Annotated in this window: 51 protein-coding genes (1 of these 51 only partly in view); 47 read left to right on the top strand and 4 right to left on the bottom strand. The window is 36.8% G+C overall.

Translation table 11 applies throughout. The features are described 5' to 3' along the window. The 11 genes from ABJH90_RS16135 to ABJH90_RS16085 form a co-directional block, all read left to right on the top strand. Positions 1–1,477: the 3' portion of a glycosyltransferase family 39 protein gene (locus tag ABJH90_RS16135; RefSeq protein WP_348139914.1), read on the top strand. Its footprint begins 47 nt before the window's first position; the window shows 1,477 of its 1,524 coding nt (coding positions 48–1,524); its start codon lies off the left edge, out of view; its stop codon occupies positions 1,475–1,477. 158 nt (positions 1,478–1,635) lie between these two features. Next, positions 1,636–2,505, top strand: a complete 870-nt coding sequence (locus ABJH90_RS16130) for an alpha/beta hydrolase (RefSeq protein ID WP_348139912.1) — start codon at positions 1,636–1,638, stop codon at positions 2,503–2,505. A 139-nt stretch (positions 2,506–2,644) separates the two neighbouring features. Next, on the top strand, positions 2,645–3,529 hold the full coding sequence (locus ABJH90_RS16125) for a hypothetical protein (RefSeq protein ID WP_348139911.1): 885 nt from the start codon (positions 2,645–2,647) through the stop codon (positions 3,527–3,529). A gap of 54 nt (positions 3,530–3,583) precedes the next feature. Further along, positions 3,584–4,150 carry a DUF1697 domain-containing protein gene (locus tag ABJH90_RS16120; RefSeq protein WP_348139909.1) on the top strand — a complete coding sequence of 189 codons (567 nt, stop codon included), beginning with the start codon at positions 3,584–3,586 and terminating at the stop codon, positions 4,148–4,150. Between the two features lie 75 nt (positions 4,151–4,225). Beyond that, the gene (locus ABJH90_RS16115; RefSeq protein ID WP_348139907.1) at positions 4,226–4,741 is read left to right on the top strand and encodes a GNAT family N-acetyltransferase; all 516 of its coding nucleotides are present in this window, start codon (positions 4,226–4,228) and stop codon (positions 4,739–4,741) included. A gap of 117 nt (positions 4,742–4,858) precedes the next feature. Then, a complete protein-coding gene (locus ABJH90_RS16110) occupies positions 4,859–5,464 on the top strand; it encodes a DUF1572 domain-containing protein (protein ID WP_348139905.1) in 606 nt (201 codons plus the stop codon). A gap of 49 nt (positions 5,465–5,513) precedes the next feature. Further along, positions 5,514–6,065 (top strand): hypothetical protein, encoded by a 552-nt coding sequence (locus ABJH90_RS16105; protein ID WP_348139903.1) that lies wholly within the window; start codon positions 5,514–5,516, stop codon positions 6,063–6,065. A 73-nt stretch (positions 6,066–6,138) separates the two neighbouring features. Beyond that, positions 6,139–6,504, top strand: coding sequence for a YrdB family protein (locus ABJH90_RS16100; protein ID WP_348139901.1), 366 nt, complete (start codon positions 6,139–6,141; stop codon positions 6,502–6,504). Between the two features lie 37 nt (positions 6,505–6,541). Then, positions 6,542–6,967 carry a GNAT family N-acetyltransferase gene (locus ABJH90_RS16095; protein ID WP_348139899.1) on the top strand — a complete coding sequence of 142 codons (426 nt, stop codon included), beginning with the start codon at positions 6,542–6,544 and terminating at the stop codon, positions 6,965–6,967. Positions 6,968–7,063: 96 nt separating this feature from the next. Continuing rightward, positions 7,064–7,684: a DUF998 domain-containing protein gene (locus ABJH90_RS16090; RefSeq protein WP_348139897.1), complete on the top strand. Its 621-nt coding sequence runs from the start codon at positions 7,064–7,066 to the stop codon at positions 7,682–7,684. Positions 7,685–7,861: 177 nt separating this feature from the next. Beyond that, complete coding sequence (locus ABJH90_RS16085) at positions 7,862–8,917, top strand: bestrophin family ion channel (protein WP_348139895.1); 1,056 nt, start codon at positions 7,862–7,864, stop codon at positions 8,915–8,917. Between the two features lie 87 nt (positions 8,918–9,004). Here the strand turns inward: ABJH90_RS16085 and katG are convergent, their stop codons facing one another. After that, positions 9,005–11,257 (bottom strand): catalase/peroxidase HPI, encoded by a 2,253-nt coding sequence (gene katG / locus ABJH90_RS16080; protein ID WP_348139893.1) that lies wholly within the window; start codon positions 11,255–11,257, stop codon positions 9,005–9,007. 444 nt (positions 11,258–11,701) lie between these two features. Between katG and ABJH90_RS16075 the strand changes: the two genes are divergently transcribed. The 4 genes from ABJH90_RS16075 (at position 11,702) to ABJH90_RS16060 (ending at position 16,030) form a co-directional block, all read left to right on the top strand. Continuing rightward, on the top strand, positions 11,702–12,244 hold the full coding sequence (locus tag ABJH90_RS16075; protein ID WP_348139891.1) for a DUF4287 domain-containing protein: 543 nt from the start codon (positions 11,702–11,704) through the stop codon (positions 12,242–12,244). Positions 12,245–12,265: 21 nt separating this feature from the next. After that, positions 12,266–13,150 carry a YihY/virulence factor BrkB family protein gene (locus ABJH90_RS16070; protein ID WP_348139890.1) on the top strand — a complete coding sequence of 295 codons (885 nt, stop codon included), beginning with the start codon at positions 12,266–12,268 and terminating at the stop codon, positions 13,148–13,150. 114 nt (positions 13,151–13,264) lie between these two features. Beyond that, a complete protein-coding gene (locus ABJH90_RS16065) occupies positions 13,265–15,676 on the top strand; it encodes a penicillin acylase family protein (protein ID WP_348139888.1) in 2,412 nt (803 codons plus the stop codon). Beyond that, positions 15,677–16,030 carry a hypothetical protein gene (locus ABJH90_RS16060; RefSeq protein WP_348139886.1) on the top strand — a complete coding sequence of 118 codons (354 nt, stop codon included), beginning with the start codon at positions 15,677–15,679 and terminating at the stop codon, positions 16,028–16,030. A gap of 154 nt (positions 16,031–16,184) precedes the next feature. Here ABJH90_RS16060 and ABJH90_RS16055 read toward each other — a convergent pair whose 3' ends face one another. Beyond that, positions 16,185–17,330, bottom strand: coding sequence for a hypothetical protein (locus ABJH90_RS16055; RefSeq protein WP_348139884.1), 1,146 nt, complete (start codon positions 17,328–17,330; stop codon positions 16,185–16,187). 201 nt (positions 17,331–17,531) lie between these two features. Between ABJH90_RS16055 and ABJH90_RS16050 the strand changes: the two genes are divergently transcribed. The 14 genes from ABJH90_RS16050 (at position 17,532) to ABJH90_RS15985 (ending at position 34,490) form a co-directional block, all read left to right on the top strand. Further along, complete coding sequence (locus ABJH90_RS16050) at positions 17,532–20,129, top strand: DUF2339 domain-containing protein (RefSeq protein ID WP_348139882.1); 2,598 nt, start codon at positions 17,532–17,534, stop codon at positions 20,127–20,129. Between the two features lies 1 nt (position 20,130). Further along, positions 20,131–21,357 carry a DUF3999 family protein gene (locus ABJH90_RS16045; protein WP_348139880.1) on the top strand — a complete coding sequence of 409 codons (1,227 nt, stop codon included), beginning with the start codon at positions 20,131–20,133 and terminating at the stop codon, positions 21,355–21,357. 193 nt (positions 21,358–21,550) lie between these two features. Continuing rightward, positions 21,551–22,222, top strand: coding sequence for a lysoplasmalogenase family protein (locus ABJH90_RS16040; RefSeq protein ID WP_348139878.1), 672 nt, complete (start codon positions 21,551–21,553; stop codon positions 22,220–22,222). A 145-nt stretch (positions 22,223–22,367) separates the two neighbouring features. Next, entirely contained in the window at positions 22,368–24,014 is a 1,647-nt protein-coding gene (locus ABJH90_RS16035; RefSeq protein WP_348139876.1) for an ADP-ribosylglycohydrolase family protein, read from the top strand. Positions 24,015–24,174: 160 nt separating this feature from the next. Beyond that, complete coding sequence (locus ABJH90_RS16030) at positions 24,175–24,978, top strand: DUF2490 domain-containing protein (RefSeq protein ID WP_348139874.1); 804 nt, start codon at positions 24,175–24,177, stop codon at positions 24,976–24,978. A 181-nt stretch (positions 24,979–25,159) separates the two neighbouring features. Further along, positions 25,160–25,732: a nuclear transport factor 2 family protein gene (locus tag ABJH90_RS16025; protein ID WP_348139872.1), complete on the top strand. Its 573-nt coding sequence runs from the start codon at positions 25,160–25,162 to the stop codon at positions 25,730–25,732. 143 nt (positions 25,733–25,875) lie between these two features. Then, positions 25,876–26,424, top strand: a complete 549-nt coding sequence (locus ABJH90_RS16020) for a GNAT family N-acetyltransferase (RefSeq protein ID WP_348139870.1) — start codon at positions 25,876–25,878, stop codon at positions 26,422–26,424. 57 nt (positions 26,425–26,481) lie between these two features. Then, positions 26,482–28,521: a S9 family peptidase gene (locus ABJH90_RS16015; RefSeq protein ID WP_348139868.1), complete on the top strand. Its 2,040-nt coding sequence runs from the start codon at positions 26,482–26,484 to the stop codon at positions 28,519–28,521. Positions 28,522–28,730: 209 nt separating this feature from the next. Beyond that, a complete protein-coding gene (locus tag ABJH90_RS16010; RefSeq protein ID WP_348139866.1) occupies positions 28,731–29,126 on the top strand; it encodes a DUF302 domain-containing protein in 396 nt (131 codons plus the stop codon). A 17-nt stretch (positions 29,127–29,143) separates the two neighbouring features. Then, complete coding sequence (locus ABJH90_RS16005) at positions 29,144–30,928, top strand: DUF885 domain-containing protein (RefSeq protein WP_348139864.1); 1,785 nt, start codon at positions 29,144–29,146, stop codon at positions 30,926–30,928. A gap of 18 nt (positions 30,929–30,946) precedes the next feature. Then, positions 30,947–31,804, top strand: coding sequence for a DUF5694 domain-containing protein (locus ABJH90_RS16000; protein ID WP_348139862.1), 858 nt, complete (start codon positions 30,947–30,949; stop codon positions 31,802–31,804). A gap of 75 nt (positions 31,805–31,879) precedes the next feature. Continuing rightward, positions 31,880–32,686, top strand: a complete 807-nt coding sequence (locus tag ABJH90_RS15995) for a sulfurtransferase (RefSeq protein WP_348139860.1) — start codon at positions 31,880–31,882, stop codon at positions 32,684–32,686. Next, positions 32,683–33,648 (top strand): MBL fold metallo-hydrolase, encoded by a 966-nt coding sequence (locus ABJH90_RS15990; protein WP_348139858.1) that lies wholly within the window; start codon positions 32,683–32,685, stop codon positions 33,646–33,648. The genes ABJH90_RS15995 and ABJH90_RS15990 overlap by 4 nt, the downstream gene beginning before the upstream one ends. A gap of 161 nt (positions 33,649–33,809) precedes the next feature. Next, on the top strand, positions 33,810–34,490 hold the full coding sequence (locus tag ABJH90_RS15985; protein ID WP_348139856.1) for a hypothetical protein: 681 nt from the start codon (positions 33,810–33,812) through the stop codon (positions 34,488–34,490). A 17-nt stretch (positions 34,491–34,507) separates the two neighbouring features. Here the strand turns inward: ABJH90_RS15985 and ABJH90_RS15980 are convergent, their stop codons facing one another. Next, the gene (locus ABJH90_RS15980) at positions 34,508–35,899 is read right to left on the bottom strand and encodes an FAD-dependent oxidoreductase (RefSeq protein ID WP_348139854.1); all 1,392 of its coding nucleotides are present in this window, start codon (positions 35,897–35,899) and stop codon (positions 34,508–34,510) included. 307 nt (positions 35,900–36,206) lie between these two features. Here ABJH90_RS15980 and ABJH90_RS15975 point away from each other — a divergent pair, with 307 nt between their 5' ends. The 18 genes from ABJH90_RS15975 to ABJH90_RS15890 all read left to right on the top strand — a co-directional run bounded on the left by ABJH90_RS15975 (position 36,207) and on the right by ABJH90_RS15890 (position 55,936). Next, positions 36,207–38,165, top strand: coding sequence for a prenyltransferase/squalene oxidase repeat-containing protein (locus ABJH90_RS15975; protein WP_348139852.1), 1,959 nt, complete (start codon positions 36,207–36,209; stop codon positions 38,163–38,165). Between the two features lie 259 nt (positions 38,166–38,424). After that, complete coding sequence (locus ABJH90_RS15970; protein WP_348139850.1) at positions 38,425–39,072, top strand: DinB family protein; 648 nt, start codon at positions 38,425–38,427, stop codon at positions 39,070–39,072. 199 nt (positions 39,073–39,271) lie between these two features. After that, positions 39,272–42,307 (top strand): hypothetical protein, encoded by a 3,036-nt coding sequence (locus tag ABJH90_RS15965; protein WP_348139849.1) that lies wholly within the window; start codon positions 39,272–39,274, stop codon positions 42,305–42,307. A gap of 40 nt (positions 42,308–42,347) precedes the next feature. After that, positions 42,348–43,112 carry a class I SAM-dependent methyltransferase gene (locus ABJH90_RS15960; RefSeq protein ID WP_348139847.1) on the top strand — a complete coding sequence of 255 codons (765 nt, stop codon included), beginning with the start codon at positions 42,348–42,350 and terminating at the stop codon, positions 43,110–43,112. Between the two features lie 264 nt (positions 43,113–43,376). Then, positions 43,377–44,315, top strand: coding sequence for a hypothetical protein (locus tag ABJH90_RS15955; RefSeq protein WP_348139845.1), 939 nt, complete (start codon positions 43,377–43,379; stop codon positions 44,313–44,315). Between the two features lie 163 nt (positions 44,316–44,478). Beyond that, positions 44,479–44,934 carry a nuclear transport factor 2 family protein gene (locus tag ABJH90_RS15950; protein WP_348139843.1) on the top strand — a complete coding sequence of 152 codons (456 nt, stop codon included), beginning with the start codon at positions 44,479–44,481 and terminating at the stop codon, positions 44,932–44,934. Between the two features lie 9 nt (positions 44,935–44,943). Then, positions 44,944–45,930 carry an NAD(P)-dependent alcohol dehydrogenase gene (locus ABJH90_RS15945; protein ID WP_348139841.1) on the top strand — a complete coding sequence of 329 codons (987 nt, stop codon included), beginning with the start codon at positions 44,944–44,946 and terminating at the stop codon, positions 45,928–45,930. 103 nt (positions 45,931–46,033) lie between these two features. Next, entirely contained in the window at positions 46,034–46,639 is a 606-nt protein-coding gene (locus ABJH90_RS15940; RefSeq protein ID WP_348139839.1) for a DUF502 domain-containing protein, read from the top strand. 206 nt (positions 46,640–46,845) lie between these two features. Further along, positions 46,846–47,628 carry a hypothetical protein gene (locus ABJH90_RS15935; protein ID WP_348139837.1) on the top strand — a complete coding sequence of 261 codons (783 nt, stop codon included), beginning with the start codon at positions 46,846–46,848 and terminating at the stop codon, positions 47,626–47,628. Positions 47,629–47,755: 127 nt separating this feature from the next. After that, positions 47,756–47,932, top strand: coding sequence for a hypothetical protein (locus tag ABJH90_RS15930; RefSeq protein ID WP_348139835.1), 177 nt, complete (start codon positions 47,756–47,758; stop codon positions 47,930–47,932). A gap of 77 nt (positions 47,933–48,009) precedes the next feature. Next, positions 48,010–48,726, top strand: coding sequence for a DUF6090 family protein (locus ABJH90_RS15925; RefSeq protein ID WP_348139833.1), 717 nt, complete (start codon positions 48,010–48,012; stop codon positions 48,724–48,726). A gap of 131 nt (positions 48,727–48,857) precedes the next feature. Beyond that, positions 48,858–50,468 carry a peptidase dimerization domain-containing protein gene (locus ABJH90_RS15920; protein WP_348139831.1) on the top strand — a complete coding sequence of 537 codons (1,611 nt, stop codon included), beginning with the start codon at positions 48,858–48,860 and terminating at the stop codon, positions 50,466–50,468. A gap of 2 nt (positions 50,469–50,470) precedes the next feature. Beyond that, positions 50,471–52,045, top strand: coding sequence for a M81 family metallopeptidase (locus ABJH90_RS15915; protein ID WP_348139829.1), 1,575 nt, complete (start codon positions 50,471–50,473; stop codon positions 52,043–52,045). A gap of 11 nt (positions 52,046–52,056) precedes the next feature. Further along, positions 52,057–52,440: a nuclear transport factor 2 family protein gene (locus tag ABJH90_RS15910; RefSeq protein ID WP_348139827.1), complete on the top strand. Its 384-nt coding sequence runs from the start codon at positions 52,057–52,059 to the stop codon at positions 52,438–52,440. A 72-nt stretch (positions 52,441–52,512) separates the two neighbouring features. Further along, positions 52,513–53,070, top strand: coding sequence for a hypothetical protein (locus ABJH90_RS15905; protein ID WP_348139825.1), 558 nt, complete (start codon positions 52,513–52,515; stop codon positions 53,068–53,070). A 64-nt stretch (positions 53,071–53,134) separates the two neighbouring features. Next, positions 53,135–54,019 (top strand): J domain-containing protein, encoded by an 885-nt coding sequence (locus ABJH90_RS15900; RefSeq protein WP_348139823.1) that lies wholly within the window; start codon positions 53,135–53,137, stop codon positions 54,017–54,019. Between the two features lie 2 nt (positions 54,020–54,021). Then, positions 54,022–54,321 (top strand): chaperone modulator CbpM, encoded by a 300-nt coding sequence (locus tag ABJH90_RS15895; protein WP_348139821.1) that lies wholly within the window; start codon positions 54,022–54,024, stop codon positions 54,319–54,321. A gap of 19 nt (positions 54,322–54,340) precedes the next feature. Further along, a complete protein-coding gene (locus ABJH90_RS15890) occupies positions 54,341–55,936 on the top strand; it encodes a serine hydrolase domain-containing protein (RefSeq protein ID WP_348139819.1) in 1,596 nt (531 codons plus the stop codon). A gap of 54 nt (positions 55,937–55,990) precedes the next feature. On the opposite strand, the gene ABJH90_RS15885 is transcribed toward ABJH90_RS15890, so the two are convergent. Further along, the gene (locus ABJH90_RS15885) at positions 55,991–57,355 is read right to left on the bottom strand and encodes a cyclic 2,3-diphosphoglycerate synthase (protein ID WP_348139817.1); all 1,365 of its coding nucleotides are present in this window, start codon (positions 57,353–57,355) and stop codon (positions 55,991–55,993) included. Between the last annotated feature and the right edge of the window lie 316 nt (positions 57,356–57,671).

The raw sequence follows: 57,671 nt of genomic DNA, 5'->3' as shown, positions 1-57,671 counted from the left end.
TCTACTACAATACATTTTAATAAGCCCTGAATACGACTTACAAAGAGACGAATACCTTTATCTTGATCAGGCACATCATTTGGCCTGGGGTTATTTATCCGTTCCACCTGTTACTTCCTGGATTTCCAGTATTATCTATTTTTTAGGCAATTCCGTATTTTGGGTTAAATTTTTTCCTTCATTGTTTGGTGCTCTAACAATACTTGTAGTTTGGAAAACAATTGAAGAACTAAAAGGGAATTTGTTTGCATTGATATTAGGTGCAACTTGTATTTTATTTTCTGCTCTTTTAAGGTTAAACACATTGTATCAGCCAAATTCCCTGGACGTTTTAAGTTGGACAGCTTTTTACTTCGTTATTATTAAATATTTTAACACCCAAAAAACGAAATGGCTTTTTTTAGCGGCAATAGTATTTGCCCTTGGTTTTCTAAACAAATACAATATCGTTTTTCTGCTTTTAGGCCTGTTACCTGCTATTTTACTAACTGAACAACGTAAAGTATTTATTCAAAAGAAACTATACATTGCTCTTTTTTTAGGCTTATTACTCATTTTACCTAACCTTTTGTGGCAATACAATAACAATTTTCCTGTTGTTCATCATTTAAATGAATTGGCAGACACCCAATTGGTAAATGTTGACAGACTAGATTTTTTAAAATCACAATTACTTTTTTTTATGGGTTCTTTATTTGTGATTGCTTTCGCCCTATATGCCTTACTTTTTTACAAATCCTTCAGAAAGTATAGGCCTTTCTTTTGGACATTCTTTTTTACGCTCATTCTTTTTCTATATTTCAAAGCCAAGGACTACTATGCAATAGGACTTTATCCTATTTATATTTCTTTTGGTTCAGTTTTTCTTGCAAATCTTTTAAATGAAGGATGGAAAAAATATTTAAAACCTTTAGCTATTGCCATTCCAGTAATAGTTTTTATACCAATCTTCAGTATTGCATTTCCAAATAAAAGTCCGGAGTATATCGTAGCGCATTCAAAGCGCTACAAATCTTATGGCCTGCTTCGCTGGGAAGATGGTAAAGATCATTTACTGCCGCAGGATTTTGCAGATATGCTGGGTTGGCAAGAATTAGCTCAAAAAGTAGATTCTATTTATTTAAAGTTACCCAATCCAGACCAAACACTTGTGATCTGTGATAATTATGGACAAGCAGGAGCGATAAACTATTATACAAAAGTGGGAATTAAGGCGGTTTCTTTCAACGCAGACTATGTTAACTGGTTTAATCTTGACCGGAAATATATTAATCTGATAAGGGTTAAGAACTATCGAGAAAAAGATAATGAGATGAAAGAAACCAGTCCGTATTTTAATTTTGCTGTTTTGTCTGATTCTATAACTAATCCATATGCAAGGGAATACAAAACAATGATTTTTTCTTTTACAGATGCTAAAATTGATGTTAATAAAAGAATAGAAAATGAAATTTATGAAACAAAAAACTACCGCTAACAATGTATAAAAATAATAGAATGTTTAGGACTATATTAAAAGGTTGTAGCCCGTTACGGCTTTTTTATAATTTTATAGGGATAAAGCCCAAAATCGGCTACTATTCTTATACGAACTATTGTGCGTCATAAATTTCAGAAAACAAAAACCACCGGACTATGAAGAAAACAGTATCTGTCAATAATTATGAATTCAATTATGAAGAAAAGGGTTCCGGAGAAAAAATAATTTTAATACATGGCTCATCAAGTGATTATCGCACTTGGGAAAATCAAATAATTGTTCTTTCAAAAAATTATCATGCAATAGCATATAGTCGCAGATATCATTATCCTAATAAGAAAATTGAAGCGGGAAATGATTATTCAATGAAAGAGCATGTTGAAGATTTAAGGGCATTTATTAATTACTTTGGAAACACCCCTGTAATTATAATTGGACATTCATATGGAGCATTAATGGGAATTGAACTGGCTTGTACCAATCCAGAGATAATTAAAAAAATTATCTTGGCTGAGCCTCCTGCAATTCGACTTTTTGTTAGTAATACTCCGAAACCAGGAGAAATTATATCGCTTCTAATTAAAAGACCTAAAACAGCCATTTCAATTATTAAACTTGGAGCAACAGGAATAGATCCTGCGACTAAAGCTGCTCAAAAGAAGGATATGGTTTCAGCAATGCAGTTAACTGCAAAGGCAATATTGGGTAAAAAATTCTTCAACAATCTTTCAGAGAAAAGAAAAGAACAAGCATTAATTAATTTAACTGCTGCGGAATTGACTGGTTCGGGATTTTTGCCATTAAATCCAGAAAAATTAAAACAAATAGATCTTCCAGTACTTCTTGTAACAGGAGAAAAAAGTCCAAAGGTATTTGGTAATTTGGCAGATAGATTAGAAGAGCTTTTTATAAATGTGAAAAGAGTGGAAATTTCAAATGCTTCACATATCATGCATGAAGATAATTTTAGTGAGTATAATTCGAATATACTTATGTTCTTAAAAGAAAGTAAAACATTAGAATAATACGAACGCACAACAACGTGTATAAAATCATAGTGGCTAATTGCCACTGCGCTTCATACACAAACCATTAGCAGATATTGATTGCATGTAAATATTATAAACTGTTCTTTTAGGTTTAATTTATTCCTCTTTTCTTGCTATGGCGCATATACTTAAAAATAAAAACCTGGAAATACAAATTGATTTTCCTCTTGAAAATTATAATTTCTCACGATTTGATTGGACCGGAAAAATTGTGGAAGTAAAATTTCAAAATATTCAATTGTCAGGTGTAGAAAGAACTGATTGTCAAAATGAGAATCATTTTGGACAAGGATTTTATAATGAATTCGGAATTGATACAGCATTAGGTTTTGAGGAGACCGACATAGGTGGTTGGTTTCACAAAATAGGTGTGGGCTTATTAAAAAAAGAGGATAATCAATACTTGTTTAGCAAAACTTACGAGATTGAGCCAGCCAAATTTAAAGTTATTACTGAAGCAGATAGAATTTTAATTAACTGTAAATCAGAAGCTATTAATGGTTATTCGTATTTATTGAGAAAAGAAATTATTTTACATAAAAGTAGTTTTACAATTAAATATTATTTACAAAATACCGGTGAAAAAGATATTATTACAAATGAATACGTCCACAATTTTACGGCAATAAATAATGATTTAATAGGAGACAATTATATATTAAAATTTCCTTTTCAATTAAAACCTGAGTTATTTGAGGAAACGGTTAATCCTGAACAAAAAGTGGATATCGGGGAAAATGAAATTAAATTTAATGGTACACCTAAAGAGCAATTCTTTTTTAGTAACCTCACAGGTAGTGAAAATGCTGATGCAGAATGGGAATTAATAAATCTTGATAGTAAAATTGGGATTAGAGAAACCGGAAGTTTTCAAACAAATAAAGTGAATCTTTGGGGATGGAAGCATGTAATAAGTCCGGAATTATTCTTTCATATATTTATTAAACCTGGTCAATCAATTGAATGGTCCAGGAATTATAATGTGTATAAAGTAAATTGAAAAAGTGACCACGCATTAAATACATTCGACACTTTTAAGTAAAAACTATATTGAATGAAAAATTCAGAAAAATATGTTGCTTTCCTACGAGGAATTAATGTTGGTGGTCATCATAAAGTTCCCATGGCAGACCTGAAAAAAGAACTACAAAAATTGGAACTTGAAAACATAGTGACTCTTTTAAATTCGGGCAACATTATCTTTGATTCAAGCAGTGAAAGTATATCTATGCTTGAAAAGAAGGTTTCAGAGCATTTGAAAAAATCGTTTGGATTCTCCATTCCAACAATAATTAGAAAATCTGAACTGATTTATGAATTATTGAACAAGAATCCATTCAAAGATGTAAAACTCACAAAAGATATTAGATTATATGTCTCATTTTTGCGGAAAAATGATAAGACCAATTTGAAACTGCCATGGAAAAGTTCTGATAACTCATACATAATAATCGGAAAAAAGGACCAAACCATATTAAGTGTTCTGGACCTTTCTATATCAAAAACTCCAAAAGCTATGGGAGCTCTGGAGAAATATTTCGGAAAGGATATTACCACCCGAAATTGGAAAACTATTGAACGAATAGGCTTAAAACTTAAAGCCGCCAATGACAATATATGAAATCATAACACCCTATCGGGGGGTTACTCTTCATATACCAACAATTAGCAACATAAGATGGAACATAAGGGCAAAATGGAAATAAGAATAGCAATTAAGAATGATGCTGAATTTATTGCGTTGCTCGGCAGAGTTACTTTTACAGAAACTTTCGGGCATTTTTTTAAGGATAAACAGGATTTACTTAATTATTTCAATGCTACCTTCTCAGTTGACAAAATAGAAAATAGTATAGCGAAACCGAACAATGTATATTGGATAGCCTTCGTAGATAGATTAGCTGTGGGTTATGCAAAACTCAAACTGAATTCAAATTCCAAATTCATTGCGCTGGAAGATGTTTGCCAACTTCAAAAAATTTATGTCTTAAAGGACTTCTTATCTATGAAAATTGGGTTTAATCTACAAAACCTAATTCTTGAAAAAGCTAAAGAAAAAGGGAATTCCTGCATATGGCTTTCAGTTCTTAAAAGTAATGAACGTGCCATAAATTTCTATCGAAAAAATGGATTTCAGCATATCGGAAATCATGATTTTACAATTGGTAAGGAAAACTTTAAATTTATTGCCATGTCAAAAGAATTGCAATAAGATAAAGTGGATAGCAATGGCCAAAATTCTGCATGGTTTGTTGGCTAATAAGAGGAACTTTTTCTTACTTTTAAAAAATATAAAACTGGTTATTATTTCAGATATAAGCTTGGTTCAATGGGAAATCGAACCACCCAACTCGCACCGTTCAGCATAAAAAACATGTCAAGGTGCCGGCCTCTGTCGGGAAGCATAGTCAGGACCATTATTGCCACTATAGGAAACCTTCAATCATCTAATATACACGTGGAAAATTCAAATCAAATTGCAAATCGTTTCAGGGAAGTCCTTTTAAAAGGTAAATGGATTGCCAATACAAATTTTAAAGATCAATTAACAGATGTGACCTGGAAGCAGGCAACAAACAAAATTGGGTCGTTAAATACTATTGCTGCTCTTGCTTACCATATTGATTATTACTTAGCTGGAGTTTTAAATGTTTTCGAAGGAGGATCCCTCGAAATTCGCGATAAATTTAGTTTTGACCTTCAAAAAATTAAATCAAAACAAGATTGGGATAGCCTGTTGAGTAAACTGTGGGCTAATGCAGAAAAGTTTGCAAGTCATGTGGAACTAATGTCAGATGAAAAATTAGAAGAATTTTTCGTAGATGCGAAATACGGGAGTTATCGCAGAAATATTGAAGGAATAATTGAACACAGTTACTATCATTTAGGACAAATTTCTTTGATTAAAAAAATGCTAAAGGATTCGGAAAAATGATAAATATTGTAATTTAGGTTTCTCGAATCTGATTTAAAGTGAATAAAAAATGAAGTTAAAAACCAGAATTTATTTTACTGGGATTGTAAGCCTGTTGATATGGAGTCATTTAGTTTGGGATTATTTTCATGGAGGTGTCCCAACACATTATATTCTTCATCGAGCAGACTTGCCGGGAATATCAAATTGGTGGGGTGGTATTGTCCTTCCATTACTGACTTGGTATCTTCTTTATCGGATCCATGTTAGAATAGTTAATAAAGAGAAATCGGGAGTTCCTCAAAATACGACTAACATTATTTATAAATTTATTGCAGCTCTTTTATTTGGAATATTGCTTTCCTTCTTTTTTACTATTGGTTCGGATTTCCCGGGGTATATGATGATTGGTTTAGTTCTGGTATCATTTTTTGTTCCGTTATACTGGCCAGAGTATCTACTTGGGTTTGTCATTGGAATGGCGTACACCTTCGGTGTAATTTTACCAGTAGGAATTGGAATTTTATTGACACTAATATTTATAATTACATACAAATTTGTGAGAAGAGGTATATTGTATCTTGCTTCAAAAATTGGGTTAAAAAAAAGTAAAATGAATTGACTTTAATGTTAGGGAAAAGATTGATGTATTACTAAAATAAATATGCACTAGATATTTATCAGAATCTAACCTTATGGGATCACATCCAATCAATTTAGCACTTCGATTTCTCCTTGAAATGTCTTCGCTTGTGTCTTTCGGTATGTGGGGCTGGAAACAAAGTGACGGATGGCTCAGATACGTTCTCGCAATCGGGATACCAATTATTCTTGCCGCTATATGGGGAACATTTGCAGTACACAATGACCCAAGCCGTTCAGGTTCAGCACCTATTGTAACTCCTGGTGTTATCCGCTTTGCAATCGAATTAGGTTTTTTTGCCCTGGCAACATGGTCGCTATACAATATGGGATTTAATAAAGTAAGCCTTGTTTTTGGTATTATTGTGGTTCTCCATTACATAATATCCTACGATCGCATCATATGGCTGCTGTCATAATAGCATAGATCCAAATTGAAAACTATAAAAGATTATAATGATTAGAAAACACAAGCCACAAGATCTTGAACAAATAATGGATATCTGGTACAGAGCCTCAACACTAGCACATCCGTTTTTAAATTCAAAATTTGTAGAAAAGGTAGAAAAGGATATGAGACACCTATATATACCAGACTCCGAAACCTGGGTGTTTGAAAAAGATAATTCTATAATTGGATTTATAAGTATGATAGAAAGTGAAATTGGTGGACTTTTTGTCCTACCAAAAAATCATACAAAAGGAATCGGCACACAACTAGTTGACTTTGTAAAAAAAGAACACAAAAAGTTAGAGGTAGAAGTTTTTGAGAAAAATAAAATTGGAAGAGCGTTTTATGTTAAATATGGTTTTGAGTTAATTAAAAAATACACACACGAAGAGAGTGGAAACATTGTCCTAAGATTAAAGAGCAAAGATTAGGACTAGCGTGCGTGCAACAATAGCTAAATTGAAGTACTCAATTGTCCTGATGTAACATTTGAAGCAGCTAATCGTCTTCATGAAAACGAAAATATCTTGAAAACGAAAAAACTACTTTCTTTAGGTTGGATTACATTAGTCGCTTTTATTTTAGGAACATTTATTTTAGGAAGTCTATTAGAAGATTATAGTGCCATTTCACAGACGGTAAGTGAGATAGGAGAAGAAGGCTCCCCGCTTTATTTACAATGGCAAGTATTTAGTATTGGTATTGGCTGCTTATTAATCCTGTTTGGAATTGGAATTATCTCTTTTGCAAAGAAAAAAGAATTATCTCTTGTGCCTGGTATATTTATTTTGTTTGCGGGGTTATCCCAATTTGGTATAGGTTTTTTTCCTTCTCCACATCCACTACACAATGTTTTCGGTCTTTCAATGACATTAGGTTATTTTTCCCCATTAGTATTTGCTTTAGGTTGGAAGAACCAACTTGGTTTGAAATTTAAAAGATTGTCTCTAATTGCTTTTATTTTAATTGTTCTGGGTATTTTTTTAAACTTAACTCCAGCTTTTGCCCCCTCTCTTTATCCCTTGGAATATTACGGTATAGTTCAGCGATTTTTGCTTTTTACATTCTACATTTATTGTACATTAATAAGCGTTCGTTTAATCTATTCATCCCTAATTGTAGGGGAGCCAGAGCTTAACAAAAAATAAACATCATTCCCGTCTGCCGGTCGGGCAGGTAAACAGGTATTTTTTAAGGTCTTTATCTGCTAATGAAAATAATTTTCGGTAACAAGGATTATGGACATTAAGCAGGCTTTACCCTGCAGTAATACAGAAATGATTAATCTTGTAGTTTATTGAAACATTTATTTAGAACTTTGAATTATGCACATTAAAAAAAGCTACACCGCCTTTGAAATGGCCTGGTGGACCCGTTTCGAAACATTTTTATTTTTGGCTATCATAATTTCCTGGGTAGCCGCTTATTATTTTTTGGATTTGGAGTGGTTAAAAATTCCATGGACTCCTTTAGCGTTAATTGGCACCGCAGTAGCTTTTGTAATAGGTTTTCAAAATAATGCAGCCTATGGCAGAATCTGGGAAGCCAGAAAAATTTGGGGAGGAATCGTAAATACTTCAAGAACTTTTGGGGTGTTTGTTCAAGATATGGTTAACAATGAATACGCTCAAATTCCAATGGAAAATTCAGAACTCCAAAAAGAAATTAAAACATTGACCTATCGGCATATAGCGTGGATGACCGCTTTACGTCATGCCATGCGAGCATCTAAACCCTGGGAAACGGCTTTTCTGCATAAAACTAACAAAGAATGGGATATGGGACCCCCAGAGCGAGATTCCACTTTAGAAGAGGATTTAAAATCCTATATATCTGAAAGTGATTATGCATATGTTATGGGCAAAAGTAATAAGCAAACCGCTTTATTATACCTGCAATCGCACCATCTAAAACAACTCAAAGAAAAAGGGGTAATTTGGGAATTTTCCTTTTTGGAACTGGAAGGAGTTATTCAAGAATTTTTTACCCTGCAAGGCAAGAGTGAACGTATTAAAAACTTTCCATATCCACGACAGTTCGCTACTCTTAATCACTTTTTTATGTGGTTATTTATACTGCTGTTGCCTCTGGCACTGGTACCCCAATTTGCGGAAATTGGTCGTGAGTTCATTGATAAAAGTCCACTTATCGGAAAGCTATTCGTTTGGTTTTCAATTCCCTTTTATATTATAGTAGCCTGGATTTTCCATACCATGGAAAGAATAGGCCGGACCGGAGAAAATCCTTTTGAAGGCACCGCGAATGATGTTCCTATTTCTACAATTGCAAGAGGAATTGAAATTGACCTCAGACAAAATTTAGGAGAATCTGAAGAAGAAATCCCGGAACAATTCGCTATAAAACATCACACACAATTCTAAGGAATTATTCAATACAATATAAAAAAGGTGGTCCGTTACCGGACCACCTTTTAATAATTATTGGTATTCTACCATATTGAATTATGACTAAGCCAAATCATCGAAACGATCAAGGTTCATTACCTTGTCCCATGCCGCTACAAAATCCTTTACGAACTTCTTTTGAGAGTCCTCACATCCATATACTTCTGCAAGTGCACGGAGTTCAGAGTTTGAACCAAAGATGAGGTCCGCACGGGTACCCGTCCACTTTACATCACCTGTAGAACGATCGCGACCTTCAAAGAGGTCATCGGATTCCGAAGTCGCCTTCCAGCTTGTACCTAAATCGAGCAGGTTTACGAAGAAGTCGTTCGTTAGAGTCTCAGGACTATTAGTGAAGACACCATGACTGGATTGATCAAAGTTAGTGTTCAGCACACGCATTCCCCCAATAAGAACCGTCATCTCGGGTACTGTTAGTGTCAATAGTTGTGCCCGGTCAATCAACATTTCTTCAGCTGATACATTATGCTTAGGCTTGAAATAATTTCGGAACCCATCCCCGGCTGGTTCGAGGGCAGCGAACGACTCAACATCAGTCAGGTCTGCTGATGCATCGGTGCGTCCCGGAGTAAAAGGTACAGTTACCTTTTGACCCGCATCCTTCGCGGCCTTTTCGATGCCCGTGCAGCCACCCAAAACAATCAGGTCAGCTATTGATACCATCTTACTACCAGACTGTGCTTTGTTAAACTCTTCCTGGATTCCTTCAAGAACCTCCAGAACAGTTGACAATTGAGCCGGATTATTGACTTCCCAATACTTCTGCGGCGCAAGTCTAATACGCCCGCCATTAGCGCCACCACGTTTGTCAGAGCCACGGAAGGTCGAAGCGGAAGCCCAGGCAGTAGCTACAAGTTGAGAAACAGACAATCCTGAATCAAGTATTTTACCCTTAAGCTGATCAATGTCCTTAGCGCTAATCTGTTCTTTTGTGGAGTTTGGAATAGGGTCCTGCCAGATCAATTCTTCCGCAGGAACTTCAGGTCCCAGGTAGCGCGCAATCGGACCCATATCTCGGTGTGTAAGTTTAAACCATGCTCTGGCGAATGCATCTGCAAAATCATCCGGATTGTCAAGGAAACGCTTAGATATTTTTTCGTAGGCCGGATCAAACCTCAGCGCGAGGTCTGTCGTAAGCATGATAGGAGCATGCCGCTTTGATTGATCGTGCGCGTCCGGTACAGTGTCTGCACCCATTCCATGCTTGGGAATCCATTGCTGTGCTCCGGCCGGACTTTTAGTCAACTCCCATTCATAACCGAACAGATTCCAGAAAAAGTTATTACTCCATTTTGTAGGTGTGGTAGTCCAAGCACCTTCGAGGCCACTTGTAATTGTACTACCTGCATTACCCGTACCGTATGTGTTTTTCCAACCTAACCCTTGTTCCTCAATGCTGGCACCTGCTGGTTCAGCACCAACATACTGTTCCGGATCTGCTGCTCCATGGGTTTTACCAAATGTGTGCCCACCTGCAATAAGTGCTACAGTTTCTTCATCATTCATGGCCATACGTCCAAAAGTCTCGCGTATATCCCTGGCTGCAGCAAGAGGGTCAGGATTTCCGTTAGGGCCTTCCGGATTCACGTAAATAAGTCCCATCTGAACCGCACCAAGAGGATTCTCCAGTTCACGATCACCGGTATATCTTTTATCTCCAAGCCATTCACCTTCAGAACCCCAATAAATGTCTCCCTCCGGTTCCCAAACATCTTCACGTCCACCCCCAAAACCAAATGTCTTAAAATCCATTGACTCTAGTGCGCAGTTACCCGCGAGAATCATGAGGTCGGCCCAAGAAATTTTCTTGCCATATTTCTGCTTTATCGGCCAAAGTAACAAACGTGCCTTATCAAGGTTTGCATTGTCAGGCCAACTATTGAGTGGTGCAAAGCGCTGGGTTCCTGATCCTGCCCCTCCCCGTCCGTCTGCTATACGATAAGTACCTGCGCTATGCCATGCCATCCGGATAAAGAATGGCCCATAGTGGCCGTAATCAGCAGGCCACCAATCCTGACTATCGGTCATTAAAGCATATAGGTCTTTTTTAATAGCTTTCAGATCAAGCGATTTAAATTCTTCCGCATAATTAAAATCTTCTCCCATAGGGTCAGATAAGCCGGAATGCTGCCGTAGAATTCTCAAATTCAACTGGTTGGGCCACCAGTCACGGTTTGTTGTTCCGCCACCAGCCGCTTGATGCAATTCCCCATTCAAAAAGGGGCATTTGCTCTCACCATTAGCACTGTGGCTTGTGGCATTAGACGATGAAGTTTGACTCTTGTTATTATCCATAATATGATCGATTTTTAATTCCTTTTATATCCTAGTAAAAGTACCAAAATGTTTGCTCATTTAAGTTGGATTCTAATAGAAAATAACTATGGCCAATGCATAACCCTTATATGTAAAATATTTTCCTAAAGTTGGTTGGTTTAAAATGTATATCTGTGTGTCTGCAGATAACTCTAAAAGTACTATCTATGGAAATTCAATACCCATGAAAGATTTAACTCTTAATTCAATTTTTCTATTTATCCAGGTGCGGCAGCGTGTTCCCTGACCTATATTGGATTAACTTTCTAATAATATATATACTACCTCTCAATCCTATTTGAAACTGAGGTACAAATTCACTATTTTAGAAGGTGTTAAAAATGTTGAGAGCCCGTGTCATATCCGGAACATCGGCCATACTTTGAAAAAACATTGCAACGGATAAAGTAAAATACATCTATTATGGACAAAGCACTGCAAACAATGATAGACAATATGCCCGAAAAAACCGGGAAATCATTAAATGAGTGGAAATCTCTGCTTAAACTAAAGTCTTTTACTAAACATTCTGAGGCTGTTAACTTTCTAAAGAAAGAACACAAAGTAACCCATGGTTTTGCCAACACCATTGTAACACTGTCAAAAGAAGAAAATACGACGCCAACCGATCTGGTAAAAAATCAATATAAAGGAAAAGAAGCTTTAATACCCATTTATGAAAAACTCTTAACCATGGTTGAAAGCTTTGGAAAAGATGTTACCATAACTCCAAAAAAAGCAAGTGTTAGTGTTATTAGAAAAAAACAATTTGCGCTAATAAAACCTTCCACCAAAACGAGAATTGATTTGGGATTAAAAATAAAAGACAAGCCAACAACAGACCGTCTTGAAAATTCCGGTCCATTTGGAACTATGTGCACACATCGGGTGAAATTATCGGAAGTGTCTCAAATTGATAGCGAACTGGAAGAATGGCTTCAAGAGGCCTATCTGAAAGCGGAATAATAACTGCAATTAAATTTCGATATGTCAGGGTTACAATTTTATTGGAATGTTTTAAAAAAATCTGTATCAAAATTTAATGAGGATGATATTTTTACGCATTCAGCAGCATTATCCTATTACGCTATTTTTTCGCTGCCTCCAATGTTGCTTATAGTCCTTTCCATTTCCAAAATATTTTATAAAGCGGACGGCGTGAAAGGCGTATTATTTGATCAAATCGAAGTATTGGTTGGAAATGAAGGAGCACAACTATTGATTGAATCCATTGAAAATATTCATATTTTTGAGTCAACAATTTGGGGGACAATAATCAGTATTGCAGTTTTGATTTTTACATCAACAACTGGTATGGTTACAATGCAAAATGCGCTTAATAAAATTTTTAAGGTAAAACCTAAACCTGAGAATTCAGGGTTTCTGGAAATTATAAGAGATAGGTTTCTTTCTTTCGCACTATTGATAAGCTTTTCTATTATCCTTTTAATTTCGTTAGTTATAGATACCTTAATTACAGCATTTGAATCTTATATGGAGGATTGGGTCGTTGGATCATCAACCACATTGGCTTTATTATCTTCTACAGCCTTGTCTTTTATTATAATCACCTTGGAACTAGCCATGATTTTTAAGTTCCTCCCGGATGTAAAACTTAAATGGAAAGATGTCTGGTTTGGAGCCATTTTAACTAGTATTCTTTTAGGCTTGAGCAAATATCTGATTAGTTTTTACATTGGTAAAAGCAATATTGCCGGATTGTATGATGCGGCGGGAAGCGTAATGGTGATCATGGTATGGGTTTTCTATATTTTTCTGATTATTTTGTTTGGAGCGGTTTTTACCTATTCGCGTATTAAAATGTTGGGGGAAAGTATTCAAGTTTCAGATAAGGCAATTCAAATAGAATAAATAAAAAACCAAAAAATAGAAGAGGCAAAGATTAGCGAATGGAAATATGTTTTTGTTATAATCTTTAGCATTAGTTTTTATTTAGTATTTTACTAACCCTAATGAATTCCGTAAATGAAGTACCTAAAGTTTACACTTTCCCTTTTTCTTACAGCAGCTGTTTTTTATGGCCTGAACAACAAGTTCGGTTCCATTCCACCCATCGGCAAATTTCTAAATCCATATACAGGTATCTGGCAAAACGAAACTGATGAAAGCATTACGGGAACTGTTTCTATTGATGGGCTCACGGACAAGGTTACCGTTCATTATGATGAACAGTTAATTCCGCACATCTTCGCTCAGAATGAAAATGATTTATACAATGCACAAGGGTATATTACCGCCAAACACCGGCTATGGCAAATGGAATTTCAAACCTACGCTGCTGCTGGTCGGTTATCTGAAATTATTGGCGAAGCTGCTTTAAACCACGACCGACAACAGCGCAGACGAGGGATGGGATTTGGCGCCGACCAAGCCATTGAAAAGATCAAAGAAGATACTGAAACTATGGTTTTTCTCGAAGCATATGCTAAGGGTGTAAATAACTACATCAATCAATTACAACCTAAAGACTTTCCGGTAGAGTACAAACTGCTCGATTATAAACCAGAACCCTGGTCGGTTAAAAAAACAGCTTTACTTTTAATGTACATGACCAAAGATTTGGCAGGAGGAGATTCTGATTTAGAATACACCAATGCAATGCGAATGTTTGGAAAAGAACGTTTCGATTTATTGTATCCGGATTTCTTTAATATCACAGACCCAATTATTCCAAAAGGAACTGATTGGGATTATATTGATGTGCCTATTACAGAAACACCAGAAAGTGAGCTTCCGCTCGACTCTATTCCAAAAACTTTAGACAAGCCGGATCCTGATAATGGCAGCAATAACTGGGCTATTTCTGCTCAAAAATCGTATTCGGGAAATCCTATTTTAGCCAATGATCCACATTTAGGCCTTAACCTCCCATCTATATGGTTTGTGATGCAATTAAGTACCCCAACCCATAATGCTTTTGGCGCCACCTTACCCGGAGCCCTGGGTATAATTTCAGGCTTTAACACTAACATCTCATGGGGCGAAACCAACGCAACCAGGGATGTATTGGATTGGTATAAAATTGAATTTAAAGATGAAACAGGCCTACACTACAAATATGGTGATGATTGGAAAGCTGTAAGTTTTAGAGTTGAAGAAATTAAAATAAAGGGCAAACCTAGCTATATAGATTCTGTTCGCTATACACATCATGGTCCTGTAGCTTACGACAAAAACTTTATGGGCGACAATAATCTTGCGGGCTATGCCATGAAATGGTCAGGTCATATAGGCGGTAATAATCAAAGGACATTTTTAGAGCTCAACAAAGGAAAAAATTATGATGATTATGTTAATGCCCTCAAACATTATACGGCCCCCGCACAAAACTTTGTATTTGCTTCTACCGAAGGTGATATTGCCATTTGGGTTCAAGGAAAACTGCCAAACAAATGGAAAGGTCAGGGTAAATTTTTAATGGATGGCAGCAATCCACAACACGACTGGCAAAGTTTTATTCCACAACATTTTAATGCACACTCCAAAAATCCGGAACGAGGCTTTGTGAGTTCAGCAAATCAGCATCCTGTAGATGAATCCTATCCGTTCTATGTATTTAACGATGGTTATGAAACCTACAGAAACCGTGTAATCAACAACTTTTTTAATTCTAAGGACATCTTCAACATTCAGGATTTTAAAGATTTACACAATAACAATTATAACCTTAAGGCGGCGGAACTCCTACCCTATATTTTTGAAACTATGGATACATCTACGCTAACGGAAGAAGAGTTAAGCATATTCAACGAAATAAAATCATGGGACTTTAACAATAATACAGAAGAACTGGGGCCTAGTATTTGGAGTAATTGGTGGGGCGAACTCAATGATCTGGTTTGGGATGAATACGATGTTGATAATGTTGCATTGGATAAACCTTTCACCTACCAAACCATTCATTTACTAAAAACCAAAGGCGACGATGAATTTATGGACATTGTAGAAACACCTGAAACCGAAACCGCCAAAGATCTATTCTTAATAAGTTTCAAAAAAGCAGCAAAATCCTTAACGGGTTGGAAAGCTGAAAATGGAGATTATAACTGGAATGCCTATAAGAGCACCTATGTTGGTCATTTGCTGCAGGCCTTACCTGCGTTTTCAAGGTTTAACCTACCAATTGGGGGAGGTGGAAACATTGTAAACGCAGCCAAAAAAAATCATGGTCCTTCCTGGCGAATGATTGTGGAGATGAGCTCTCCACCAACTGCTTTAGGAATTTATCCCGGTGGTCAGTCTGGTAATCCGGGAAGCAAATATTACGATAATTTTATAGACGATTGGGCAGCAGGCAATTACCACAATTTAAACTTTTTGCAATCCGACATTAAAACCGATGCTGTAATTGGTACTCAAACTTTAATCTCAAACTAAATGAAAACAAAAATCCTAAATTTTGTGGCCACAGTTGTTTTAGCCTTTGTCTTTTCATTTTTTCTGCCCTGGTGGTCAGTAATGATGGCTGCATTTTTAACTGCAATAGTGTTTTCCTTAAAACGTGCAGCTGTTTTCTTTACCCCATTTTTAGCTGTCTTTGTATTTTGGGCAGCCTATTCATTTTTACTGGCTAACGATAACGACTTTATACTGGCAAAAAAAATAGCAGTATTATTACCTTTGGGTGGTAGTCCATCCCTTCTGATATTAGTTACAGGTATTGTTGGAGGTTTGGCTGCTGGTGTAGCCGGCATTTTTGGAAAACAATGCCTGGTGTTAGTAAAAAAGTAATGCTCTAAAAATAGCAGTCACTAATTAACAATCCACCCCTAACTTGAATACGTATTCCCAGGCATCGGAGGAAAGATATTTTTGAATTAAAAAAGATTATTCCTAAAAAGGTATAAGCACTCTTAAAATATCAACATGCACAATTGTTTAACTCTTATAACTTTTTGTAAAGGAAGATTCCGATAAATGTAACTATTGCCAGAATTGAAATTAATAGTAGTGCCCGCCAAAAAAGCAAGTCTGCAATATCTTTGACATTTGTCAATGTAAGGTTAATTCCCTGATTGTTCAGTGCATTTAAATCTTTAAAACCCGCTTCACGCTGAATAGTCATTTCATTGCTTAAGTGTTGCAGTACAATTGCCCTTTCATTCCGGATTTCCTCCAAAACAGCCATCCTTTCCTGCTTAATCGCTTCCAAAACAATTCTTCGCTCTCCTGTTATGTCGCGCAATACCTTTGAAGTTTGATTATCAATTAATTCAGGACTGGATTCAATCAATACCACTGCTCTTTCCAATAAATATGTGAGTGTATCAATACGGTCATTTAATTGTGAATTGGCTAATATATCATTTAATAAATATTCAGATTGCCAGCGTATTTGATTTGGTAGAATCTCAGTATAGGTATTAATCCGGGTACTTAATTCATCAAGACTTTGAGCCATTCCTTCGGCAAGGGTTTTGAATTTTACCTTTTCCTCCTTTTGAATACTGGCCATAAGTGCTAAAGTAGATTTCCTGTTGAAATAGGAACTGGTAATAGGGTTCTGCTCGGCAAAATCTTTAATCTTTTGAATTCCATTGGAAATATCTTTGGGGTGAGTAATATAAAGCCCAATATCAATTAATTTCTTCCAGAGTTTATCTGAGGCTCTGATTGCAATCCCTTGATGTTCCCCAAAAACTTCCTTGCCTGCTCCCTTTTCAAAATACAGTTTCATCTGATAACTAAAAACCAAAATATCTATAAAGGCCGTAAAAGAATCCCTACTAAAGATGGCACCCTGAGCCACCGGAATAGCATTCATTTTCCAAAATAAAGCCTGATTATCAATTCTGTAATCATCGGAAAAATACATGATGCTATCAGCTGCTTCTCTAACTGTCCCGGCAAACCTGCGGAAGTAATCATCCATGATCAACCTTAACTCCAGGGTAGATATTTCAATAGTGTCTCCACTAGGAGTAACTGTAGACTTTTTTTTCCTTTGCTGTGCAATTGCTATCTGGCTGACTAATGCCAGGATGAGAATAAACCCTTTAATTAAAGATAATCTTAGGGAAACATTGGTCATGATTATTGCTTATATAGAATGCTTTTCAGGTATCTTTATTTAATGAAACCTTAATGTTAAAAGTACTATATTTTTATAACTTTCTCCTCTCCTTAAAAGGATATTATTACCCGTAAATAACCATAGCAAAACTGGCTACACAATCTAATCCGGGAGACTGCGTTTATTTAAGGATATATTCATTACAATTAGTATAGCCAAATGACCGAAAACCAGGATAATTTAAATAATCTTTTTAATAAGCTCGAAACACTTCTAAAAAGGCAGGAAAATTTTTTAGCAGAAGTAAATGCCCTGAAGGCAGAAATAAACCAGCTAAAACAAGCAGAAATAAAACAACCTTTAGAAAAAGAAGAATTAATTGAGGATAAATCCTCGTACCAGTCCGGTAATACATCCCAGCCTGTTAAATCATCCGAGCCTGTTACTGCATCCCAGCCCGGTACGGTATCCAAAAAATTGTACAGGGATGTCAATCATAGAATTTTAGGAGGTGTTTGTTCCGGGATAGCAGAATATCTTGGGCTCAACAGAATTTTGATACGTTTTCTTTGGTTACTATTTTCCTTCTTTTTTGGTATTGGATTTTTGGCTTATATAATACTGTGGATGGTAATTCCTAAAATTAAAAAAACCTCAACAGTTCAAAAACCTTCACCAATAAGCACCCAGGAGCCCGCTGTAGAGAAAAAGCACGTTTTAGAGGAAAAGCCTGTTTCATTTGATGCTCCTACTACAAATAAACAATCAAAAATAAATTTTGATTGGGAAAAATTTATAGGCGAAAACTTAATTAATAAAATTGGTATTGCCATCCTTATTATTGGAGTAGGAATAGGCGCCAAATATTCTATAGAAAATGACTTAATAAGTCCATTAACCAGAGTGATATTAGGTTATTTGGTTGGAATGGGACTTTTGGGGATAGGAATAAAATTGAAGGCAAAATATGCAAATTTTAGTGCAGTATTGGTGAGTGGTGCAATGGCTATATTGTATATTATAACCTATGTCGCCTATAGTCTTTATGATCTGTTTCCGCAGTTAGTTACATTTTTATTAATGGTACTATTTACGGTATTTTTAATTATTGCTGCCCTAAATTATAACAAACAAATTATTGCGCATATAGGATTGGTAGGTGCATATGCAGTTCCTTTTCTACTGGGTGATGATTCGGGAAATATTGCAGTGCTTTTCAGCTACATGTTAATAATAAATAGTGGAATCCTTGTCCTGGCATTCAGAAAATACTGGAAAGCACTTTATTTCTCATCCTTCGCGCTCACCTGGATCATTTTTGGTTCATGGTACGTGTCAGGCTACGAAGTTGCAGAACACTTTGCGCTGGCTTTAAGTTTTCTCTTTTTGTTCTTCTCCGTTTTCTATGTCACTTTTCTTGCATTTAAATTAATCCAAAAAGAAAAATTTCAAATCCCCGATATTCTATTATTACTTGCCAATTCATTTATTTTTTACGGTATTGGATACAGTATTTTGAGCGGGCATGAAATGGGTTCAGAGTTTTTAGGCTTATTTACGATTTGCAATGGTATTTTACATTTTGGTGTCAGTGCTATTATTTACAAACAAAAGTTGCACGATAAAAACCTGCTCTATCTTATTTCAGGATTGGTTTTGGTTTTTATCACCATTGCTATTCCCGTTCAGTTAGATGGAAATTGGGTAACCCTGCTATGGGTTGGTGAAGCCGCCCTATTATTTTGGATTGGAAGAACAAAACAAATTCCGGTCTATGAAAACATCTCATACCCATTAATGCTTTTGGCTTTTATTAGCATTTTTCAGGACTGGTCTGTTGAGTATAATTTAAATGCTTTTGGCCCTGATGGCACAAAAATGACCCCGCTTCTCAATGTTAACTTTCTGAGTTCGCTACTATTCATTGCTGCATTCAGTTTTATCACCGTATTGAATTCTAACAAAAAATACGTTTCTTCCTTAAGTACCAGGAAAGAATTACAGCAGTTAGTTTCTTTTCTAATTCCTGCGGTACTACTGAGCACAATTTACTTTGCCTTTAGACTGGAAATAGGAAATTATTTTGATCAACTTTTTGCGAACTCCAAATTAACGATGAATGAGTATGAAGAATTCTATAACTATGATCTCAGGAACTTCAAAACAATTTGGATCATCAATTATTCTCTGCTGTTTTTGTCGGCGCTATCTTTTGTGAATATCAAAAAATTAAAAAACAGACCATTAGGCTTAATTAATCTTGCATTAAACACATTATTTATTGCAATTTTTTTGACAAAAGGATTATATGCACTCAGCGAATTACGTGAAAGCTATATGGAACAATCCTTATCAGCTTATTATCAGGTTGGAGCTTTTAATATTGGAATAAGATATATTTCATTTGCCTTTGTTGCAATAACTATGATGTCTTGCTATACATATATCAGACAGGAATTTATGAAAGTAGATTTCAAAATAGTATTTGATTTGTTATTTCATATAGCTATTCTATGGATAGCAACCAGCGAATTAATAAATTTAATGGATCTTTCCGGATCTTCAGAATCTTATAAACTTGGGATTAGTATATTTTGGGGTATTTATTCCTTGTTGTTGATTGCTTTGGGAATCTGGAAACAGAAAAAGTACCTGCGCATAGGGGCAATAGTATTATTTTCTATCACTTTGATGAAACTTTTCTTTTATGACATATCTCATCTAAACACCATTTCAAAAACCATTGTTTTTCTTTCATTAGGAATACTCCTTTTGATTATTTCGTTCTTATACAACAAATTCAAAATTTCAGATTAAATTGAAAACCAAAATAAGTGCCTGTTTACTACTATTAATCTGTTCATATTCCTTTGCGCAAATTGATCAGTTTACCTATAAAAGGAAATTACAAGGGCCTTCGGACCAATGGCACAAAATAGTTTTACCTGAAGAAGTCTTTGGAAAAGTATCTCCAAATTTTTATGATATTAGAATTTTTGGGCTAACTGATGCCAATGATACTATTGAGGCGGCCTATATGCTCCATCTTAAATCAGAAAAAGTAGCAAGCACAGAAGTAAATTTCAAATTATTAAATACAACTCATAATGACAAAGGGTATTATTTTACAATGGAAGTACCTACTGAAGAGCTTGTAAATCAAATAATGCTGGATTTTAAACAGGATAATTTCGACTGGAGGCTATCGCTCGAAGGAAGTCAAAATCAACAGGAATGGTTTGGCATAGCCGATGACCATAGAATTTTGTCCATCAAAAATCCTGAAACTAATTATCAGTTTACCAGGGTAACTTTTCCCGGCACAAAATATCGTTTTTTTAGATTACTCATAAAGAGCGAAGAAAAACCAGACTTGTCTTTCGCAAAAATCAGATTTCATGAAGTTACAAATGGCACCTTCAATACGTATTCTGTTGACAAAGTAGAAAGTATTGAAGATAAAAAACAGAAACTTACGACAGTTGAAATTAGTTTGAAAGCACCTGCTCCTGTGAGTTCCATTAAAATTGATGTCAAAAACAGATTCGACTATTACAGGCCAATAACGATCTCGTATTTGGCCGATAGTGTAAAAACGGAACAAGGATGGAAATTTAGGTATCAGCCATTAACCTCAGGGACGCTTAATTCCATGGAAAAAAATGAATTTGTATTTAATAGTACAATCCTTCAAAAACTGAAAATAAGCATCCACAATCAAGATAATGAGCCTTTAACAATTGATAAACTTACAGTCAAAGGCTATGTTCACGAATTGGTTGCGCGGTTTACAGAACCCGCAACTTATTATTTAACCTATGGAAATAAACAAGCGGTAAAACCCAACTACGATATTGAACGCTTCACGTCAAAAGTCCCGGATAAACTAACTGCACTTAATTTGGGAAAAGAGCAGCTAATTGGTAAAAAGGAAGTTCTGTTAAATGAGCCTTTATTCAAAAATAAAAATTGGCTGTGGGCTTTAATATTAGTACTCATTGGGGTGCTTGGATGGTTTTCGGTAAAAATGATCAAAACAAAATAATAGTCAAGTTACTTATTCCGGGTAGTACTTTTAAAGGATATTCATTACATCGTCATTTTATTAAAGAAACCCTTCTTGAAATACAGGATAACATTAATGGCGATGGTAAATTGCAAACAGGACAAATGGCCTGTCTTCCTTTTAGCAAAATTTCGTATTTTTATTTGAATCCCTTTTTGGGATGGAAATAAAAATGAAAGGTAAAAGGTTTAAAAATAACTGGATTTACTTCCTACTACTCTTTGCAGTAATATCGGCAATTGTGGCATTGAACACCTCCGACTTTTTTTATAAGTCCGGATCAGCGGGGGTGGGAATACTCATTATATTAATTCTCAATTTCAGAAAGACAAAACAACCTAATGACACCTGGATGATTATGGGGGCATTTTTGTTTTCCATCGCCGGAGACTGGTTCATGTCTAATAAGCTTGGAGATAGTATGATGTTTAGTAAGGGCATTGCATTATTTTTTCTTGCACATCTGGGATATTTGGGGTTTGCGTTGGTAAATGGAAAAATAAAATGGAGGTTCACCCTCATTGTTCTAATAGCTTATTTATTGTTTTACTACCTTTTATTGGTTCCTTCCATAGATGATAAGATACTGCTGTATGCTGCACTTATTTATTTGCTCATTTCCTGTTTCACATTTGGTACATCCATAGGAATTAAAGGAGATACAGCATTTAAGTGGACTTACATATTTGGGATTTTTCTAATTGTATTTTCGGATACAATAATTGCTCTCACGGAATTTTTGGGATATTCTAAACTTGATTTTATGATTTTACCTACCTACTATCTTGCGCATATTAGTATCACATTCTCATTAATTCGAAGAGAGAATTTACAGGGGAAATAATATGAAAATCTCATGAGAGCATTTGTATATACAAAATACGGTTCCCCGGAGGTTGTTCAGCTCAAGGAGATTGCAAAACCAACTCCTAAAGAGAATGAAGTTTTGGTGAAGGAAGGCACCAGGGAAAAATAATAATAAAGAATAAATGAAAGCTTTAAGATCATTTTTACTTGCAATTCTAATTGCTAATATAACCCTCGGGCAAATGACGGATAGTGCGGAAAATAAGGAGGTAATTTATTACGAATTAAACAGAACTGTATACAAAGACAAGCTCAGAGGTTTCTGGCTGGGTAGTTGCATTGCCAACTGGACAGGTTTGCCAACTGAAAACGCGCGCACCGATTTCCCGTTTTTTACGGATTCAGATTTTGGGCCTGGCAAATATGATTATGTCCTCGATCAAAATCCATGGGGAGCTGATGATGATACGGATATTGAATATGTCTATCAACATGCCATTGAAAAGTATAACAATTATATGCTTACAGGAGAGCAAATAAGTGCTGAGTGGCAAAAGCATATTGGCTTACCCAAGCTATGGGTTTCAAACCTATCCGCTTTGGGACAAATGCAAAACGGGGCAATACCGCCTGATACTTCTTTACCGGAAAACAACCCGATGTGGGATATGATAGATGCACAACTCACCACAGAGATCTTTGGTGCTTTTGCACCGGGCCGGCCTGATATTGCTTTAGAGATAGGCCACATGCCGGTTAGAACTACTGCCTACCTGCATTCTGAATGGGCGGCCGAGTTTTATATTATCATGTATTCTCTTGCTGCTATTGTAGACCAGTCACTTTCTCGTAAGGATCAAATGATCTGGATGGCCGAACAAGCCAGGAAGAGAGTTCCAGACTGGTCCTATATTGCTGATATGTATGATTTTGTTAAAGCAGCCTACAATAATAATCCTGATAAGGACAACTGGGAAAAAACACGTGATGAAGTTGCTAAACGTTATCAGCACTCTATAAATGACGGATATGAATACAAATACCCGTGGGACTCTGGGATAAACTTTGCTGCATCTATGGTAAGTCTATTATATGGAGAAGGGGATTATAAAAAAACTATACGTATTGGAGCTATGTGCGGTTGGGACTCAGATAATCCTACAGCAACCTGGGGCGGACTCCTTGGTTTGCTCTATGGATACAAAGAACTACAAGTACAATTTAATAAGACTGATTTTGCAGATGGCTATGATATAGAGCGGACAAGGTTTAATATGCCTATTCCTCTCGATAATTTTACAGATATGGCTGAACGGGGAATTGATATTGTAAACGACATTGTTATTAATGCTATGGGTGGCCTTATTGAAGGTGATAACTGGATTATTCCAGAAATGAGCTCAGAAATTACAGTTGCATCTGTTCCTGAAACAAAAGTCTCCTGGCACACTATCGAAGACAATGACCCCGGATGGAAATTCAAAGGCTTTGAATCTTATAGCGAGAATTGGAATGCTTCAGGGGCCACGCTGGCAAAAGGATATGCTAATTGCACAGCAGAGCTAAACTTTACAGGAACAGCAGTTCAATATTATGCATATAGAAGTCCCAGAGGTGGTATGGTTGAAATTCTCCTTGATGGCACATCATACGGTGAATTTAGCCTGGAAGATCATTCAGGGATTCACGGTCAATACTATGTTAAGATTTTTGAAAAGCTCGATCTTGATTATGGAAATCATTTAATTCAAATAGTTGGTGATGCAAACGATACAGAGAAAACCATTGATATGCTGTCCATATCAGAGGATCTGAATTCCAAAGAATAATTTAATGGCTAAAGGAATCCGTTAAAACAAGATATTTTCCAGCCTGTACACGGTATATAGCATGAGCTTTTATGGAAATTGCTGATCTTATTCAGGGGGCTATTCGAAAAAGCGCAAAAGAATTGTTTTTAATTTGTCTTGGTCATTCAATCAGATATATTTGCAGAAAATTGGATTAGTGATCCGTATCAGGATAAAAAGCCTTTGCTTAGTTCTCTTTTTCCTTTCTGTTTGCATATATGCACAAACTGAAACAGAACCACCGACCAAAAATGTAAATCAGCAGTCTCAGACCTGGATTTCACTTAACAGTGTTTTTCAGCTTGCCAATCATTGGTCCGGCCTGGCCGACCTGCATATTCGGCGTAGCAATTTTGTAGCAAATCCTAGTTTTAATTTTATCCGTTTCGGGGCTCGATACAATTTTAACGATAACCTAAAACTCTCCGGTGGCTATGCACACCTTTGGCTTGCCAAAGACGAAAACTGGACTATTTATCTAAACGAAAACAGGATATACCAGGAATTAATCCTGGCAGACACATGGCCAACTTTTAGTGGCCTGTTCAGGATACGTACAGAGCAGCGATTTTTTAACAATGTGGAGGAGGGGGAATCATTACAGGACGATTTTTTTATTAATCGCATCCGTTTTCTTCTCAGTATTAGTATTCCCTTTAAGAAGAAGGGTAAAACCTCTTTTTTAGTCGCCAATGAAATACATTTAAACTTTGGTAAAGAAGTAGTGTACAATACTTTTGATCAAAATAGATTTACTGTGGGGATCAAACAAAAACTAAGCAAAAGCTGGAGTTTTGACTGCGGCTATATGTTGGTATACCAGCAGTTACTCAACGGGACAGACTATAACCTGAACCACACCTTCCGTCTTTTCTTTTATGGCAATTTTGATCTGCGGAAAAATAAGGGAGAACAGATTAAGCACGGCCAAACCATAGATTAAACCCTGTTTTCATCTTAGCGAGCGTAAAACGACCTTTTTTTAATCTTTTCATTTCCTCAATTTAATCACTTTTGTCCTAGACTCTTTTCATTCTTGAACGTCAGGACACAGAGGTATTGCGAAAAAATTTATATCTTGTTAATCACTCCCCCGGTAATACTAACCTTTTAAAACAACATTGATGAAAACAAAACTGTTTGGACTATTAATGCTAGCCGTATTAACGCTTTTCGGCTGCAAAGAAAAAGAAAAAGAAGCGGAGATGGTTATGGAGGAAACAGAGGCTCCGGATTCTGCGGACTTTGATAAAAAAGTAGCCGTGATTCGCGCTTTTTTTCAGGCACATGGGGACGAAGATATTGAGGCTCAAAGCGCTCTGCTCGCCGATGACATGAAATGGAGCCCACCGGCTTATAACGGGAACCAATGGCTGGGCAAAGGAGAGCTGGTTGAGGCATTAAAAGGCTATCATGAAGGCTTTGACAATATTAAATACCACGAAGGTATCGTAATGCCAGACTCTACAGCTAATGGCTTCTGGTCCGGCTCTGTATTCCCCGGACAAAATGCAAACGCCAGTGCAGCAGTTATACGGGTATATGGTACCTGGACCGCCACCCATACAGAAAGCGGAAAAGAAATAGGAGTTAAATTTTTTAACCTTTCTTCGGTCAATGATGATGGGAAGATTGTGCAGTCATCGGATTATTTTGATGTACACGGGCTGGCAGCTCAACTCGAGGAAGAAGAATAAGTCAATAACATAATTGCAATAAAAGGTGGTCCCTCTTTTCGACCGCCTTTTTTAATTTCTTTTTTTTTAAAATTCAAAAAAAGTAAATCACTCTCACAAAAAAGTCGGTTTGAAAAAATAATCCATAAATTCAGCCCCAAATTATGATGAAAAAAATATTTTTAATTAATTGTTCAGTAATACTACTTTTCTCCATTAACATGTTTTCACAAACCAAACCATTTGTTCCTAAAGACTTTAAGGTTCCTGATACGCTTGAGAATCAGCACCTGCGCATACGTATGTTAACTGTGAATGATGTAGTTAAAGACTATGATGCGGTGATGACCAGTATTGATCATTTGCAAAAAATGTATCCTTTATCTAGTTGGCCAACCAAAGACTTAACTTTTGAACAGGATTTAATTGATTTGGGATGGCATCAGAAGGAATTTCAAATGCGAAATTCTTTTGCATATACCGTGGTATCTTTAGATGAAAGCGAAGTTATTGGCTGCCTTTATATCAATCCCACAACAAAAGGTGATTATGATACCAGCATAACTATGTGGATTCGCTCCAGTAAACTGGATGACGGACTGGATAAAATACTATTTAACTCTGTTAAAGCCTGGATACAAGAAACCTGGCCCTTTAAAAAAGTTGCCTATCCTGGTAGAGAGATATCATGGAAAGATTGGAAATCACTATAATAAAAGTTTGCTTTTGGAATAATCATAAACCCGGTGTAAATACCTTTTAATTATAATATGAAAAATAGATTTCTGATACTTGTTGCCTTCATATGTTTTAGTTTTTTAAATGCCCAAACATCTGAATCACCTTCTTTTGAAGATATTATTTCTTTAAGATCTTTTTATAACGCTGTGATTTCACCAGACGGAAGCAATGTTGTATTTGAGTCGCAAGCTACAGATTGGAAAGAAAACAGATATGACAGGGAATTATGGCTTTCAAAGAACTCCGATACGCCATTTCAGCTTACGAATAACCTTAAAGGCAATAGTACTGGTCCTAAGTGGTCGCCAGACGGTAAATGGATTGCTTATCTGTCCAAAAGGGATGAAAAAACCCAAATTCAGGCAATTCGCGTGGAGGGGGGCGAAGCTTTTCAGGTTACCCATACTGATAGCAACATCAAGGATTTTGAATGGTCTCCGGATGGTCAAAAAATTGCATTTCTTCAATCTGAAGACAAATCCAAAGAAGAAAAAAAACGTAAGGAAAAATATGGAGGTTTTGCCATAGAAGATGAGGAATACAATTTAAATCAGATTTGGCTAGCAGATTTCAAACCAGCACAATTCAACCAAAAATTAAGACCAGATCAACTAAAGGATACTATATATACCGAAAAGCTCAAAGCTAAAATATTAATCGATAGTGCGGCGTTTTCCATTAATAGGATTAAATGGTCTCCGGATGGCACGAAAATAGCATTTGAACATCAACCCAACCCTTTAATAAACAGCTTTTTCAAAGCTAATATTTCAATCTACGATATGGATACTAAATCTCATAAAATCCTTGTTAAAAACTTAAGTTATGATGGCCTTGTGGATTGGTCTCCGGATGGAAAATCGATTCTATATCAATCACACCTCAACGATAGCACTTCCAACTATTATACGAACGGGAAGCTATTCAGAATTAATTCGGATGGTGGTCAAAATAAACAATTGGCGGTGGATTTTGATGAGGACATCTATCGTTTAAAATGGACTCCAACCGGAATATATGGAATCGCCTGGCAAAAAACGCTACGTCCTGTTATAAAAATAAATCCTGAAAATGGGAAGACAAAAAAATTGGTAATCAGCGCTAAGAGAATCTGGAATTATTCCTTTTCAAAAGATGGTAAGAAAATGGCATACGCAGCTTCTAATGACAATGATTTAACAGAAATCTACCAGAGTGAATACCCACAAAAAGATTCAAAAAAAATTACCCGGTCGACGGGTCAAATCAATAATTGGTTGGTAGCAAATAGTGAGATCCTATCCTGGAAAAGTAAAGATGGTTCTATTATAGAAGGCATTTTACACAAACCTCAGAATTATGATCCAAACAAAAAATATCCGCTCCTGGTGATCATTCATGGAGGGCCTACAGGAATCTCCATCCCCAGCCCTACCCCATCATATGTTTACCCCATGGTGCAATGGCTTAATAAAGGAGCGCTTATATTACGACCAAATTATAGAGGTTCAGCGGGTTATGGTGAAAGTTTCAGATCATTAAATGTTAAGAATTTGGGGGTTGGAGATGCCTGGGACGTATTATCCGGAGTTGTAGCCCTGGAAGAAAAAGGTATCATAGACCGCAATAAAGTAGGTGCTATGGGCTGGAGCCAGGGCGGTTACATTTCTGCTTTTTTAACTACAAACTCAACCAAATTTAAGGCGATATCGGTGGGTGCAGGGATTTCAAACTGGATGACTTATTACGTAAATACAGACATTCATCCATTTACCAGGCAGTATTTGAAAGGAACACCCTGGAGCGATAAAGAAATATACGAGAAAACTTCTCCTATGACCAATATAAATAATGCTTCCACCCCAACGCTGATCCAACATGGTGAATTTGACAAAAGAGTTCCGGTGGCAAATGCCTATGAATTGTTTCAAGGACTTCAGGATAAAGAGGTTGAAACCGAATTAATAATTTACAAAGGGTTTGGGCATGGTATAAATAAACCAAAAGAAAGGCTTGCGGCTACCTGGCACAATTGGAAATGGTTTGGGAAATACATTTGGGATGAAGAAATTGAAGTGCCCGAAGAATAAACAGAAGATCATTATTGGTGACATTTCTACCTGTGGAAGCCTTATAATATTGAAACAACCACAGCAACAAAAGATAATACACTTAAATGGGGGTTATCTCATACCTTAATTCGTATTAATTAAGTATATTTCTGCTATTGAAAATCCAGTAGTCATTTTGGCTATTCTTAACTTCTTGGAATTATCCATTACTAAAATTATATGAAACAATGAGCTATTATTTTAATACCCTTGTAAAAGGAAAAAGCTTTGAAGAAGCGATTGAACTAGTTACGACAGAACTTAAAAAAGAAGGTTTCGGAGTACTTACCGAAATCGATGTGAAAGAAACATTAAAAAATAAAATCGATGTTGATTTCAAGAAATACAAGATATTGGGTGCCTGCAATCCCCATTTCGCGCATAAAGCATTGCAAAGTGAAGATAAAATTGGTGTTTTCCTTCCCTGCAATGTAATTGTTGAAGAGCATGAAAATGGAGAAGTTGAAGTTTCCGCCGTAGATCCAATTGCTTCTATGAGTACTGTTAAAAACGAGAAATTAGGCAGTCTTGCAGCGGAAGTTCAGGAAAAGCTTATAAAGGTGATAGAAAACCTCAATACTTAAAGATAATATTAAAACATATGATAAATTGCACTAAGAACCATTGCTTCAACTTAATAAGCCTGGTCTTCCTATTTTGTATTATAAGTTTTCAAAACAGTTTTTCCCAGGATACTCCACAATGGATAACAGAAAGTAATAAATATACCGAAAAACTACTGGATGTAATTGCAAAGAATAATCCGGAATCTGCTGCCAGACTGGGAGTTGATGGCCTGGATGACCAAATTTCTGATCTCACAGAAGGGTTTAATGAACGGGCTCTTTTGGACTTAAATAAGGTTGCGGAATATTTTAAAACCCAACTACCTCAAACCAGTGATGAACTCGTTAAGCAAGATCTGCTCATCTTAATAGAAAGTACAGAAAACGAGATTGAAGAAATTCAATTAACTGAAGCCAATTTACTACCCTATTACAATACTACAAGTAGGATATATAGCGGAATCCGTGGTTTATTGGAAGAGCGCATTCCTGCGGAGCGCAGACAGGCGGCCCTGGTACGTTTAAAAAAATATGTGGGTAGTGAAAAAGGCTATGTACCCTTGACAAACCTGGCTCGCGAAGAAATGGAAAGGGAATGGAACAAAAACCGGAATAGAATTGCACCTTATAAGGAAGAAGTAGAACGCGACCTTAAAACAAGTGAAGAGTATATAAAAGAAATTGAAGTCTTATTTAAAAAATACGAGATCAAAGGGTTTGAAAAGGATTATAAAAAGTTGGTTTCCCAATTGGAAAGTTACCACAATTATATCCGGGAGGAGGTTTTACCCAACACCAGAACAGACTTTAAACTTCCTCTGGCTATCTATTCATATAATTTAAAAGAATATGGAGTGGATATGCCTATAGAAGAATTGCAACGTAGAGCAATGGTAGCATTTAAAGAACTGCAGACTCAGTTGCAGGTATTGGGAAAAATTATCGCGGAAAAACATAACTATCCGTCTAACGATTACAGGGATGTTCTTCGCTCTATGAAAAAAGAACAACTGGATAGTGCAAACATTTTAACCGTATACAGACAACAGATCAAAGAGATTGAGGCAATTATAAAAGACCGTCAAATATTGACTCTCCCTGATCGGGAAATGGTAATTCGGTTGGCTTCTCCTGCGGAAAGTGCTGCTGCTCCTGCCCCATTTATGAGTCCGCCTCGTCTTATTGGGAATACCGGTGAATACGGGGAATTTGTATTACCCTTAAAAGCAACCGGGGGTTCTGATGGGACTTCCTTAAAAATTGATGATTTTACACATTTGGCCGCTTCCTGGCCTTTAACTGCTCATGAAGGTCGTCCAGGTCATGAACTACAGTTTACAGCCATGGTGGAAAGAGGTGTTTCTCAGGCACGTGTAATCTTTGCGGCAAATAGTGTGAATATAGAAGGTTGGGCCTTGTATTCAGAAGAGATAATACAACCATTTTTACCCGTTGAAGGGCAATTTATGACTCTTTGGAGCCGATTGGTAAGGTCTGGCCGTGCTTTTCTTGATCCGGGATTGAATTTAGGTACGATTACACCAGAGGATGCCAGATATATATTAAGTCAGGAGATTGTTTTATCTGAAGCATTGGTGCGGTCAGAATTGGAACGGTATCAGTTCAGGGCTCCTGGCCAGGCTACCTCCTATTTCAACGGTTATTTAAGATTGATGGAACTAAGGGCGGAAACCGAGCTGATTTTGGGAGATAAATTTGATCAGCTTGCTTTTCATGATTTTGTTTTAGGACAAGGACTATTGCCTCCCCGGTTAATTAAAAAGGCGGTTTTGGAAGAGTTTATTTCTTCCTATAAATAAAATAATAAATTGATTCTAATGAAGCGTATCTCCTTATTGATAATCCCTATAATTCTATTCGCCTGTTCTCAAAAAAAAGAGTTGATTCCGAAACCTAAATTAAAACCGGCATCTGAATACTTTCCAAAGAAAAAGACTAAAGTATTGGTTGTTGGAACTTTTCACCTGGATTATCCCGGCCTGGATGTTAATAAAACTGCGGATGAAGATAAAATTGATGTTTTAGTAGAGCCCAAAAAGTCAGAGGTTACAGAAGTGGTAGAGTATATAAAAGCATTTAAACCAACAAAAATTGCCATTGAGGCCTTTGAAGACTGGAAGGCTACAGATAAATTAAGAGGTTACAATGAAGGCAGGTATAGGGACGAGAGAGACGAACGCTTTCAGATTGCCATTAGATTGGCTTCTGAACTAAAACTAGACACTTTGTATAGCATTAACGCCACATCCTATGATGAAGATTTGGCAAAGCTTGATTCCATTTATTTTGAGAAACTATTTCGTGATTTCGATTTTCAAAGTGATGATCCCTACAATGCATATTATCGGGAATGGTATAAAGAAGAAGCCAGTAATATTCCAAATATAAATTTACTGGAATATTTTAAACATATGAATTCCAGAGAATCACATCAGTATGGGTTTGGTGTATATTTAGTGGGTGATTTTAAATTAGATCATGGGCGTGGGGCAGATATTTTGTCAATTTGGTGGTATAACAGAAACTTGAGGATTTTTAGAAAATTACAGGAGATAACAGAGAATACAAATGACAGGATTCTAGTGATATTTGGCAATGGTCATGCCGAAATTCTACGACAACTTTTAGAGTCTTCTCCGGAATATGAATTTATTGAATTTGATAATCTCCAATAACTTTTTACAGATTGACAAAGTATCGATTCGTGTTATTTAAAAATGATAAACTGCCGAACTTAAAACCATATATAGATGACAGAACCGATTGTATCTATTCTCTGGCTATATAATCATCTGGAAGATCCCGATGTAATAGTTTTAGATGCCAGCCCAAAAACTGATAAACCTGATTTTGAAAACATCGGTATCAAAGGGGCCAGACATTTCGATCTGAAATATGAATTTAGTGATACGTCCAGTGAACTTCCCAATACCCTTCCAAGTCCTAAACAATTTGAAAATAGCTGTAGAAAATTAGGAATTAATAATTCAAGTAAAATTGTGGTATATGACAATCTTGGGATTTACATAAGCCCCAGGGTTTGGTGGATGTTCAAAGCAATGGGACATCAAAATATAGCTGTACTCAATGGTGGCCTGCCCGAATGGGTAAGTCAGGGCTATGAGACCGTACAGCAAAAAGAAAATAATATTATCCCGGGTAATTTTGAAGCAAAATTTCAGTCCGAAATGGTTAAGGATTATGATTTTGTGTCTTCCAATGTAAGCTTACAAGAGTCTGTATTAATTGATGCGCGTTCAGGAGGCAGATTTGAAGGGATAGCTCCGGAGCCCAGAGAAGGTTTGCCAAGCGGACATATACCGGGCTCCCTTAATTTACCATACACCGATGTCCTGAAGTATGGAAAATTTAAATCCAGGGAAGATCTTTCGGAAATATTCAATAATTTGAAAATTAATGAAAAACCTCTGGTTTTTAGTTGTGGTTCTGGAGTTACGGCTTGTATTATACTACTGGCAAGCGAGTTGGTATTAAAGAATTACAAATCGGTATATGACGGTTCATGGACAGAATGGGCACAAACTAAATATAAATGAAAAAAATAATTCTCTTTTTATTGGGCTTCGTTTACGCCTGCAATCCTGCTCCGGATAAAAAAACAACTGTCAGTGTAACTGAGCAGAGAGCGCCTGCACAAACTTCTTTGATAATACTTGGTAATGTACAGGATGCCGGCTCGCCACATATAGCCTGCAAAAAAGAATGTTGTCAAGCACTTTTCCAAAATCCGGATGACAGCAGAAAAGTAGTTTCTTTGGGTGTAGTTGATCCTGAAAATAACAAGAAATATTTGTTTGATGCAACTCCTGATATGACGGAACAGCTTAAAATATTAAAGAACCACCTCCCAAAAAATATAAATGAGATAGCGGATGGCATTTTCCTGACACATGCCCATATTGGCCATTATACAGGCCTGATGTATCTAGGAACAGAAGCGATGGGTGCTTCCAATATCAATGTGTTTGCAATGCCTGTTATGGATTCCTATTTAAGGAATAACGGACCCTGGAGTCAACTCGTGGGGAATCAGAATATTTCCCTAAAATCTTTGAATAATAAACAAGAGATTTCGCTTACTTCAAATCTAAGTGTTATCCCGTTTCTTGTGCCGCATCGGGATGAATATTCCGAAACTATCGGATACAAGATAATAGGCCCTAATAAAACCGTCCTTTTTATCCCGGATATTGATAAATGGTATAAATGGGAGTCCAATATTGTTGATGAGATAAAACAAGTTGACTATGCCTTTCTCGATGCCGGATTTTTCAGTGAAGCTGAAATAGACAACAGGGATATTTCAGAGATTCCACACCCAACAGTATTGGAGAGTATGGAACTTTTTGATAAATTACCTGCTCAGGAAAAGAATAAAGTTTGGTTTATTCATATGAATCACACAAATCCAATGCTAAATCCAGAAAGTGAACAATCTCAATTAGTGTTATCCAAAGGTTATCATATTGCCAGATTTAAGAATCTATTCGAACTATAAGCAAATTCGGATAACAAAATTTGGAGAAAAGAAAAGCAATTATAACTGGATTTCATGACCGATCGTTTAACCTATTAACAGATAAAATTTCTTCGATAAAGTAAATTAAGATACTTACTTTTTGTAATTTTGCCAGGTCGAAAATTCTCAATAATATTATCATGAAAAAAGATTTTGAAACTAAATTTACAGCTTGGTCATTTATTTTTGCAGCTATTCTGCTATGGGGTGGCTGGGTACTTTCACCGCACCATATAGGCGAGTACATTGTCGCTACAGACTTTACTGCAATTGGTGAGGATTTATGGTATTGGATTTGGATGTTTCGATTTCATATTTTTGGCTGGGTGACCATGGCGATTGCTATGTTTGCACTTGCCTCCATTACAGCCAAAAAACCCTATCGGGTCCTGCTGGTTCCAGGTGCAGGAATGGTGGTTATAGGAACCATGACACTGGCTATAGCATCGGCGTTTTACTATAATTTTGGAGCATGGGGAGTTGGACAGACCATGGGTAAGTCGGCTGCGGAAATTCAACAATTCATGGATAATATCCTTTCTACAAACCAATATGTGACATGTTTTGTGCGGTTTGGACGAATCTTTTCCGGCGTTGGCCTGGTATTACTAGGTTTGGGCTTTGTAAAATGGAAAATTGTCAACCCATTACTGGGATGGTTTACCGCTCTCCTGGGACTCGCGGCAATGGGCATAATCATGGGCATCCCGGACAATTTTGAAATCTACAAACCACTATTTCATGTCAAAGTAATTTGGCTACTAGCTATGGGGGTTATAATTTTACTAAAAGGGGTTAATCTACCGGAAACGAAGTCCTGAGAAATAATTTTCTTATTTTATACGATACGGTTTAAGGCTTCCAGCATTAATTTATTTCCGGGATCTGGTTTTTCGGAAAGAAGTAAAGGCGTAATAATACCTACAGCATCCTTTACCATAGTGAGAGATTGAGTAACTGTTTCCTTTGATTTTTCAGAATTCGTTATTTGCAATTGAGTACCATAACGGGCCATTCCAATAAAATGATTCAGCAATAGTTTTTTGTCTTTGTTCAGTCCGGCAAGGATAGAACAGGTTTCTTCAGCATATTTGTCCCCCCTGCTTACATATTCGAAAAATGCTTTTCTTAAGTCTGGATTATAAACAACCCCATATAGGCCATCTGCCAAAATATTAGTAGTTTGTGTTCCCAGGTGACGTGTTTCATAAAATTTTTGGATGGCTTTTCCTATCTGTCTCTCATTACTGAAATCTGAGATACATGCCAGATTATTACTCAATCTCAGCACATCATTAAAGGCAGCGGTCATTCCCCCGCCTGTTAATGGATGTCTCATATTTAATGCATCACCTAAAAGAACAGCGCCTGCCTTTTTAATAGGGCTAGCCGGAAGTCTGTGGTTAGGAAAAGTCTTGAACTTTCCCTCTTCTACCGCAGCTATAAAAGCTGTACGGGCAGATCGGGGTATCGCGCTTTCAAACTCTTCCAAGAGGTGTTTTTTAAAATCCCTACCCAACCTCGGAGGTTTTTCTCCTTTAAAATCTATTAATACCCTCCAGGATGTAGAAGTAACAGGATATATAACCATCGGCGGATGATCACCCATTACAAGATGTCCATGATTTACAAAGGGCATCTCGCAATTTTTCATTAGAAGTCCAAGAAAATATCCGTTCACTTTATTTATCGGTTTGGAAAGTTTCTCCCTGAATTTAGACAAAGGGCCGTCTGTAACAACAGTGAGATGTGCATAAACGGATTCTTCATCATTCGCCAGCTTTCGTTTATAATTTACGCCAACTATTGTATCCTTTTCGTCAATTAAATGGGTTACAGTTCCTTCAATGACTCTGATATTTCGTTGACTTAGTATATGTTTTCTTATATTTTGTAAAAAAGCACCATTTCTAAAACCATACCCAGAAGGTTCACCGTTTTTACTTGGATAGGGAATAACGTAATCCTGCTCTTCAAAAATTATATCATAACCATAAACAGGCTGAGCATCAATATGGTCTATAAATGAAGTAAAGCCCATCTCGTCAAGTTTCTGTGCTCCTCCAGGTTGTAACAATTCACCTATGATAACATCTCTTTCACTTAGATCCTTCTCAATAACCACAATGTTCTTTCCCGTTTTGGCTAAATTAGCCGCCAAAGTTGCACCGGCAATACCAGCGCCAACAATCAGGACATCAACTTTGTTATCTTCTCCGATATTTGACATAAGTCTTTACTAAATATCCTTATAATTAATTTCCTGTTTGTTTTCCCTGATAATAAAGTTGATTCAAAGAAAACAGTGATTATTATTTATAAGCTTTCACTACAAATGTATTGCATTCAATACAAAACTTAAAAATTTCATTTGATTTTATTCACTCTAAAGCAGGATAAGTATTCATAAAGACAATTATTCAAAACTAAATTGAATTATATTTACAAAGTAATCTGAATCCTGTAACCTACAATTAATTATCCTTGTGCAGAGGCCTGAGATTTATTTACCTTAAATTGAAATTTGTTATCCGATAATGGTCAACCCCAAGCAAAAAATTGAGCAGGCTATCCAAAAGATTTACCGTTGGATGGCTGTAAATCAAACCGAAGAAGGAACCTGGCCTGTTCCATATGACGGTCCCTTTTTTCTTTTGCCTTTATACATTTTTGCCATGAGAATATGCGGGCAGCCTATGACTATGGAAATAAAAACGAAGATGAGCAGGTACATTCTGAGACATCAATTAGCCGATGGTAGTTTTGGAATACATCAGGAATCAAAAGTTGGTACCATTTTTACCAGCGTAATAAATTATGTCGCCTTGCGCTTTTTAGATCATTCTGCATCGGAACCGCAATTAAAAAAAGCATTGAATTGGATACATGAAAAAGGAGGCCCCCTGTATTCAGCAAGTTGGTGCAAATTTATACTGTCATTTCTAAACTTGTATTCTTATAAAGGGGTTGCTCCTGTGCCCCCTGAGTTGTATATATTACCCAGTTGGTTTCCGTTTCATCCGCGTAAAATTTCAGGTTATGTTAGGATTATTTATTTACCCATGTGTTACTTCTATCGTGAACGCCTGGCCATAGAACCAGATGAACTAATACTCCAATTAAGGAAGGAATTGTACCTCCAACCCTATAAGCAAATTAATTTTACCAAACATAGAGGGACATTTGCAGATACCGATAATATCTTCCCGGAAACAAGAATATTTAAAATCTCCATGTGGTGGATTAAAAGAATTGACCCCATTATCCCAAAATATATCAAAAAGAAGGCGCTGGCACTTGTATATGAACACATAGAATATGAGGATGAAAATTCTTCTTTTATAAGGCAAGCCCCTGTAAATGCGGTTTACAACACCCTGGTATACCATTTTAGGGGAGAGAAAGAGAAACTGGAAAAATCCTGGGAAAAACTTCCATTGTACTTATGGGAGAATGAAAATGAAATATTGATGCAGGGCTTTACAAATACCTATACCTGGGATAGTGGATTCTATTTACAGGCTATGGGTAAAGAATGTACTGATCCAATGCTAAAACCTTTAGCCATTAAGACCCGTAAATTCCTATTGGATAACCAGGTGATGAAGGAGTTAAAAAACCCTTTTAAATACCACCGTCTTCCCAGAGCAGGCGGCTGGACTTTTAGCTATCTGGACAATGGTTGGGTAGTATCAGATTGTACCGCTGAGGCCATTAAAGCACTGTTGGAAACCGAAGGCTTAGGTGATGAATTATTATCTGATGAGAGAATAAAAAAAGCAATTGGTTTTATTATGTTACTTCAGGGAGATGACGGCGGATGGACCAGTGTGGACAAAGCCATTGGGAGCCCGAAACTGGAATGGTTTAACGCGGCTAATGTATTTGTTGATATTATGGTTGACCATTCTTATGTAGAATGTACAGCGAGTATAATTCAGTGTTTTGTACAAATAAAACAGAGCAGGCCCCATTTGTTTACCACTGAAATGGAAAACGCTATAGACAGGGCTGTTAAATACCTGTTGAATTCCCAATATGAAGATGGGAGCTGGGAAGCCCTTTGGGGCCTGTGTTTCACCTATGGAATTTGTTTTGTTGTTGAAGGGTTGACCATGTATGGAATGAGTAAGGATCATAAGGCAATACAGAGTGCGTGTACTTATCTATGGTCCAAACAAAAAGAAGATGGTGCTTGGGGAGAGGCACAGGAATCTGCCCTTGCAAGAGAATATATCCAGGCTGATGCCAGTGTAGTTGATCAAACAGCCTGGTGCATACTAGCATTATTAAACGGAGGCTATGCGAAAGACCCCCGGCTATTAAAAGCGTTGAACTGGCTTATTGACCAGCAGCTTGAAGATGGCGACTGGCCGGTGCAGCCAATGAGCGGGTTATTTTATAAAACAACCATGGTGTCCTACAGGAACTACAAGCGCTATTTCTCACTATTGGCATTAAAGAAGTATAGACAAGAACTAAACCCTATAGAGTAAACTTCTTCATTTTTATTGCCTAATTAATCTCAATAATAAAGAAATTACTATCTTATCAGTCATCAAATAAACTCTCTGGAGTTTAAGATAACCAACTTTGAATATAGCACTATGAAATCAGTATTAATAACCGGTACCAGCAAGGGTATTGTTATTTGGGGTTGCAATAGGTGCCGGATTGAATAAGAAAAGAAGTAAGGAGAATTCAAATGAATAATGATTATACATGGATACCAAGTAGACTTATAATATTAGCATTATGAAAAATAACACTTCCAAAACCAACAGAAGAAAATTTATTAAAGGATCCACAATTCTAACAGCAGGGCTGATCTCAACCCCGCTAATAAGTCTTGCCCATAAAAAATCAATTACTAACACAGAAGGGCTTTATATTATCGGGCCCAAAGAGGGATATGCCCCGGAAATCGGCACACTTTTATCTACCATGACCATGATGCGGACATGGTTGGTTTATGGCGTTAAAGATTTGACCGTGGAACAATTAGACTACCAAATTGATGAACAATCTAATTCTATAGGTGCCATGCTGCTTCACCTGGCAGCTACTGAAAAGTATTATCAATTAAACACTTTTGAAGAGTTGGAATGGGGTACCTGGAACGAGGATATAAAAAAGGAGTGGGACGTCCCTATGGGTCTGGGTGAAAAAGGCCGGGCACAGATTAAAGGCAATAAAATAGAATACTACCTTTCCAAATTGGAGGCTGTAAGGGAAAACACCAAACAAGAATTTGCCAAAAGAACCGATGATTGGCTTAACAAGACTGAACCATTTTTCCAGGACCAACCTACTAATAATTATTGTAAATGGTTTCATGTATGCGAACACGAATCAAATCATAACGGACAAATAAAATTCATTAAAAAAAGATTCCCCGTTTAAAAATTAAGTAGCCCGGACAGTAGTATTTGTAAGATTTTAATGGAAATAAGTCTGAAAAAAATAATGAGAGGTAAAGAAGAGGGCGAAGAAGTTTTAAGTTTATAATCATTTAAAGTAATAGGAAAAATGATCAAAGGAATTTATCTTTCACCCTTGTAATAATTAATCCAATTCTTCTTTAAAACTCAAATTATATTAAATGATTATTATCCGAACTGTATTTGTTGCCGTTGTATTTTTTCTCCTGTCTTCCATTTTCTCCGTAATTTATTCCCAGGACTTTTCTTCGCTGGAATATCGCAATGTCGGACCATATAGAGGCGGGCGAGTTACGGCTGTAGCGGGTATTACATCTAAACCTGCTACATTCTTCTTAGGTGCCACGGGTGGAGGTGTCTGGAAAACAGCAGATTACGGCACTTCCTGGTTTAATGTTTCGGATGGCTTTTTTAAGACCCCTTCTATCGGGGCAATTGCTGTTGCCCAAAACGATCCAAATATCATCTATGTTGGAACAGGGTCAGACGGTTTGCGAAGCAACCTGATTGAGGGTAAAGGCATGTATAAATCTATTGATGGTGGTAAAACCTGGGTAGAATCCGGGCTCACAAATGTTGGGCAGATAGGGGCTGTTCGTATACATCCGGTCGATCATAATATAGTATATGTTGCCGCGCTGGGACGAGCTTTTAATTCAAATCCTGAAAGGGGCCTCTACAAAACCACAGATGGGGGTAAAACCTGGAAAAACATTTTGTTCGTTTCGAATAAAACCGGAATTTCCGATATAGAAATGATGCCTTCCAACCCCAATATCCTTTATGCGGCAGCCTGGAAAGCCGAACGCAAGCCCTGGACCATAATTAGTGGAGGTATACCTAAAGAAGGAGGAATCTATAAATCTATTGACGCGGGGAAAAACTGGAATAAAATTGAAAGTGGACTTCCGGCAAAACTTATTGGTAAAATTGACCTTGAAGTTTGTCCGGCAGATTCTAAGCTACTCTATGCATTAATTGAAGCTCCTGATGAAGAAGGCGGTTTATATATTTCAGCTGACCATGGTGAAACCTTCGAACAAGTATCTGACGACAAAAAAATACGTACCAGACCCTTCTATTACACGAACCTAAAAGTAAACCCACAAAACCCTGATGTTATTTATAGTATGGCCACAGACTATATGAAATCAGTTGACAGGGGGAAAAACTGGACATCACTTTCAGTTCCCCACGGCGATAATCACGATATGTGGATCAATCCTGAAAATTCAGACCTTTTTATTCAAAGCAATGATGGTGGCGCAAACGTAACTCATAATGGAGGTAAAAGCTGGTCTACTCAATACAACCAACCTACATCAGAAATTTACCAGGTAGAGGTAGACAACCAATATCCTTACTGGCTTTACGGTGGGCAGCAGGATAATTATTCCACTGTGGCAGTACCCAGTATGGCTCCATATGGAATTCAGGCTGCCGGAATTGGCTATATCATAAATACAGGTGGTTGTGAAACCGGGCCAGCGGTACCTCATCCAACAAATCCGGATATTGTTTATTCCAATTGTAAAGGCCGATTTACGGTTTTTAATAAAAAAACCGGAACCGAAAAATCATTTTACGTAGGAGCCTCAAATATGTACGGGCATAATCCAAAAGACCTGCAATTCAGATTTCAGCGGGTATCCCCTATTATGGTTTCCCCTCATAATCCAAAAGTCATTTATCATACATCACAATATGTACATAAAACTACTGATGAAGGTAAAACCTGGAAAATCATTTCCCCTGATCTCACAGCTTTTGAAGCAGATAAACAAGTGGTATCCGGTAGTCCGATTACCCGAGACATCACAGGTGAAGAATTCTACAGTACTATTTATGCCATTCAGGAATCGTCTTTAGAAGAAGGACTAATTTGGGTTGGTGCTAATGATGGTCCTGTTCATGTAACCCGTAATGGTGGTAAAACCTGGAAAAACGTAACTCCAAAAAACCTCCCGCCTGGTGGCAGAGTAGATGCTGTTGAACCCTCATCGCACAATCCGGCAAAGGCCTATGTTTGCGTTCTTCGATATCAGTTAGGCGATCGGAAGCCTTATATCTATAAAACCGATAATTATGGTGAGTCATGGCAGTTACTTACACCAGGTACCAATGGGATACCAAAAGAATATGCGGTAAGAGTAGTTCGCGAAGACCCTGTAAAGGAAGGTCTTTTATTTGCCGGTACAGAATATGGGCTTTTTGTTTCTTTTAATGATGGAGCAGCATGGAAGGCATTCCAACAAAATCTGCCCATTACACCTATTACCGATCTAAAAATTCATAGAGGAGATCTGATTTTGTCTACCATGGGCCGTGGATTTTGGATTTTAGATGATATAAACCTCCTGAGGCAAGAGAATTTAGTGAATAACCAGAATAATATATTATTCAAACCCAATTCCGCAATTCGATATAGAGCCCCTTCCGGGGCCCGAACAAGTGAGTTCCCAAAGTATCCCAAACCTGGGGTAACCATTGATTACTTCTTAAAAGAAGATTTGAGTTCTCTATTAAAATTGGAAATTTTAAACGAAAGCTTAGAAGTTGTAAATACTTACATTAGCGATACAACCGGAATTTCAAAAGATAGTGTAAAACGTGATATGAGCACCGAATTCCTTAATTATCAGATATCTGATAAATTTAATGCAAAAAAAGGATTCAATCGTTTTAAATGGGATATGACCTCAACCGGGCCATGGAATAAGAAAGTCGAAGACCGTTATATAAATGGTCCTCTGGTAAAACCAGGATTATATATTGCAAAACTCACAATTGATGAGATGATATTATCTAAATCTTTTGAAGTATTTTTGGATCCCAGGGTAACAGCTACAGGAACTTCAGAAAAAATCATACATGAACAGGTAGATTTTCAAATAAAGGTACGCGACTTATTAAATAAGGCATTATTACTTGTAAATAATTTGGAAAAAGAACAGGAAGCTCTGGAGAATAAAGAGAAAATAACTGAAGCGGATAAAACTAAATTATCTAAAATAAAAATAGTCCTTGATGAATTAAGAACCAGGGAAGGAATTTATGAGCAACCCATGTTAACGAGCCAAATCAAATATTTATACAATATGATGAACAAGGCTGATCAGGAGATTGGGAAGGACGCCTTGGACAGGTTTATTGAATTGGAAAACAAGTTCGAGACCATCCAAAAAAGTATGAACTAGTTAATTTTTAATTAGAACTCTATCATAAAACATCTTATATATGAACTTTTTAAAAAAAATAAAAACCTACAATAAACACGGCCGACGAGTGGTAAATGATCCATTTCATAAAAACACCCTTGAAGTAACCAAGTTAGAACTCAAAAAAACGCCCAAAAGAACCGAGGTGATAAATTTTTTAGTATCACTCTTTAAGCGTGAAACCAGTTACTTGGAAATAGGCGTCCGAAATCCGGAGCACAATTATAACCACATAAAAGCCAACACCAAATACAGTGTAGACCCGGGTGTGGAATACAAGGAAAGTTCAATAGATTTTAAAATTACCAGTGATAGTTTCTTTGATAAATTAAATAACGGTGAAATTTTATCCAAGGACATTAAGTTTGATGTTATTTTTATTGATGGTCTGCATCTGGCAGCACAGGTAGATTTGGACATCAAAAATTCATTGGACTACATAAAAGACGATGGTTTTATAGTACTACATGACTGCAACCCCCCAACGGAATGGCACGCAAGGGAGGATTATCAGTACAAGAATTCTCCGGCAAGTGGCTATTGGAATGGTACTACCTGGAAAGCCTTTTTAAAATCGCGTTCCGATTCCGATTTGTATTCCTGCTGTGTTGATACTGATTGGGGAGTTGGTATTTTGTCCAAAAAACATCCTCTTGGCGATAGTATAAAGAATACTAATCCATTTTATGAATACAAGGTTTTGGATGAAAACAGAAAAGAAAGTCTTAATCTGATAAGCTTTGAAAACCTAAAAGAAAAATTAAGTCGTTCTAAAACAGAATAGAGGATTTTTCTTTAAAATTCTAATTCATCTTTTACTTTTTGTCAGATAGCCTCAAAATTCCAGTGGATTCCATTTTTTAGATAGTCCAATGCGATTTCTTAAAAAACCTTATATTAATACTGCTATATGCTCAGGTGGCTATATAAATTAGAGGAAGTTTCTATATTTATAAGATCTCGAATCAGATCATTATCAGCCTGGACCGAAAACGATGACTTTAATACTTATCAACAAGATTTAATTTAGACTAAAACAACCAATATTATGAAACCTTTAAAAAAATTTTACTGTTCATTTCTTGTAGTTATTTTCCCTTTCCTTTTTATAATATTCCTATTTATACAAAGTTGCAGTCCTGATAAAAAAAAGGATCATATAATTGAAATTGTTACAGAAGTTATGGATTTCCAATCGGTTGATACGATTCCTTCAGGCTGGAATACCTTTAATTACATTAATAAATCTAATGAAACTCATTTCTTTTTGTTGGATAAATATCCTGCCGGAAAGACATTAGAGGATGCAGAAAAGGAAGTAATACCGCCCTTTCAAAATGGAATGGACTTAATTAATGAAGGTAATGACGAAGAAGGGTTTGCCGAATTTAATAAGCTGCCTGCCTGGTTTTTTGAGGTTGTTTTTTCCGGGGGATCCGGATTAGTCTCTCCAAAAAATTCAAGCCTTACAACAATAAAATTAGAGCCCGGTTACTACATCATGGAGTGCTACGTGAAGATGGCCAACGGAACATTCCACAATGCCATGGGAATGACTAAAGCACTAATTGTAACCGAAGAAGATAGTGGACACCTCCCTCCAGAGGCCTCAGTTGAAATGACTATTTCAAGTACTGAAGGAATAATTATCAATGACCCTATTGCCAAGGGGTTACAAATTTTCTCCATTCATTTTAAAGATCAGATTACACATGAAAATTTTGTAGGACATGATTTGAATTTGGTTAAATTGAGTGATGATGCAAATCTTGAAGCTCTGGAAAGCTGGATGAACTGGGCAGACCCAAAAGGTCTTATAACACCAGCTCCTGACGGGGTTTCATTTTTAGGTGGTGTAAATGATATGCCCGAAGGTTCCATAGGATATTTCGAAGTAAAGCTCGAGCCTGGAAATTACGTTTTGATTTCTGAGGTCCCAAATGCATCCTCCAAAAAAATGCTTAAGACTTTTTCAGTGGAAGATTAATTTAATAAATATTCTATTAATTCCGATCATACAGGTATTTATATGAAAACTGAATGTAAGTAACAAACGTGGGTTTGGATTATTCTGTTTCCCATGAACAATTAAGAATATGAAGATATTTGTAAAAGAAATTATAAAACTAGAACTCTTACAATTTAAATTTATGAAAAATATCTTTCGGTTAATCTTATTAAATTTTATGGTCCTGACCATCTCAAATGCTCAGGAAAACACTCCCAGTAAAAAACAATCTGTAGATATTCACTCCCTAATTGAGAACTACGCGCAGGCAAGAGAAAAGAAAGATGTTGCTTTACTGGAAAGTATTTTAACAGCAGACGTGGATCAATTGGTTTCTTCCGGGAAATGGAGAAGGGGTAAAAAGGAATCTATGGAAGGGATGTTGCAAAGTTCAATGAGTAATCCGGGCACAAGGACCCTCAAAATTGAAAAAATTCGACTTTTTAATCCACAGTGCGCATTAGTGGATGCCCGTTATGAAATTAAAAATACCCATGGAACAACAAGAAAGATGTGGAGTAGTTTTGTAGTAGTGTTAAGTGAAAACAAATGGAAAATTAGTGCTATCAGGAATATGTTGCCAGCCGGTCAAAAATAGATTTAATAAATGAAAGCCATTGTTTACACTCAATACGGATCCCCAGATGTTTTACAACTTAAAGAGGTCCAAAAACCTGCACCCAAGGAGAATGAAATCCTGGTACGGGTCAGAGCAACCTCTGTAAATAGGACGGACTGTGCCAACCTGAGGGCAAAACCATTTATTATGCGGTTTGCGATGGGTCTGTTTAAACCAAAAAAGATCATTATGGGGACTGAATTTGCTGGTGATGTCGAGAAGGTGGGTGAAGCGGTAACTACATTTAAAGCCGGAGATAAGGTTTTTGGGTTTGACGATAGTGTTTTAAGTTCATATGCTGAATATCTGGTAATTTCAGTAGACAAAGGTGTTTCCACTATTCCCGAAAACTACACCTATCAGCAGGCAGGAGCAGGTATTGAAGGTGCTCATTACGCCTATAACATTATAAATAAGGTGAATCTAAAAAAAGGCCAAAAAGTAATGGTCAATGGGGCCTCCGGAGGTATTGGTTCCGCCACTGTTCAACTACTCAACTATTTTGGGGCCGAAATCACCGGCGTATGCAATACTAAAAATTTAGAATTGGTGAAATCACTGGGGGCAAAGAAAGTCATTGATTATACCATTGAAGATTTTACAAAAGATCAGGGGAAATACGATTATGTTTTTGATACCGTAGGTAAAAGTACTTTTGGTAAATGTAAGTTGCTATTAAAACCGGGTGGCTCTTATATCTCCTCTGAATTGGGCCCTTGGTCTCAAAATATTTTCTATTCCCTAATTTCGGCCATTTTAGGAAGTCTTCCGGGCCAGGAGGGAAAAACCGTAAAATTCCCCTATCCACCAAATATAAAGCGAAGCGTACTCCTGGTAAAAAAACTGATAGAAGAGGGTAAGTTTAAATCTGTAATAGACAGGTCTTATCCTTTCGAAGAAGTTGCTGAAGCGTTCAGATATGTGGAAAAAGGTCAAAAAACAGGAAATGTTTCAATCATTGTAAGTGAGGATTAAAAATAATAATAGCGATATATGGTGACTTCGTTATCTTTAGATAATAATTTTATACAATTGAAAAATTAATTTCATAATTAATCCAACTATAAATATAGCGCCTATGAAACGTATTACGTCTTTCATTAAAACAACCCTGATTGGCGGATTGTTTTTTGTAATCCCTATTGTTTTAGTACTGTTAATTATAGGTAAGATCCTGGAAATTTTTAGAAAATTAGTTACCCCAATTGCCGATATAATCCCGTTGGAAACCATTGGGGGAATTACCTTATCAGGAATAATTGCGTTGCTTGTATTATTACTGCTCTGCTTTATTGCCGGTTTATTTGCCAATACAAAAAAAGCCAATGATTTAAAAAATTGGATTGAAGCAACTATTCTATCAAATATACCTGGTTATACCCTCTTAAAGGGAATGACCGAGTCTGCGATAGGCGTGGATTCTGAGAATTTAAAGGATGTCGTACTCGTAGATATTGAAGAAGTCTGGCAAATTGGTTTTTTAATGGATGAAATTGATGATGAACTAAGTTCCGTTTATATTCCCGGTGCCCCAAACCCAATGTCTGGTGATGTTTTTTTTGTTAAAAATGAACGCCTTAAAAAATTGGACTTACCCGAACTAAGTGCCATGAAAATTTATAAAAAGATGGGGTTAGATGCCAAACAGATTCTTAAAGGTGAAATTAACCATTCATCATTTTGAGTGAAATATATATGGGAAGAGCGATATGTACTTAAGCCATAATAAATTCGTGTTAGACGTTACTATATTTGTTTTTTTTTATTCTCATGTTGTCATTTATTTCTACTTTTATATCAACTTTATTTTCGGAGATAGATTCTCAGAAATTGTTAGACTAATGCGACTACACTTACGATGTTGTTGAATAATAATCAATTAAGTAAAAAATGACTACCTCTATTTTTGATTCCTTACCCATCTATATTATCTACTTAAGTATTTGTGTTTTGATGCTGATCAGTTTTGAAATTGGTTATCAAATCAGCAGACATTTCAAAAGTTTTAAGGAAGAGGTGGAACCCGCCACTCTGACACCTATGATTGGAGGTCTAATAGGAGTACTGGGGTTCTTGTTGGCTTTTACTTTTTCAATTGCCACCGGACAATTTAACCATCGTAAACAATACGTTCTTGAAGAAGCCAACGCAATTGGAACTGCTTACCTCAGGGCAGACATAATTGATACTATTTACCAAAAAGAAGTAAAGCAATTATTAAAGGAATACGTTGACACCCGTCTCCAGGCCGTTAGTAGTACAAATATCAACAACGAACTCATAAAATCAGTTGAGCTGCATTACCTTTTATGGGGTGAAGTATCTGCGGCGGCTTTAGCTCAACCCAATACGAATACAGCAATGATGATTCAATCTATTAATAACATCATTGATTTGCATGAAAAAAGAGTCACTGCAGGTTTGCGGGATCGGATTCCTATGAGCATATGGTTAACGCTCATGGCCATCTCATTCATGACAATGACAACAATTGGTATTAAAGCAGGTTTTACCAAACCAAGGGGTTTGGTTGCTGTAATTCCAATGATATTGGCATTTGCTGCCCTTACTACACTTATTGTAGATCTTAACAGACCTCAAAAAGGATTATTTAAGGTAGGACAACAATCCATGATTTCCGTTCAAAAGAATATGCAAGAAGGCGTCAAATAAACGTGCAGTATTCATCTCCCTTTTTTTTGAATCTTTTTATATCTCTGGCCTATCCCTTTATGACATAAATCATAGTTTCTTTTTTATAGAGATCCTACCTTTTGAAGCTAATTTTAAATTAAAAACTATGGCAGTAAACAAAAATGACAAAAGTTCCTGGGCTATTGGTGGAACTACGCTAATTGGTTTAGGAATTGGCCTTTTCTTTCTTCAAACCTCCCCTATTTGGTTCGTAGCGTGCTTAATAGCCGGCATTGGTTTTGGTTTAGTACTAACGGCAATTTTGTCTTCCAGAAATAACTAGAATTACTTATGCCTGGTTTTCATACAAATAAAGAACACTAAACGCTAACTCTCCCTTTTAAAGCAAAAGACTTTTAGATGATAAAGTTTTTCAGAAATACAAGGAAACAATTATTTACAGAAAACAAGTTTACAAAATACTTGTTCTATGCCATAGGTGAGATCATTTTGGTGGTCATTGGAATTCTGATAGCCTTACAATTCAATAATTGGAATATTGACAGGATAGAGAGGCAAGAAGAAAAAAAGTTATATCGAAATATTCAACGACAGATTGAAGATGACAGAAAGGAGCTTACACACTTTAAAGCAATTAACAACTATTTCTCAGCTACTTACAAACACGCCAACAAAATAATCAGAGCACAAGATTTTACTAAATCAGATTCACTTGCCCTAATTGCTATGGGATTATCTCAATATTCCGATTTTAATAGTAGTGGTAATATTTATGAGACCTTGGTTAACAGTGGAAACCTAAAGCTCCTTAAAAATGATGAGATAACCAGTTCAATTCAGCAATTGGAGACCACTTACATCAATGTCAACAAACTGGAAACCATACATTGGGACATTATTATGAATGAATTAACCCCATTACTTAAAAGTACCGTGAATTATGATGCTTTTAAAGCCGTAAAGCCCGAAAAACTGTATGAAGTGGAAATGCAAAATTTTTTTGTGGAAAGTATTTATCTGACTTCGGCAAAAGACACTGTTTATAGTAAGGCCTTGCGCGAAATAGATGCGATTATTGAACTAATAAATACAGAGCTGGGTACTGTGAGTGATTAAAAATATTGGTCGGCAGTTTAATCAGGTGTTTATTACATTTCCTAAAATTATCCAATTCAATTTTTAATAATTTCTTTTTTTTTAAAATCCTGTTGTACATTTAGATTTATTAAAACTAATTATATCCATCTATGAATAAAATCCTCATTGCAGTTCTTACTTTGTTTACATGCCTAAATTTAGGATATGCCCAAACCCAGGAAGATCAACTGATATTGTTAAAAAAAGAGGTTCAGGAAAAAGTACAGGGAAGAGCTAAAATGGCCCAGGTTATGGTAGATAAAGTCTTTAGTTTTTCTGAATTAGGCTTTCAGGAAGAACAAACTTCAAAATATATTACAGATATTTTAAAGAAAAACGGATTTGAAATAGAATATGGGATATCTGGTGTACCAACGGCGTGGTGGGCAAAATGGGGATCAGGAAAACCTGTTATTGCCATAGGAAGTGATCTTGATTGTATTCCAAAAGCTTCTCAAAAACCAGGTGTAGCCTATCATGATCCTATTGTAGAAGGTGCTCCGGGACATGGAGAAGGTCATAATTCCGGGACACCCCTAAATGTTGTTGCCGTACTTTCAGTAAAAGAAATAATGGAGCGCGAAAATATTTCCGGAACACTCATCATATGGCCCGGAGTGGCTGAAGAACAATTGGGAACAAAAGCTTATTACACCCGAGATGGTTATTTTGACAATGTCGACCTATGTATATTTACACATGTTTCTAATAACATGAATGTCTCCTACGGCCCTGCACGAGGCACGGGTATGATTTCAGTGGAGTATACTTTTGAAGGAGAATCAGCACATTCTGCGGGAGCTCCCTGGAGGGCCAGAAGTGCAGCCGACGCTGTTGAATTAATGAATATAGGCTGGCAATATAATCGGGAACATCTGCATCCTCTGGGAAGATCTCACTCGGTTATAAACAATGGGGGCGATCAGCCAAACGTGGTCCCTTCACAAGCCTCTATCTGGTATTATTTCAGGGAAATTACCTACCCGAAAATCATGGAGGTTTATGAAAGAGCAAACGATATTGCAAAAGGTGCAGCTATGATGACAAGGACCAAGATGAGTAGTAAAATATTAGGGACAGCATGGCCAAGGCATTTTAATAAACCCATTGCAGATGATATGTATTCCAATATTTTGGAAGTAGGCTTACCTGAGTGGAGTGAAGCCGATCAAATGCTGGCAAAAGCTGTGCAGCGCGAAGTGAACTCGCCAAAAGATACGACCGGACTGGCTGTAAAATTAGATACCATAGGCCTTCCTGTACTAGAACCAGTAAGTGGTGGATCTGATGATATTGGTGATATTTCCTGGAAAATACCCACTGTTACACTAAGATATCCTTCTAACATTCCCGGCTTACAAGGCCATCATTGGTCTAATTCTATTGCTATGGCAACCCCTATTGCACACAAAGGTGTAGTTGCCGGAGCCAAAGTTGAAGCTATGACGCTGCTTGATTTACTTCTAAAACCGGAATTGGTAGAGCAGGCATGGACATATTTTAATGAAGAACAAGCAAGCAAACAAAAGTATGTTCCTATGGTCTCCGAAACAGATGAGCCCGCTATCTATCTTAATAAGGAAATTATGGAATTATATGCACCATTACTTGTTCCATTTTATTATGATGAATCCAAATATGATTCTTACCTGGAACAATTAGGAATTACATATCCAACCTTAAGAAAAGATCAATTGGAACAACAAAAGGAAATGAAGTGAAAATGAGTGTTCTAAAAAGTTTAATGGCATATATCCTGATTTTTATACTCTCAAGCAGTTGTAAGCAAAGTGAAGGAAAACAGGTACCAGAAATAAAGTTACCTCGCATCGCAATAGCCGGCCTGGCCATAGAATCCAGTACATTTTCTCCAGCACTAACCCATGAAGAAGCATTCCATGCCAGGGTTGCAGAAGATGTTTTCTCCTTTTATCCTTTTCTTGCAGAAGATTCAGTTAACCGAAAACGAGCCGAATGGATTCCTACTTTAAGGGCACATGCATTACCTGGTGGGATTGTCACCAGGGAAGCCTATGAATCACTAGTGTCAAAAACCCTCGATATGCTTGAAGAAAATGGCCCATATGATGGTCTCTTTTTTGATATCCATGGGGCAATGAGTGTAGTGGGACTAGAAGATCCGGAAGGAGATTTTATACTTCGTGTTCGAGAAATTGTGGGAAAAGAAACCCTGATTTCTACCTCCATGGATTTACATGGCAACGTTTCCTGGCGTCTGGCTCAAAACTCAGACCTTATAACATGCTATCGTATGGCACCCCATGAGGATGCACTTGAATCTAAAAAACGTGCAGTTGATAACCTCTTAAACAGATTAGAAAACAGGAAAGGGAAACCAAAATATAAAGCCTGGATACCAGTTCCAATATTGTTACCGGGAGAAAAAACCAGTACTAGGATAGAACCGGGAAAAAGCTTGTATGCAATGTTGCCTGATGCTACAAAAAGTAAAGGAGTCATTGATGCTGCCATCTGGATCGGATATGCATGGGCAGACGAAGCCCGTAACCATGCAGTGGTTATGGTAACAGGAGATGATAAAAAAGAAGTAGGTGATGCCGCAGAAAAGCTAGCACGGCATTTTTGGCAGGTCAGGTCAGAGTTTGAATTTGTAGCCCCTACCGCCACTTTATTAGAAAGTCTTGATATGGCCATTGCCAGTGAAAAGAAACCTTTCATGATCAGTGATATGGGAGATAACCCTACGGCTGGAGGGGCTGGAGATGTTAGCTGGACCCTTAAGGAAATATTGGCTCGAAAGGAATTCAAGTCTAATAGCGGACCCTCATTAATATATGCATCAATTCCCGGGCCAGAACTAATTGAAAAGGCCAAAGAATTAAAGGTAGGAGATCCTATAAAAGCCTCGGTGGGTGCCATGGTTGATGATAGATATGCAGGCCCGGTTGAATTAGATGGGGTTATTATGGCCATTGAGCATGGCGATATACATGCAGAAACCGAAGTAGTTGTCAGAGTTGGCAGCGTGGATGTTATTGTAACCAAAAAGCGTAAACCATATCATAAAGAAGCCGATTTTACCCGCTTGGGATTGAATCCGCGGGAATCTGATATAGTTATCGTTAAAATAGGTTATCTGGTACCGGAATTATATAATATGAGGGGCGGCTGGATCATGGCACTTACACCAGGAGGAGTAGATCAGGACCTGGACCGACTGGGATATAAAAATATTCTAAGGCCTATGTATCCTTTAGACAAGGATATGAAAGATCCCGATTTAAAAGCGAGGTTTGTACCACTATCTAATGAATAAAATCTTCAGAAATGGGAGCAACTTTAAAACAAATCAAAGAAAATGCCATAGCCTTTTACAAAATGGCCTATAACGGTAATCCTAAAAAAGCAGTTGAATTATACGTAGGTGCAGAATACATACAACATAACCCGTTGGTTGGGGACGGGACTCAACCCTTTGTTGATTATTTCAATAGGATGGCTAGTGAATATCCCGACAAATCAATTGAATTTGTGCGATCTGTGGCTGAAGGTAATCTGGTAGCTCTTCATACACGTCAAATTTGGCCTGACAGCGAGGAATATGTTACCATGGACTTCTTTAGGTTTGATGCCAATGGAAAAATTGTAGAGCACTGGGATTCCATGCAACAAATCCCAGAGACTTCAGCAAATAACAATACTATGTATTGATAATTAGAACGAAAAAACCAAACTATTTTTCTACCTTTAATAGGAGCATAATTAGTTCAAATACAATGTCTGGTGAATAATCTAAGAAAAATCATATCTGAAAATTTATCAGGTAAAAAAGTTGCTATACTTTTCTTTCTTACCAATCTGGTTTATGCATTTATGCTTTTTGTAACCATTCCAAAAACGGTTGCCTATTCCGGTGGAATGAAATTGTTGGATATGATGCCACAGGGATATGATTTTGAATATGTAAACGAACTTTTCAACAAGTTCGGAGAAGAAGGCCGTGAAGCTTATTTATATAATCAGATTCCCGTTGATATGATATATCCTTTGCTTTTCGGTATAACCTATTCGTTGTTAATTGGTTATTTCCTGAAAAAATTGGATAAATTAAATACACACTTTTTCTATTTATGCCTGATACCCATGATAGCAGGAGTAGCTGACTATTTGGAGAATATTGGAATAATCACCATGCTGTATGATTATCCAGACCTATCAATTACACAAATCAATATAACCAACTTTTTTACGCTAATAAAGAGCCTGTCGACAACTCTATTCTTCCTGATACTGATTACAATTATTATCATAGTTGGAATAAAGCGCTTAAAAGGGAAGTAAATCAGTTAACACCGATTAATAAATAAATTCTAACCCTTTGACAATAATAATTTTAGAAAAATAAATGACCTACATTGATTATTATAAAATTCTGGGTATAAATAAAAAGGCCACGGAAAATGACATAAAAAAAGCATATCGGAAAATGGCCCGAAAATATCATCCCGATCTGAATCCGGACGACAAAGAAGCAGAGCGGAAATTCAAGGAAATTAATGAAGCGAATGAGGTGCTAAGCAACCCTGAAAATCGTAAAAAATATGATAAATACGGGAAGGACTGGAAACATGCCGAAGAGTTTGAAAAAGCACAGCAGCAGCAACATCATAGAGGTAGACGGCAGAGAGGTCCTGGCCAATATTCGGAAGAGGACTTTTCAGATTTCTTTAGCTCTATGTTTGGAGGAGGATCTGCACGAAGTCAAAGAAGAAATGTTCAATTTAGAGGACAGGACTACAATGCGGAACTGCAGCTAGAATTGGAAGATGTCTACAGGACACACAAACGTACTCTTACAGTTAATGGCAAAAATATAAGGTTAACTATTCCTGCGGGTGTAAAAAACGGTCAGGTAATTAAAATTAAAGGGCATGGCGGCGAAGGGATTAATGACGGCCCAAGGGGAGATTTAAATATTAAATTCTCTATCTCTAATCACTCGAAATTTAAACGTGATAAAGACAACCTCTACACCACAATTGATCTGGACTTGTATAAAGCCTTATTGGGAGGAGAAGTAGTTATTGACACTTTTGATGGAAAAGTAAAGCTAAAAGTGAAACCGGAAACAAAGAACCTGACTAAGGTAAAATTAAAAGGCAAAGGTTTTCCGGTTTATAAAAAAGAAGGTCAGTTTGGTGATCTTTACATTACGTATCAGATAAAAACGCCAACCAATCTTTCAGATAAGGAAAAGGAATTAATTAAGGAATTGGCAAAACTAAGATAGATATGGAGCTAAAAGATTTTATACCAATTGTTCAGTTATGTGAACATTATAGTGTGGAAATTTCATTTTTTGATGAGCTCCATGAAGAGGGCTTAATTAGTATCACCACCCTGGAACAAACTTCCTATCTTCATCAGGATAAAATTAGTGATGTGGAAAAAATGATTCGAATCCACCAGGAATTGAATATAAATACTGAGGGTATTGATGCAGTTTTCAATTTGCTGCAAAAAATAGATAGTTTACAAAATGAATTAAATAAGCTGCATAATAGGTTAAGCTTATATGAAAATGATTATTGATAAGTAAAAAATACATCTGATGAAAATTGCCAAAATCCATCTTATTCAACTTTTATCAATTTGCCTGATTATATCATGTAGATCACCTCAAAATTCTGAACAAAAAGTAGTTACGAAATCAAGAACCGTTTCAGTTGCTTACAAGGCACCTGTTTTTGAGTCCGATGATCGTGTGGAAAAGATAAAGAGCATTTCTGCAGAAATTCAGAAACTGATAGAGGAGCATTCTAAAGAGCGTAAAATTCCTGGGGTGGCTTACGGCATTGTTGTGGATAATAATCTGGTAGTTTCCTCAGCCACTGGGCTGCTCGATATTTCGAAGGAACTTCCGGCAACTACCGGGTCTGCATTTCGTATAGCATCCATGAGTAAAAGTTTTACAGCTATGGCGATAGTGAAACTCAGGGATGAAGGGAAATTATCTCTTAGCGATCCGGTCGCTGATTATATCCCTGAAATGTCAGGTCTGGAATACCTTACATCCGACTCTCCCATTATAGATATTGAAAACCTGATGACCATGACCGCCGGTTTTCCTGAGGATAACCCGTGGGGTGACCGCCAATTGGATGAGCCTGATCAAATGCTTATAAAACTTCTTAATGAAGGTATTGCATTTTCTAACCCACCCTCCTATACATTTGAATACAGTAATACCGGATATGCCTTGTTGGGTAATATAATCAGTCGCGTTTCCGGAATGCCCTATCAACAATATATCAAAGAGCATATTTTACTTCCTCTTGGAATGAAGCATACCTATTGGGAATATGATAAAATTCCTAAGGAACAATTGGCAATAGGTTACCGATGGGAAGATGATCAATGGAAATTGGAACCCATGCTTCATGACGGATCTTATGGTGCCATGGGAGGATTAATAACTTCTATAGAAGACTTTAGTAAATATGTTAGTTTTCACCTTTCTGCCTGGCCGCCCAGGAGTGATGAAGATAAGGGACCTTTAAAACGCAGTTCGCTGAGGGAGATGCATACGCCTCAATTCTCCGGATTAAATACCCGAGCCACGGATTTTAATGAGAAACCATGTGCAACTGTATCCGGATACGGATACGGATTAGGGATCCATACCAATTGTGAAGGCCTGAAGTTGGTCAGGCATGGAGGTGCTTTACCGGGTTTTGGAAGTAATTATGTTTTCTATCCTGATTATGGAATTGGTATAATGGCTTTCGGTAACCTTACCTATACGGCTCCATGGCCGCTTAAAAAAATAGAAAAATTACTATTTGAGACCTTGGAATTAGAACCCCGTAAACTTCCTATATCAGATATTCTAAGGGAGCGCCAACAACAGGTTATACAATTAATTAAAGAATGGGGTCCTGAATTGGAAAAGGAGCTTCTGGCCGAGAATTTTTTCATGGATAAATCACGTGCGCACAGAATGGCCGAAGCAAAGGAAATTTTTGAAAAGGCTGGTAAGCTTAATAAATCGAACAAAATTCATCCGTACAATCAACTCCGGGGTAGCTTTGACATTGAAACAGAGAATGGAGTTATTAATGTATATTTTACCTTAACCCCTGAAAAAGAGGCAAGATTACAGCAACTTAATTTATCATTTGAATCAAAAGAAATTCAAAATGAGTAAAGAGCGTGTTAACGCTCTTTACTTTATTGGAAATGTAGAAAATTCATCTAATACTTAATGAACTACTTCCTCTAAACTTACCTGTAAATTTTGTTTTACTAAAAATTCCTCAACTATTTGTTCAAGGCTGGGTTCACCAATAGATTGAAGGTTATAAAAAACTCTGGTACTTGGTTTTCTAATGTTAATAATTCTGCTTAAATCTATGGGCGTGCCAATAACAACGGCATCGCAATCGCAGCTATTTATAGTAACTTCCAAATCCCTCAGTTGGTCATCACCATACCCCATGGCTGGTAATAATTTACCAATTTTCGGATAAGTCTCAAAGGTATCCTTTAATTGCCCTACAAGGTATGGCCTGGGATCCACGATCTCAGAAGCTCCAAATTTTTCTGCAGCCAGTGTACCCGCTCCAAGTTTCATTCCCCCATGCGTTAATGTTGGCCCATCTTCTACCACAAGTACTTTTTTATTTCTTATAACCGAAGGATCAGCAACACTAATTGGAGATGCAGCATCAACTACAACAGCATCAGGAACCATTTTGTTGATCACTTTTCTCAGCTTGTCAATGTCTTTGGGATGCGCACTATCTATCTTGTTAATGATAACGGCGTCTGCCATTTTCAAAGTTACTTCTCCCGGATAATACTTCGTTCCATGTCCTGCTCTGTGGGGATCAGTAACCGTCAAATGTAAATCAGGTACATAGAAAGGAAAATCATTGTTTCCACCATCCCATACAATGATATCACAACCATCAGGATCATTTTCTGCCGCCCTTACTATATCTTCATAATCCACACCGGCGTAAATGACATTTCCTCTAACAATATGGGGTTCATATTCCTCCATTTCCTCAATCGTACAGTCGTATTTTTTCAAGTCATCGAGTTCTGCATAGCGTTGTACTCGTTGCGCCTCAAGATCTCCATAGGGCATTGGGTGCCGTATTGCGACTACTTTGAGTCCATTTTCAATAAGTATCTCAATTAATCGCCTGGCAGTTTGACTTTTTCCGCAACCGGTTCTGGTAGCACCAACACTAATCATTGGCTTAGTACTTTTAATTGAGGTTTCTTTTCTGCCTAAAAGAACAAAATTAGCGCCAGCAGTATTGACCAGGGCACTTTTGTGCATCAGATTGTTATATGAAATATCCGAATATGAAAATACAACATCATCGATCTTCAAATCCACAATTAGTTCTTTAAGGTCTTTTTCGTCATAAATTGGAATGCCATCGGCATATAATTTCCCTGCAAGGGAGGCAGGGTATTTACGGTTTAAGATATTAGGAATCTGGGCAGCAGTAAAAGCTACTACCTCAAAATTTTCATTATTCCTGTAAACTGTGTTGAAGTTGTGGAAATCACGGCCAGCAGCGCCCATGATCAAAATCCTTTTTTTTATCATGTTGCTTTATTTTTATATTGTTTTAATCCTTCTAAAGTATTCTAAGATTTATGAATAACAAATGATAAAAGTCATATTCAACTCCCTTTTATGAAGGCATTTTCAAACACAATATAAATAGAGCAATTACCCATTAGATGTTTGCAGAATAAAATATATTGCTATCGGTAATGAAGAAACAAGAAGATAACTCTTTAACACTACCTGCCAAGTGGTCCTATGTTGTATTTAAGGGAATTTATTTATCTTGAAAATTATAAGGATTTTTATATGACCAATTTAATATGGTCTGAGGCATTAATTCTCGCAAAAAAAT

It is taken from the genome of Eudoraea sp. (genome assembly GCF_039969275.1).
Classification (GTDB): Bacteria; Bacteroidota; Bacteroidia; order Flavobacteriales; family Flavobacteriaceae; genus Eudoraea.
This window is presented reverse-complemented; position numbering and strand designations above follow the sequence as displayed.

What these genes read in the sequence shown, in the direction of transcription:
- ABJH90_RS16130 (WP_348139912.1), top strand. Translation starts at nt 1,636, where the DNA reads ATGAAGAAAACAGTATCTGTCAATAATTATGAATTCAATTATGAAGAA.
- ABJH90_RS16125 (WP_348139911.1), top strand. Translation starts at nt 2,645, where the DNA reads ATGGCGCATATACTTAAAAATAAAAACCTGGAAATACAAATTGATTTT.
- ABJH90_RS16120 (WP_348139909.1), top strand. Translation starts at nt 3,584, where the DNA reads ATGAAAAATTCAGAAAAATATGTTGCTTTCCTACGAGGAATTAATGTT.
- ABJH90_RS16115 (WP_348139907.1), top strand. Translation starts at nt 4,226, where the DNA reads ATGGAAATAAGAATAGCAATTAAGAATGATGCTGAATTTATTGCGTTG.
- ABJH90_RS16110 (WP_348139905.1), top strand. Translation starts at nt 4,859, where the DNA reads ATGGGAAATCGAACCACCCAACTCGCACCGTTCAGCATAAAAAACATG.
- ABJH90_RS16105 (WP_348139903.1), top strand. Translation starts at nt 5,514, where the DNA reads ATGAAGTTAAAAACCAGAATTTATTTTACTGGGATTGTAAGCCTGTTG.
- ABJH90_RS16100 (WP_348139901.1), top strand. Translation starts at nt 6,139, where the DNA reads ATGGGATCACATCCAATCAATTTAGCACTTCGATTTCTCCTTGAAATG.
- ABJH90_RS16095 (WP_348139899.1), top strand. Translation starts at nt 6,542, where the DNA reads ATGATTAGAAAACACAAGCCACAAGATCTTGAACAAATAATGGATATC.
- ABJH90_RS16085 (WP_348139895.1), top strand. Translation starts at nt 7,862, where the DNA reads ATGCACATTAAAAAAAGCTACACCGCCTTTGAAATGGCCTGGTGGACC.
- katG (WP_348139893.1), bottom strand. Translation starts at nt 11,257, where the DNA reads ATGGATAATAACAAGAGTCAAACTTCATCGTCTAATGCCACAAGCCAC.
- ABJH90_RS16075 (WP_348139891.1), top strand. Translation starts at nt 11,702, where the DNA reads ATGGACAAAGCACTGCAAACAATGATAGACAATATGCCCGAAAAAACC.
- ABJH90_RS16070 (WP_348139890.1), top strand. Translation starts at nt 12,266, where the DNA reads ATGTCAGGGTTACAATTTTATTGGAATGTTTTAAAAAAATCTGTATCA.
- ABJH90_RS16065 (WP_348139888.1), top strand. Translation starts at nt 13,265, where the DNA reads ATGAAGTACCTAAAGTTTACACTTTCCCTTTTTCTTACAGCAGCTGTT.
- ABJH90_RS16060 (WP_348139886.1), top strand. Translation starts at nt 15,677, where the DNA reads ATGAAAACAAAAATCCTAAATTTTGTGGCCACAGTTGTTTTAGCCTTT.
- ABJH90_RS16055 (WP_348139884.1), bottom strand. Translation starts at nt 17,330, where the DNA reads ATGACCAATGTTTCCCTAAGATTATCTTTAATTAAAGGGTTTATTCTC.
- ABJH90_RS16050 (WP_348139882.1), top strand. Translation starts at nt 17,532, where the DNA reads ATGACCGAAAACCAGGATAATTTAAATAATCTTTTTAATAAGCTCGAA.
- ABJH90_RS16040 (WP_348139878.1), top strand. Translation starts at nt 21,551, where the DNA reads ATGAAAGGTAAAAGGTTTAAAAATAACTGGATTTACTTCCTACTACTC.
- ABJH90_RS16035 (WP_348139876.1), top strand. Translation starts at nt 22,368, where the DNA reads ATGAAAGCTTTAAGATCATTTTTACTTGCAATTCTAATTGCTAATATA.
- ABJH90_RS16025 (WP_348139872.1), top strand. Translation starts at nt 25,160, where the DNA reads ATGAAAACAAAACTGTTTGGACTATTAATGCTAGCCGTATTAACGCTT.
- ABJH90_RS16020 (WP_348139870.1), top strand. Translation starts at nt 25,876, where the DNA reads ATGATGAAAAAAATATTTTTAATTAATTGTTCAGTAATACTACTTTTC.
- ABJH90_RS16015 (WP_348139868.1), top strand. Translation starts at nt 26,482, where the DNA reads ATGAAAAATAGATTTCTGATACTTGTTGCCTTCATATGTTTTAGTTTT.
- ABJH90_RS16010 (WP_348139866.1), top strand. Translation starts at nt 28,731, where the DNA reads ATGAGCTATTATTTTAATACCCTTGTAAAAGGAAAAAGCTTTGAAGAA.
- ABJH90_RS16005 (WP_348139864.1), top strand. Translation starts at nt 29,144, where the DNA reads ATGATAAATTGCACTAAGAACCATTGCTTCAACTTAATAAGCCTGGTC.
- ABJH90_RS16000 (WP_348139862.1), top strand. Translation starts at nt 30,947, where the DNA reads ATGAAGCGTATCTCCTTATTGATAATCCCTATAATTCTATTCGCCTGT.
- ABJH90_RS15995 (WP_348139860.1), top strand. Translation starts at nt 31,880, where the DNA reads ATGACAGAACCGATTGTATCTATTCTCTGGCTATATAATCATCTGGAA.
- ABJH90_RS15990 (WP_348139858.1), top strand. Translation starts at nt 32,683, where the DNA reads ATGAAAAAAATAATTCTCTTTTTATTGGGCTTCGTTTACGCCTGCAAT.
- ABJH90_RS15985 (WP_348139856.1), top strand. Translation starts at nt 33,810, where the DNA reads ATGAAAAAAGATTTTGAAACTAAATTTACAGCTTGGTCATTTATTTTT.
- ABJH90_RS15980 (WP_348139854.1), bottom strand. Translation starts at nt 35,899, where the DNA reads ATGTCAAATATCGGAGAAGATAACAAAGTTGATGTCCTGATTGTTGGC.
- ABJH90_RS15975 (WP_348139852.1), top strand. Translation starts at nt 36,207, where the DNA reads ATGGTCAACCCCAAGCAAAAAATTGAGCAGGCTATCCAAAAGATTTAC.
- ABJH90_RS15970 (WP_348139850.1), top strand. Translation starts at nt 38,425, where the DNA reads ATGAAAAATAACACTTCCAAAACCAACAGAAGAAAATTTATTAAAGGA.
- ABJH90_RS15965 (WP_348139849.1), top strand. Translation starts at nt 39,272, where the DNA reads ATGATTATTATCCGAACTGTATTTGTTGCCGTTGTATTTTTTCTCCTG.
- ABJH90_RS15960 (WP_348139847.1), top strand. Translation starts at nt 42,348, where the DNA reads ATGAACTTTTTAAAAAAAATAAAAACCTACAATAAACACGGCCGACGA.
- ABJH90_RS15955 (WP_348139845.1), top strand. Translation starts at nt 43,377, where the DNA reads ATGAAACCTTTAAAAAAATTTTACTGTTCATTTCTTGTAGTTATTTTC.
- ABJH90_RS15950 (WP_348139843.1), top strand. Translation starts at nt 44,479, where the DNA reads ATGAAAAATATCTTTCGGTTAATCTTATTAAATTTTATGGTCCTGACC.
- ABJH90_RS15945 (WP_348139841.1), top strand. Translation starts at nt 44,944, where the DNA reads ATGAAAGCCATTGTTTACACTCAATACGGATCCCCAGATGTTTTACAA.
- ABJH90_RS15940 (WP_348139839.1), top strand. Translation starts at nt 46,034, where the DNA reads ATGAAACGTATTACGTCTTTCATTAAAACAACCCTGATTGGCGGATTG.
- ABJH90_RS15935 (WP_348139837.1), top strand. Translation starts at nt 46,846, where the DNA reads ATGACTACCTCTATTTTTGATTCCTTACCCATCTATATTATCTACTTA.
- ABJH90_RS15930 (WP_348139835.1), top strand. Translation starts at nt 47,756, where the DNA reads ATGGCAGTAAACAAAAATGACAAAAGTTCCTGGGCTATTGGTGGAACT.
- ABJH90_RS15925 (WP_348139833.1), top strand. Translation starts at nt 48,010, where the DNA reads ATGATAAAGTTTTTCAGAAATACAAGGAAACAATTATTTACAGAAAAC.
- ABJH90_RS15920 (WP_348139831.1), top strand. Translation starts at nt 48,858, where the DNA reads ATGAATAAAATCCTCATTGCAGTTCTTACTTTGTTTACATGCCTAAAT.
- ABJH90_RS15915 (WP_348139829.1), top strand. Translation starts at nt 50,471, where the DNA reads ATGAGTGTTCTAAAAAGTTTAATGGCATATATCCTGATTTTTATACTC.
- ABJH90_RS15910 (WP_348139827.1), top strand. Translation starts at nt 52,057, where the DNA reads ATGGGAGCAACTTTAAAACAAATCAAAGAAAATGCCATAGCCTTTTAC.
- ABJH90_RS15900 (WP_348139823.1), top strand. Translation starts at nt 53,135, where the DNA reads ATGACCTACATTGATTATTATAAAATTCTGGGTATAAATAAAAAGGCC.
- ABJH90_RS15895 (WP_348139821.1), top strand. Translation starts at nt 54,022, where the DNA reads ATGGAGCTAAAAGATTTTATACCAATTGTTCAGTTATGTGAACATTAT.
- ABJH90_RS15890 (WP_348139819.1), top strand. Translation starts at nt 54,341, where the DNA reads ATGAAAATTGCCAAAATCCATCTTATTCAACTTTTATCAATTTGCCTG.
- ABJH90_RS15885 (WP_348139817.1), bottom strand. Translation starts at nt 57,355, where the DNA reads ATGATAAAAAAAAGGATTTTGATCATGGGCGCTGCTGGCCGTGATTTC.